59 protein-coding genes, 3 tRNA genes, 1 rRNA gene and 1 pseudogene (1 of these 64 cut by a window edge) are annotated in these 55,789 nt (G+C 46.4%); 35 read left to right on the top strand and 29 right to left on the bottom strand.

The annotated features are described in order from the left end of the window. Positions 1 to 165: 165 nt before the first annotated feature. The 5 genes from rrf to A8L45_RS15550 all read left to right on the top strand — a co-directional run bounded on the left by rrf (position 166) and on the right by A8L45_RS15550 (position 2,020). Positions 166 to 281 (top strand): 5S ribosomal RNA (gene rrf / locus A8L45_RS15530). 93 nt (positions 282 to 374) lie between these two features. Next, positions 375 to 451 (top strand) — tRNA-Asp (locus A8L45_RS15535). 34 nt (positions 452 to 485) lie between these two features. Next, a tRNA-Trp gene (locus A8L45_RS15540) sits at positions 486 to 562 on the top strand. Positions 563 to 833: 271 nt separating this feature from the next. Further along, positions 834 to 1,169: a DUF1904 family protein gene (locus tag A8L45_RS15545; RefSeq protein WP_068903898.1), complete on the top strand. Its 336-nt coding sequence runs from the start codon at positions 834 to 836 to the stop codon at positions 1,167 to 1,169. After that, on the top strand, positions 1,169 to 2,020 hold the full coding sequence (locus tag A8L45_RS15550) for an endonuclease/exonuclease/phosphatase family protein (RefSeq protein WP_068903900.1): 852 nt from the start codon (positions 1,169 to 1,171) through the stop codon (positions 2,018 to 2,020). The genes A8L45_RS15545 and A8L45_RS15550 overlap by 1 nt, the downstream gene beginning before the upstream one ends. Positions 2,021 to 2,095: 75 nt before the next feature. Here the strand turns inward: A8L45_RS15550 and A8L45_RS15555 are convergent, their stop codons facing one another. Then, positions 2,096 to 3,679 (bottom strand): LysM peptidoglycan-binding domain-containing protein, encoded by a 1,584-nt coding sequence (locus tag A8L45_RS15555; protein ID WP_068903902.1) that lies wholly within the window; start codon positions 3,677 to 3,679, stop codon positions 2,096 to 2,098. A gap of 64 nt (positions 3,680 to 3,743) precedes the next feature. Then, the gene (gene gloB, locus A8L45_RS15560) at positions 3,744 to 4,502 is read right to left on the bottom strand and encodes a hydroxyacylglutathione hydrolase (protein ID WP_068903904.1); all 759 of its coding nucleotides are present in this window, start codon (positions 4,500 to 4,502) and stop codon (positions 3,744 to 3,746) included. Positions 4,503 to 4,533: 31 nt separating this feature from the next. Here gloB and A8L45_RS15565 point away from each other — a divergent pair, with 31 nt between their 5' ends. Then, on the top strand, positions 4,534 to 5,274 hold the full coding sequence (locus tag A8L45_RS15565) for a methyltransferase domain-containing protein (protein ID WP_175402001.1): 741 nt from the start codon (positions 4,534 to 4,536) through the stop codon (positions 5,272 to 5,274). Here A8L45_RS15565 and rnhA read toward each other — a convergent pair whose 3' ends face one another. Then, positions 5,275 to 5,742, bottom strand: a complete 468-nt coding sequence (rnhA, locus tag A8L45_RS15570) for a ribonuclease HI (RefSeq protein WP_068903908.1) — start codon at positions 5,740 to 5,742, stop codon at positions 5,275 to 5,277. Between the two features lie 51 nt (positions 5,743 to 5,793). Here rnhA and dnaQ point away from each other — a divergent pair, with 51 nt between their 5' ends. Both dnaQ and A8L45_RS15580 read left to right on the top strand, forming a co-directional pair. Next, positions 5,794 to 6,522 carry a DNA polymerase III subunit epsilon gene (gene dnaQ, locus A8L45_RS15575; RefSeq protein WP_083228363.1) on the top strand — a complete coding sequence of 243 codons (729 nt, stop codon included), beginning with the start codon at positions 5,794 to 5,796 and terminating at the stop codon, positions 6,520 to 6,522. A 9-nt stretch (positions 6,523 to 6,531) separates the two neighbouring features. Next, positions 6,532 to 7,860: a TIGR03503 family protein gene (locus A8L45_RS15580; RefSeq protein ID WP_083228364.1), complete on the top strand. Its 1,329-nt coding sequence runs from the start codon at positions 6,532 to 6,534 to the stop codon at positions 7,858 to 7,860. Positions 7,861 to 7,949: 89 nt separating this feature from the next. On the opposite strand, the gene fadE is transcribed toward A8L45_RS15580, so the two are convergent. Continuing rightward, positions 7,950 to 10,448, bottom strand: coding sequence for an acyl-CoA dehydrogenase FadE (gene fadE, locus A8L45_RS15585; RefSeq protein ID WP_083228365.1), 2,499 nt, complete (start codon positions 10,446 to 10,448; stop codon positions 7,950 to 7,952). Positions 10,449 to 10,760: 312 nt separating this feature from the next. Here fadE and lpcA point away from each other — a divergent pair, with 312 nt between their 5' ends. Beyond that, entirely contained in the window at positions 10,761 to 11,339 is a 579-nt protein-coding gene (lpcA, locus tag A8L45_RS15590) for a D-sedoheptulose 7-phosphate isomerase (RefSeq protein ID WP_068903913.1), read from the top strand. A gap of 30 nt (positions 11,340 to 11,369) precedes the next feature. Beyond that, complete coding sequence (locus tag A8L45_RS15595; RefSeq protein ID WP_068903915.1) at positions 11,370 to 12,173, top strand: class II glutamine amidotransferase; 804 nt, start codon at positions 11,370 to 11,372, stop codon at positions 12,171 to 12,173. An 82-nt stretch (positions 12,174 to 12,255) separates the two neighbouring features. Here A8L45_RS15595 and purN read toward each other — a convergent pair whose 3' ends face one another. Continuing rightward, positions 12,256 to 12,894, bottom strand: coding sequence for a phosphoribosylglycinamide formyltransferase (purN, locus tag A8L45_RS15600; RefSeq protein ID WP_245680744.1), 639 nt, complete (start codon positions 12,892 to 12,894; stop codon positions 12,256 to 12,258). Continuing rightward, a complete protein-coding gene (gene purM, locus A8L45_RS15605; RefSeq protein ID WP_068903919.1) occupies positions 12,887 to 13,930 on the bottom strand; it encodes a phosphoribosylformylglycinamidine cyclo-ligase in 1,044 nt (347 codons plus the stop codon). The genes purN and purM overlap by 8 nt, the downstream gene beginning before the upstream one ends. A gap of 177 nt (positions 13,931 to 14,107) precedes the next feature. Here purM and upp point away from each other — a divergent pair, with 177 nt between their 5' ends. Further along, on the top strand, positions 14,108 to 14,734 hold the full coding sequence (gene upp, locus A8L45_RS15610) for a uracil phosphoribosyltransferase (RefSeq protein ID WP_068903922.1): 627 nt from the start codon (positions 14,108 to 14,110) through the stop codon (positions 14,732 to 14,734). An 80-nt stretch (positions 14,735 to 14,814) separates the two neighbouring features. Here the strand turns inward: upp and A8L45_RS15615 are convergent, their stop codons facing one another. Beyond that, positions 14,815 to 16,056 carry a uracil-xanthine permease family protein gene (locus A8L45_RS15615; RefSeq protein WP_068903925.1) on the bottom strand — a complete coding sequence of 414 codons (1,242 nt, stop codon included), beginning with the start codon at positions 16,054 to 16,056 and terminating at the stop codon, positions 14,815 to 14,817. 220 nt (positions 16,057 to 16,276) lie between these two features. On the opposite strand from A8L45_RS15615, the gene A8L45_RS25825 reads away from it, so the two are divergent. Both A8L45_RS25825 and A8L45_RS15625 read left to right on the top strand, forming a co-directional pair. Continuing rightward, a complete protein-coding gene (locus A8L45_RS25825) occupies positions 16,277 to 16,708 on the top strand; it encodes a DUF8605 domain-containing protein (protein WP_068903927.1) in 432 nt (143 codons plus the stop codon). Then, a complete protein-coding gene (locus tag A8L45_RS15625; RefSeq protein ID WP_083228366.1) occupies positions 16,669 to 17,481 on the top strand; it encodes a DUF2066 domain-containing protein in 813 nt (270 codons plus the stop codon). The genes A8L45_RS25825 and A8L45_RS15625 overlap by 40 nt, the downstream gene beginning before the upstream one ends. A 117-nt stretch (positions 17,482 to 17,598) precedes the next feature. Here the strand turns inward: A8L45_RS15625 and A8L45_RS15630 are convergent, their stop codons facing one another. The 4 genes from A8L45_RS15630 to bepA all read right to left on the bottom strand — a co-directional run bounded on the left by A8L45_RS15630 (position 17,599) and on the right by bepA (position 20,502). Then, positions 17,599 to 18,012 (bottom strand): DUF2069 domain-containing protein, encoded by a 414-nt coding sequence (locus tag A8L45_RS15630; RefSeq protein ID WP_068903931.1) that lies wholly within the window; start codon positions 18,010 to 18,012, stop codon positions 17,599 to 17,601. Positions 18,013 to 18,042: 30 nt separating this feature from the next. Continuing rightward, a complete protein-coding gene (wrbA, locus tag A8L45_RS15635; protein ID WP_068903933.1) occupies positions 18,043 to 18,630 on the bottom strand; it encodes an NAD(P)H:quinone oxidoreductase in 588 nt (195 codons plus the stop codon). Further along, positions 18,630 to 18,980, bottom strand: a complete 351-nt coding sequence (arsC, locus tag A8L45_RS15640; protein WP_068903936.1) for an arsenate reductase (glutaredoxin) — start codon at positions 18,978 to 18,980, stop codon at positions 18,630 to 18,632. Before arsC ends, wrbA begins: the two co-directional genes overlap by 1 nt. 61 nt (positions 18,981 to 19,041) lie before the next feature. Then, positions 19,042 to 20,502, bottom strand: a complete 1,461-nt coding sequence (bepA, locus tag A8L45_RS15645; protein WP_068903938.1) for a beta-barrel assembly-enhancing protease — start codon at positions 20,500 to 20,502, stop codon at positions 19,042 to 19,044. Between the two features lie 131 nt (positions 20,503 to 20,633). On the opposite strand from bepA, the gene A8L45_RS23875 reads away from it, so the two are divergent. The 3 genes and pseudogenes from A8L45_RS23875 (at position 20,634) to A8L45_RS15655 (ending at position 23,493) form a co-directional block, all read left to right on the top strand. Next, positions 20,634 to 20,855 (top strand): sulfurtransferase TusA family protein, encoded by a 222-nt coding sequence (locus A8L45_RS23875; RefSeq protein WP_083228367.1) that lies wholly within the window; start codon positions 20,634 to 20,636, stop codon positions 20,853 to 20,855. Positions 20,856 to 20,867: 12 nt separating this feature from the next. Beyond that, positions 20,868 to 21,938 (top strand): AI-2E family transporter, encoded by a 1,071-nt coding sequence (locus A8L45_RS15650; RefSeq protein WP_068903940.1) that lies wholly within the window; start codon positions 20,868 to 20,870, stop codon positions 21,936 to 21,938. Between the two features lie 47 nt (positions 21,939 to 21,985). Further along, positions 21,986 to 23,493, top strand: a pseudogene (locus A8L45_RS15655) (FAD-dependent oxidoreductase). Between the two features lie 61 nt (positions 23,494 to 23,554). Here the strand turns inward: A8L45_RS15655 and bcp are convergent. Beyond that, entirely contained in the window at positions 23,555 to 24,028 is a 474-nt protein-coding gene (bcp, locus tag A8L45_RS15660) for a thioredoxin-dependent thiol peroxidase (protein ID WP_068903942.1), read from the bottom strand. A gap of 231 nt (positions 24,029 to 24,259) precedes the next feature. Here bcp and dapA point away from each other — a divergent pair, with 231 nt between their 5' ends. Genes dapA through purC form a run of 3 tightly spaced genes read left to right on the top strand, consistent with a single transcriptional unit; the run spans position 24,260 to position 26,948 of the window. Continuing rightward, positions 24,260 to 25,138: a 4-hydroxy-tetrahydrodipicolinate synthase gene (gene dapA, locus A8L45_RS15665; protein ID WP_068903945.1), complete on the top strand. Its 879-nt coding sequence runs from the start codon at positions 24,260 to 24,262 to the stop codon at positions 25,136 to 25,138. Between the two features lie 15 nt (positions 25,139 to 25,153). Then, the gene (bamC, locus tag A8L45_RS15670) at positions 25,154 to 26,173 is read left to right on the top strand and encodes an NlpB/DapX family lipoprotein (RefSeq protein ID WP_068903948.1); all 1,020 of its coding nucleotides are present in this window, start codon (positions 25,154 to 25,156) and stop codon (positions 26,171 to 26,173) included. Positions 26,174 to 26,231: 58 nt separating this feature from the next. Beyond that, on the top strand, positions 26,232 to 26,948 hold the full coding sequence (gene purC, locus A8L45_RS15675) for a phosphoribosylaminoimidazolesuccinocarboxamide synthase (protein ID WP_068903950.1): 717 nt from the start codon (positions 26,232 to 26,234) through the stop codon (positions 26,946 to 26,948). Between the two features lie 97 nt (positions 26,949 to 27,045). On the opposite strand, the gene A8L45_RS15680 is transcribed toward purC, so the two are convergent. The 4 genes from A8L45_RS15680 to A8L45_RS15695 are packed head-to-tail and all read right to left on the bottom strand — an operon-like array spanning position 27,046 to position 29,420. Continuing rightward, positions 27,046 to 27,237, bottom strand: coding sequence for a DUF2897 family protein (locus A8L45_RS15680; protein WP_068903953.1), 192 nt, complete (start codon positions 27,235 to 27,237; stop codon positions 27,046 to 27,048). A gap of 1 nt (position 27,238) precedes the next feature. Beyond that, complete coding sequence (locus A8L45_RS15685) at positions 27,239 to 27,904, bottom strand: M15 family metallopeptidase (RefSeq protein WP_068903955.1); 666 nt, start codon at positions 27,902 to 27,904, stop codon at positions 27,239 to 27,241. Position 27,905: 1 nt separating this feature from the next. Beyond that, complete coding sequence (gene dapE / locus A8L45_RS15690; RefSeq protein WP_068903957.1) at positions 27,906 to 29,042, bottom strand: succinyl-diaminopimelate desuccinylase; 1,137 nt, start codon at positions 29,040 to 29,042, stop codon at positions 27,906 to 27,908. A gap of 30 nt (positions 29,043 to 29,072) precedes the next feature. Then, positions 29,073 to 29,420, bottom strand: a complete 348-nt coding sequence (locus A8L45_RS15695; protein ID WP_068903959.1) for an ArsC family reductase — start codon at positions 29,418 to 29,420, stop codon at positions 29,073 to 29,075. A gap of 243 nt (positions 29,421 to 29,663) precedes the next feature. Here A8L45_RS15695 and A8L45_RS15700 point away from each other — a divergent pair, with 243 nt between their 5' ends. Next, positions 29,664 to 29,948, top strand: coding sequence for a helix-turn-helix domain-containing protein (locus tag A8L45_RS15700; RefSeq protein WP_068903962.1), 285 nt, complete (start codon positions 29,664 to 29,666; stop codon positions 29,946 to 29,948). On the opposite strand, the gene A8L45_RS15705 is transcribed toward A8L45_RS15700, so the two are convergent. Then, positions 29,945 to 30,391 carry a DUF1499 domain-containing protein gene (locus A8L45_RS15705; RefSeq protein ID WP_068903964.1) on the bottom strand — a complete coding sequence of 149 codons (447 nt, stop codon included), beginning with the start codon at positions 30,389 to 30,391 and terminating at the stop codon, positions 29,945 to 29,947. The genes A8L45_RS15700 and A8L45_RS15705 overlap by 4 nt on opposite strands. Before the next feature lie 31 nt (positions 30,392 to 30,422). After that, on the bottom strand, positions 30,423 to 30,983 hold the full coding sequence (locus tag A8L45_RS15710) for a thioesterase family protein (protein ID WP_068903967.1): 561 nt from the start codon (positions 30,981 to 30,983) through the stop codon (positions 30,423 to 30,425). A gap of 374 nt (positions 30,984 to 31,357) precedes the next feature. Between A8L45_RS15710 and A8L45_RS15715 the strand changes: the two genes are divergently transcribed. From A8L45_RS15715 to A8L45_RS15725, 3 genes are all read left to right on the top strand, one after another. Further along, positions 31,358 to 31,825 (top strand): DUF2919 domain-containing protein, encoded by a 468-nt coding sequence (locus A8L45_RS15715; protein ID WP_068903969.1) that lies wholly within the window; start codon positions 31,358 to 31,360, stop codon positions 31,823 to 31,825. A gap of 10 nt (positions 31,826 to 31,835) precedes the next feature. Continuing rightward, positions 31,836 to 32,228, top strand: coding sequence for a hypothetical protein (locus tag A8L45_RS15720; RefSeq protein WP_068903971.1), 393 nt, complete (start codon positions 31,836 to 31,838; stop codon positions 32,226 to 32,228). Between the two features lie 351 nt (positions 32,229 to 32,579). Further along, positions 32,580 to 33,485, top strand: coding sequence for a Dyp-type peroxidase (locus A8L45_RS15725; RefSeq protein WP_068903973.1), 906 nt, complete (start codon positions 32,580 to 32,582; stop codon positions 33,483 to 33,485). A gap of 45 nt (positions 33,486 to 33,530) precedes the next feature. On the opposite strand, the gene crr is transcribed toward A8L45_RS15725, so the two are convergent. The 5 genes from crr to cysZ form a co-directional block, all read right to left on the bottom strand. Next, the gene (gene crr, locus A8L45_RS15730) at positions 33,531 to 34,040 is read right to left on the bottom strand and encodes a PTS glucose transporter subunit IIA (RefSeq protein ID WP_068903975.1); all 510 of its coding nucleotides are present in this window, start codon (positions 34,038 to 34,040) and stop codon (positions 33,531 to 33,533) included. 39 nt (positions 34,041 to 34,079) lie between these two features. Continuing rightward, positions 34,080 to 35,804, bottom strand: coding sequence for a phosphoenolpyruvate-protein phosphotransferase PtsI (ptsI, locus tag A8L45_RS15735; protein ID WP_068903983.1), 1,725 nt, complete (start codon positions 35,802 to 35,804; stop codon positions 34,080 to 34,082). Positions 35,805 to 35,858: 54 nt separating this feature from the next. Beyond that, positions 35,859 to 36,116, bottom strand: a complete 258-nt coding sequence (locus A8L45_RS15740) for an HPr family phosphocarrier protein (RefSeq protein ID WP_068903986.1) — start codon at positions 36,114 to 36,116, stop codon at positions 35,859 to 35,861. Between the two features lie 314 nt (positions 36,117 to 36,430). Further along, on the bottom strand, positions 36,431 to 37,399 hold the full coding sequence (gene cysK / locus A8L45_RS15745; RefSeq protein WP_068903988.1) for a cysteine synthase A: 969 nt from the start codon (positions 37,397 to 37,399) through the stop codon (positions 36,431 to 36,433). A gap of 238 nt (positions 37,400 to 37,637) precedes the next feature. Then, entirely contained in the window at positions 37,638 to 38,399 is a 762-nt protein-coding gene (cysZ, locus tag A8L45_RS15750; protein WP_068903990.1) for a sulfate transporter CysZ, read from the bottom strand. Positions 38,400 to 38,679: 280 nt separating this feature from the next. On the opposite strand from cysZ, the gene zipA reads away from it, so the two are divergent. After that, complete coding sequence (gene zipA / locus A8L45_RS15755) at positions 38,680 to 39,552, top strand: cell division protein ZipA (protein ID WP_068903992.1); 873 nt, start codon at positions 38,680 to 38,682, stop codon at positions 39,550 to 39,552. Positions 39,553 to 39,626: 74 nt separating this feature from the next. Here the strand turns inward: zipA and A8L45_RS15760 are convergent, their stop codons facing one another. Next, positions 39,627 to 41,192, bottom strand: a complete 1,566-nt coding sequence (locus A8L45_RS15760; protein ID WP_068903994.1) for a lytic polysaccharide monooxygenase — start codon at positions 41,190 to 41,192, stop codon at positions 39,627 to 39,629. A 324-nt stretch (positions 41,193 to 41,516) separates the two neighbouring features. Here A8L45_RS15760 and ligA point away from each other — a divergent pair, with 324 nt between their 5' ends. The 3 genes from ligA (at position 41,517) to gltX (ending at position 46,620) form a co-directional block, all read left to right on the top strand. After that, complete coding sequence (ligA, locus tag A8L45_RS15765; RefSeq protein ID WP_068903996.1) at positions 41,517 to 43,526, top strand: NAD-dependent DNA ligase LigA; 2,010 nt, start codon at positions 41,517 to 41,519, stop codon at positions 43,524 to 43,526. Positions 43,527 to 44,003: 477 nt separating this feature from the next. After that, positions 44,004 to 45,026, top strand: a complete 1,023-nt coding sequence (locus tag A8L45_RS15770; protein ID WP_068903998.1) for a porin — start codon at positions 44,004 to 44,006, stop codon at positions 45,024 to 45,026. Positions 45,027 to 45,195: 169 nt separating this feature from the next. Beyond that, complete coding sequence (gene gltX / locus A8L45_RS15775) at positions 45,196 to 46,620, top strand: glutamate--tRNA ligase (protein ID WP_068904000.1); 1,425 nt, start codon at positions 45,196 to 45,198, stop codon at positions 46,618 to 46,620. A 191-nt stretch (positions 46,621 to 46,811) separates the two neighbouring features. Here gltX and A8L45_RS15780 read toward each other — a convergent pair. Continuing rightward, a tRNA-Arg gene (locus tag A8L45_RS15780) sits at positions 46,812 to 46,887 on the bottom strand. 73 nt (positions 46,888 to 46,960) lie between these two features. After that, positions 46,961 to 48,094, bottom strand: coding sequence for a flagella assembly protein FlgT (locus A8L45_RS15785; RefSeq protein WP_068904002.1), 1,134 nt, complete (start codon positions 48,092 to 48,094; stop codon positions 46,961 to 46,963). A 210-nt stretch (positions 48,095 to 48,304) separates the two neighbouring features. Between A8L45_RS15785 and A8L45_RS15790 the strand changes: the two genes are divergently transcribed. Then, positions 48,305 to 48,940 carry a FlgO family outer membrane protein gene (locus tag A8L45_RS15790; RefSeq protein ID WP_068904004.1) on the top strand — a complete coding sequence of 212 codons (636 nt, stop codon included), beginning with the start codon at positions 48,305 to 48,307 and terminating at the stop codon, positions 48,938 to 48,940. Positions 48,941 to 48,953: 13 nt separating this feature from the next. Beyond that, positions 48,954 to 49,382: an LPP20 family lipoprotein gene (locus tag A8L45_RS15795; RefSeq protein ID WP_068904006.1), complete on the top strand. Its 429-nt coding sequence runs from the start codon at positions 48,954 to 48,956 to the stop codon at positions 49,380 to 49,382. A gap of 102 nt (positions 49,383 to 49,484) precedes the next feature. Here A8L45_RS15795 and A8L45_RS15800 read toward each other — a convergent pair whose 3' ends face one another. The 3 genes from A8L45_RS15800 to flgA form a co-directional block, all read right to left on the bottom strand. Continuing rightward, on the bottom strand, positions 49,485 to 49,922 hold the full coding sequence (locus tag A8L45_RS15800; protein WP_068904009.1) for a flagella synthesis protein FlgN: 438 nt from the start codon (positions 49,920 to 49,922) through the stop codon (positions 49,485 to 49,487). Between the two features lie 6 nt (positions 49,923 to 49,928). Then, positions 49,929 to 50,255, bottom strand: coding sequence for a flagellar biosynthesis anti-sigma factor FlgM (flgM, locus tag A8L45_RS15805; RefSeq protein ID WP_068904011.1), 327 nt, complete (start codon positions 50,253 to 50,255; stop codon positions 49,929 to 49,931). A gap of 109 nt (positions 50,256 to 50,364) precedes the next feature. Continuing rightward, positions 50,365 to 51,099 (bottom strand): flagellar basal body P-ring formation chaperone FlgA, encoded by a 735-nt coding sequence (gene flgA, locus A8L45_RS15810; protein WP_245680745.1) that lies wholly within the window; start codon positions 51,097 to 51,099, stop codon positions 50,365 to 50,367. A gap of 84 nt (positions 51,100 to 51,183) precedes the next feature. Between flgA and A8L45_RS15815 the strand changes: the two genes are divergently transcribed. The 6 genes from A8L45_RS15815 to flgE all read left to right on the top strand — a co-directional run. Then, a complete protein-coding gene (locus tag A8L45_RS15815) occupies positions 51,184 to 52,134 on the top strand; it encodes a chemotaxis protein (protein ID WP_068904012.1) in 951 nt (316 codons plus the stop codon). Continuing rightward, positions 52,131 to 52,958, top strand: coding sequence for a CheR family methyltransferase (locus tag A8L45_RS15820; protein ID WP_068904015.1), 828 nt, complete (start codon positions 52,131 to 52,133; stop codon positions 52,956 to 52,958). Before A8L45_RS15815 ends, A8L45_RS15820 begins: the two co-directional genes overlap by 4 nt. 358 nt (positions 52,959 to 53,316) lie before the next feature. Further along, the gene (flgB, locus tag A8L45_RS15825) at positions 53,317 to 53,712 is read left to right on the top strand and encodes a flagellar basal body rod protein FlgB (protein WP_068904016.1); all 396 of its coding nucleotides are present in this window, start codon (positions 53,317 to 53,319) and stop codon (positions 53,710 to 53,712) included. A 3-nt stretch (positions 53,713 to 53,715) separates the two neighbouring features. Then, entirely contained in the window at positions 53,716 to 54,132 is a 417-nt protein-coding gene (gene flgC / locus A8L45_RS15830) for a flagellar basal body rod protein FlgC (protein ID WP_068904018.1), read from the top strand. A gap of 15 nt (positions 54,133 to 54,147) precedes the next feature. Further along, on the top strand, positions 54,148 to 54,897 hold the full coding sequence (flgD, locus tag A8L45_RS15835) for a flagellar hook assembly protein FlgD (RefSeq protein ID WP_068904020.1): 750 nt from the start codon (positions 54,148 to 54,150) through the stop codon (positions 54,895 to 54,897). 20 nt (positions 54,898 to 54,917) lie between these two features. Then, positions 54,918 to 55,789: the 5' portion of a flagellar hook protein FlgE gene (flgE, locus tag A8L45_RS15840; protein WP_068904022.1), read on the top strand. Its footprint extends 430 nt past the window's final position; only the first 872 of its 1,302 coding nucleotides appear in the window; the start codon lies at positions 54,918 to 54,920; its stop codon lies off the right edge, out of view.

Genomic DNA, 55,789 nt, shown 5'->3' on the forward strand with positions numbered 1-55,789 from the left:
ATGGATTTATCCGGCTAGCGCAGAAACAGCGCAGGGATAAAAAGCGATAGCAATGCGGTTTGTGAGTCGAGCGAAGGCGTGTACATCTTTACATAACTGAACGAGAGAGCAAACAAACGCAGCGAGCGGTTTTTATAGCCAGCGGGATAAAGCCTCAAGAATTTGCTTGGCGACCATAGCGTTGTGGACCCACCTGATTCCATGCCGAACTCAGTAGTGAAACGCAACAGCGCCGATGGTAGTGTGGGGTCTCCCCATGTGAGAGTAGGACATCGCCAGGCTTAAACATCGCTTTCATCTTTCTGAGAAAAAGATGAAGGCAAAAACAAATAGAGCAGCGACGATAAGACTTTATTTGTTACTCAGGATTGAGTGGAGCGGTAGTTCAGTTGGTTAGAATACCGGCCTGTCACGCCGGGGGTCGCGGGTTCGAGTCCCGTCCGCTCCGCCACTTTTTCAGAGTGTCAGCTCTTTAAACTGACTACAGGGGTGTAGCTCCAATTGGCAGAGCAGCGGATTCCAAATCCGCGTGTTGGGGGTTCGAATCCCTCCACCCCTGCCACATTCAAAGCCTCAGCAGCAATGCTGGGGCTTTTTTGTATGGGCTTTTTGGCTTCATAATCAAACGGATTGTGAGGCGTCAATACATCTAATACCATGCTCCTTCGAATTTCTTCCCTTATTAAATTACAAAACCCGATTTAAGCATGATCCACAGCATATCTTTTCGTTATTCTCATAATGGATCACCACGCTGAACGAGTTTTGACAGGGGTAAACTCAAAGTGCGGTTTAGGCTACACTACAACATCAAGTTATCCAGAGGTTTACTTATGCCACATTTTCGTTTCCGGGCAATTGAAGAAAAACATGTCGCGACGTTATCAGAGAGTCTGCTCACGCCTTTGCAGCCACTGATGGATTGTCCGGAAGAAGATTTCACTTTTGAATTCATACCCTCAACTTTTTACTTTCGTGGTCAGCAAGGCAATGATTACCCCTTTGTTGAGGTGATGTGGTTTGACCGAGGACAGGAAACTCAGAACCGAGTAGCGAGTGAGGTCACAGTCCAGATAAGAGATCTCATTGGTGATCAAAACAAAGATATTGCAGTAATCTTTAACGCGCTGGTTCCTGCTCAATACTATGATAATGGTAGCCATTATTAATGAGCCGTTGGCGTCGACGCCTTGTGCTCACTGGCATCGTTACTGTGATGTTTGGGGGCATTATTTTGAATCGGCTTTTTGTCATTCCCGATAGGGCCAAACTTTCGGCAACAGGCAGTGAGGTTGAGGCCCAATGCAGGGTTTATCCTTCTGGGTTGGCGATTGATACAGATAAAAGCCTTACTTTGGCCGTTTGGAATATCTACAAACAGCAAAAGCGGGGGTGGAATAAGACACTCTCTACACTTGCTGATGTCAGTCAGCTAATGCTGCTACAAGAAGCACAGGGTAAACCGGGAATGCGTACCTGGGTCAGAACTAATGAATGGCATCATGATCAGGCTTACGCCTTTTCTTTTGCTAATCAAGTTGCGGGGGTAATGACGTTGTCCCGGCAATTACCTCGTGAAGCTTGCGCTTATCTCACGACGGAGCCGCTCTTGCGTTTGCCCAAAAGCGCGGTAAAGACAGTTTACCCTTTGTCTGACGGCCGTCTTCTATCAGTGGTTAATATACATGCAGTCAACTTTACGATGGGGACAGAAGAGTACCAAGAGCAGCTAGATACTCTTATTGAGGCTGTGATGTACTTTGAGGGGCCCATTATTATTGCTGGTGACTTTAATAGCTGGAGTATCAGCAGGACCAGAATAATGAATGAAAAAATGGGATCATTAGGGCTCAAGCAAGTAGGATTTGAACCTGAAAATGATCACAGACTCAGAGTGTTTGGATTCCCTCTTGATCATATTTATTATCGAGGGCTGTTACTGGATGGGGCCGATGTCGTTGAAACTCATACCTCAGACCATTCACCAATGGTTGTAAGGTTTAGAATCCCTCCCAATTAAATAGCTTGCGTTATTGATCTGCATTGCATAGAAAAGAGGAGGCTTTCTGCCTCCCCTAACAATGATATTCTGCGATTATGCGCTCACGTTGTTGATATTGATGTGCAACTTGAGTTTTTGACCGGGCTGAAGATATGACCCCTTTCTTAGTGAGTTCCACTTCCTCAACTGTGTCACAGAGACTTTATATTTTGCAGCAATACTGCTCAGCGAGTCGCCACGTCGAATCTGATAGGTGATGGTCTTTATTCTTTCGCCACTTTTCGCTTCTTTCCAAATCACCAGTTTTTGCCCGGGTCTCAGAGTATCCTTCGGGCTCATACCATTCCAGCGAGCTAAGGTTTTGTGAGAGACCTTATACTGGCGACCGATTATCCAGAGGCTTTCACCGCTTTTCACTGTATGTTTGAGTTTGTAGTTGCCATGCGACTGACTGGTGATTTTTGCCAGTCTTTGCGGAGCGCTGAAGGTATAGTGTGCCTCATCCTGGATGGATTTTGGAATGAGAAGGTGCTGACCGGCACGTATACGTGTACCAGAGAGTTGATTAGCACGCTGGATGATTTTGACCGTAGTGTTATTTCGTTGTGCGATGAGCCCGAGGGAGTCGCCGCTTTTCACCTTGTATCGAACAACCTGAACGCCACGATTTTTATTTTTTGCCAGCTCACTATTAAATCTGTCGACTTTTTCTAGGGGTAACAAGAGATGGTTTGGTCCCTCAGGCGCTGTTGCCCAATGATTATAACCGGGATTGAGCTGCTGTAGTTTTGAAAGCGTTAACCCGGCATAGTTGGCAGCTAAAGCGAGGTCCATCTGCATTTGAGGCTCAATCTTTGTCAGAACAGGTTTGTTATCAATTGCGGGTAACGATAAGCCGTAGTGCTCTTTATTTTTTACCAGATCAGCCAGCGCAATAAGCTTGGGTACATAACCTCGTGTTTCCTTCGGAAGATCCAGTGCCCAAAAGTCGGTCGGTTTTCCTGCCTTTCGGTTATTTCTCATTGCCCTGAAAACTCGCCCCTCGCCAGTATTGTAGGCAGCGAGAGCTAACAGCCAGTCACCATCAAATTTTCTATTGAGATACGCCAGTAAATCGAGAGCTGCATCTGTTGATGCCTCTATATCCCGTCGACCGTCATACCACCAATTTTGTGCTAAACCGAAACGTTTTCCTGTTTCGGGAACAAACTGCCAAAGACCTGCGGCACGGCCGTGAGAATACGCAAACTGATCGTAAGCACTTTCCACCACTGGCAGCAGAGCCAGCTCAAGCGGCATGCCGCGTTGTTCAATTTTTTCGGTGATCATATAAAGGAACGGTTGGGCCCTTGCTGACACCGTTTCCATATGGGTTGGTCGCTTCAGATACCAGTTTCGGTAGTACTTAACCCGTTTATTCTCAGGTATATCAAAATACAATTGCATGGCAATACGCTGCCACACGTCTTCTTCCAGTTGAGGTATGGGTTTTGCGGGCTCAGTGACCTCTGGCGTAGTGACCGTTGTTGCTACATCATTGTTAGCCGTTGTCTCTTCGACAGTTTCAACTTTGTTGGAATCAGACGTTTCCGTCTCGGTATTAGTCGTATCAGGAGTCTGCACGAGGCTACAGCCTGACAGTACAATAAAACTCAAGATCAGAAAGCGGAACTTCATTGTTAGAAAACCTTTAATATTCCCTGATTGGGGTGAAAAGTGTTTGTTCACAAAAATTACACCATTAAAAATTGTCTTTCCAGAGACGTAATTCTGTGAAGGTTTCAAGTTCATTGGTGACGGGTTTTCTGTTATTGACAGAAAACATGACATCCCTGTTATCGCACCTTAGGAAAGGATTGATTGCTTTTTCAACACCAATTGTTGTTGGTATTGAACTCAGTCCATTATTGCGGAGCTCATTCACATTTTTTTGGTAATCGATGAGCGCTTTATTGCCATAATCGACGGTTGTGGCAAACCGCAGATTAGAGGCTGTGTATTCATGAGCGCAATACACTTTCGTTTCATCTGGCAAAGACTTCAGCTTGTTCAAAGAGCGAAGCATTTGCTCCGGCGTTCCTTCAAATAATCGACCGCAGCCACCAGAAAATAGGGTATCACCGCAGAATACTTTCCCTGCAGTGAGATAAGCAATATGTCCGCGAGTATGACCAATAACGTCGAGAACATCGAATGTTTCGCCGAGAAGGTCAATGCTATCGCCCTCAGTGAGGGTGTGGGTCAGACCTCGGATATTCTCTTTTTCAGGCCCGTATACTTTAATCTCAGGCCAGCGCTCCGTCAGTGCGTTGATTCCGCCAGTATGGTCTGCATGATGGTGGGTAATCAGTATCGCAATCAACTGCAAAGACGACGCCTCGAGGCACTCGATCACAGGCGCGGCATCTCCAGGATCAACAACAATGCACTGATTCTCATCATTATTTAACAGCCAGATGTAATTGTCAGTGAATGCAGGTATGCTTGTTACAGATAGCATTATTTTTCTCCAGCTGTACGCATTATTACTTATGAAACCAGCACGTAGTCGACGTCCACTAGAATACCCTTATACATGGGAGCAATTTGCCCATGGCGAATGGGCGTGCAGACACATCCAATGCCGCTTGGACGAATGGTTACCAAAGTTTTTTGGCTACCATCTTTTGAAGCTTGGTGGCCTGAGCTGTGAACTCGCAAGTGGTCATTGTAACATTCAGCATCAGATTTGCATCGATAAGATCAATCCCTTACGCACACTTGAGGCCAACGGCTATGAACTTCCATTTGTCGATAAGGCGTTTGATGTCTGTGTGTTGGCTAATCAACTCGACTATACCGATGACCCCCATCGCCTACTGCGCGAAATTGACCGTGTCATGATAGACGATGGTTATGTGATTATTACCGGTGTTAATCCCTGCAGCGTTATGGGGGTGGGTCGAGTGCTTCCCTGGCGAAAGGGACACCTGCCATGGAGCGGGCGAATGTTTACTCCGCTCCGGGTCAAGGATTGGTTGGGTGTTTTAAATTATGAAGTGGTTGAATTGTCCTGTTTTGGCCTACTGCCGACGACCAAAGATCGCATGAGCGGTATTTGGCTAGAGACGTCATTTTCAGGGCTTTTACCTGCCATCGGCTCGTTGTATTTTATTGTGGCTCGAAAGCGCACTTATCCTCTGAAACCGATAAAGCCAGCCTGGAAACTGAGAAAAGGCTTTTCTCCTGTCGGGGTTAACTATCGTACCCGGAGTGAAACTGATGCAGCCTAATCACTTTTCCTGCTGATACCCTGTGTCATCCTTCGATGGCGAGCCTGCTGCATCTCTGGCGAGAACATCACATCTCTCATTTTCCGGGTGTCCGGCATGTCCTTTCACCCATTCCCAGTTAACTTGATGGCGTCGGGTTTCTTCATCCAACTGCTTCCATAGGTCGGCATTTTTAACTGGCTTTTTATCCGCAGTTTGCCAGCCGCGTTTTTTCCAGTTGTGTATCCACTGCATGATTCCCTGACGAACATACTGACTATCTGTGGTTAGCGTTACACTACAGGATTCTTTCAGGCTAGCCAGCCCCTTTATTGCGGCCATCAGCTCCATGCGGTTATTCGTTGTCATCATGAAGCCCTGACTTAATTCCTTTTCGTGTTGCTTGTATCTGAGTACAACACCAAATCCACCGGGCCCGGGATTACCTAGACAAGAACCATCCGTGAAAATTTCTACCTGTTTGACCATATTTGTTAATATCACTTTTAATTAATCGTCCAGTCTTACATAAGTGTTGCCATGAAAGCCAGCTACGACAGAATTATCGTACTCGATACGGAAACAACCGGAATGAACCGGGAAGGGGGGCCTCACTACCAAGGCCACAAGATCATTGAAATCGGTGCCGTTGAAATTGTTAACCGCAAACTGACCGGCAACCATTTTCATGTGTATATCAAACCGGATAGAGAAATAGACCCTGAAGCTATTGCTGTTCACGGTATCACTGATGATTTTCTGGTTGATAAACCTGAATATCACGAAGTACATCAGGAGTTCCTTGAGTTCATTAAAGGTGCTGAGCTCGTCGCACATAATGCTCCCTTCGATGTCGGCTTCATGGATTATGAGTTCAGTAAGCTAGATTTCAATGTGGGTAAAACCACTGATTTTTGTCATGTTACCGATACACTGGCGATGGCGAAAAAGTTATTTCCGGGTAAACGAAATAACCTTGATGTTCTCTGTGACCGCTACGGAATAGATAATTCCCACCGTACTTTGCACGGCGCACTGCTCGATGCCGAGATCCTTGCAGATGTGTATCTTCTGATGACGGGAGGCCAAACTAAACTTGCGTTCTCCGAGTCTGATGGATCTGGCGGGGAAGCAGGTGGCATCTCAATTCGCAAAGCTGACAAGACAAAATCGCTAAAGATCATAGCCGCGTCTGCCGATGAACTGATAGAACATGAGGCGCAGCTGGATACGATTGAGAAAAAGGGTAGCTGCCTTTGGCGTATATAGGGAGAGGTTATGAGTTATCGTTGGACAACAGGCGTTGGTTTAGCATGTTGTCTTACATTTTCTAATTACACTGGCGCGGCGATACCTGCTGAGCCGGTGGAAATGAACATACTCGATAATCGATTTCGCATTGACCCGACGATGAGTCAGGTCACTTTCGTGATCCGCAGGGAGAGTGAAAGTAAGTCTGTTGTTCTTGTCCGCCCTGATGGCAAAAAATACTACAAATCACGCCATCCCGATTACGTATATTGGCAGCAAACAGTAGACATGGATATTGTTTCCATTTCTAACCCTATGCCCGGTCCATGGCAAGCGATTGGCAAGGTGTCTTCTGATAATAAAGTTCAGATAATGACGGATTTGAAGCTGCATATTGATGACTTCCCTTCGACCCTCTATGAAGGTGAAACGATTAAGATGACAGCCCGGATTTTATTAGACGGTAAGAAGTATGTGCGTCGTGATTTCATCAACAAGGTGGCGCTGAAAGTCTCTTTGGTCGAGGTTTTCGATGATACAGATTCACCGGAAGAGGAAGAAATCGCAGATGAGCCAAGAACCTTCTTACTTGGCAGGCTTAAAGACGATGGTAATGATTTTGATGAAATGCCACGTGACGGTATATTCACCGCAGAATTTCATATCAATGTGTCACCCGGTAAGTATAAGCTGAGAGCCGAGACAGGCAATGGTATTTTCTTCCGTGCAATAGAGCAGGACATTCTTGTTTATCCAAGCCCTGTGATGGCCGTCTTCAAGCAGAGTCGACGTAAAATCAATCCGCACCTTCTCCTTATTGAGTCAGACTCTGCCAGTATCCAGCAGGGGTCTTTGGCAGTGCATGCTGAATTTACTGACGACAAAAATAAAGTCAGCCTCTTTCAGGGCAATGCGGTGCAAGGCCTCAGCTATCTCGAAGTCAATGTCACTAACTTCGAAACACCCGGCATCCATAAATGGCAGGCGTGGATCTATGCGACAGACAAAGTTTCTGCCAGACCTCTCATTTTCCCTGTCGCCGAGCAAACCTTTGAAGTTGAAGATTTTGCTGTGCTTGAACAGGCTCGAAAAGAGAAGGAAGCGCAGGAAGAAGCTCAGCGTCTGGCTGAAGAGGCCGCAAAAATTGAAGAGAAAAAAGCAGCCGATAAGAGCACTGCATTAATTACCATTATTGGTGGCAATACTCTGTTGCTCATCCTGTTCCTGACTGGCTGGTTTGTTATGCGCAAAATTAAAGCCAAGAGGCTGGCGGCAGAAGAAGGGGACGATGGAGAGCTTCCTGGAGAAGATGAACCCGCTACTGAACCTGAGGCAGAGGATAATAAAGCGGCCTGATTGCCTCTTAGTGTGGAATTGGAAATAAAAAAGGAGAAGCAGATGCTTCTCCTTTTTTCATTGTGGCTTTCTAGAGCCAAGTCAGTGCATTATGCAGCTGTGGTTGTCTTCTTGGCTCGGGAGCGCGTTGCTTTGACAGGCTTCTCTTTTTCTTCTCCATCTTTGCCAGTCAGACCTGCTTTCAGGTAGTCAGAGTTGAAGTCGTCAACATTGATGACTTTCAATCGGCCCACTTCAGCGGTGCGGAGTATTTCAGCTTCGCTCTCAGTGATAGCGTTAGCCTCAAGACCGATATCTGCCAGCTTGTCCAAGAACATAAACGGATGTTTCTCTCCGGTAGCCTTCACGATTTTCGCGTGAATAGGCTCAGCTTTCAGGATCTCAAGGAATGCTTTTTCCAGCAGTCCGAAGTTATTGAATTCAGTTGGCTCTCTGAACTGGTTGAATCCAATACGGTCACGGGTCGCGCCCGGAGTCTGAATGATACGTGCAATTTCACCATCCAATTTATCGCTGGTTGGTTTACGGCTGGTACCAAATGGGAACAGAAGCACTTTCAAAGGAACGGCGACTGCACGGAAGCTGAAGTTATCTAAAAAGTCGATAATCGCTCTTTCAGCTTTGTACAGCGCATCTTGACAGCCCCAGTGAACCAGTGGCAGGTCGTCTTTCTGATAGCCTTCATCTGCATAACGCTTCAGGATAGCCGAAGTGATATACAGTTGACTTAAGACATCACCAAGACGAGCCGACGTACGCTCTTTACGCTTAAGGTTACCGCCCATCGTTGCCATCGCAACATCAGTCAGGAAAGGTAACATCGCACTGTAGCGGTTCATCTGCTGGTAGTAGCGCTTGGTTTCATCTTTACGCGGCGCTGCAGAGAGTCTGCCGTCTGTCAGGCTGAGCCAGATAGCACGAGACATATTGCTAAATACAAAGCCAATGTGTCCAAAGAAAGCACTGTCGAAATCTCTCAACGATTTGGAGTTGTCGGCTTCTTTTGCTGCGTTCATCTCAGCAAGAACATAAGGATGGCAACGAATTGCACCCTGACCAAAGATAACCAGACAACGGGTAAGAATGTTTGCACCTTCTACCGTCACAGCAATGGGTGCTGCTTGGTATGCACGGCCTGCAGGGTTACTTGGACCAAGGCAGATACCTTTACCACCAACAACATCCATAGCGTCCACGGCGAGCTTCTGAGCACGGTCAGTGGAGTGGTACTTCATGATTGCCGAGATGACAGAAGGTTTTTCACCCATGTCTATAGCAGCCAGTGTCAGGCGGTTCATAGCATCCAGAACATATGCGTTACCACCGATGCGTGCCATTGGCTCTTCGATACCTTCCATTTTACCGATAGGCAGCTTGAACTGGCGTCTGATGCGTGCATAAGCACCTGTTGCAAGTGCACCAGTTTTTGCACCTGATGCAGCGGCAGCAGGAAGCGTGATAGCGCGGCCTACTGAGAGACACTCAACCAGCATACGCCAGCCTTGTCCTGCCATTTTTGGTCCACCAATAATGAAATCAATAGGAACAAAAATGTCCTTACCTTTCGTTGGACCATTCATGAACGGCATGTTCAGCGGGAAATGACGACGGCCCGTCTCAACACCCTCAAGATCCGTTGGTATCAGAGCACAGGTGATGCCCAGCTCTTTCTCGTCACCAAGAAGGCCTTCAGGGTCTTTCAGTTTGAACGCAAGTCCAAGTACAGTCGCAACAGGAGCCAGCGTGATATAACGCTTGTTCCACGTCAATGACATACCCAGAACTTCTTTGCCTTCCCACATGCCTTTACAAACGATACCTTCATCAGGGATTGAACCTGCGTCAGAACCCGCTTCAGGGCTTGTCAGCGCAAAACATGGGATTTCTTTACCTGCAGCAAGGCGAGGCAGATATTGATTTTTTTGATCTTCAGTTCCGTAGTGTTGGAGCAATTCGCCCGGACCAAGACTGTTGGGTACACCAACGGTGGCGGCCATTACACCCGATACTGTGCCAAGTCGCTGCAGCACGAGAGACTGAGCATAGGCTGAGAATTCCAGACCACCATATTTTTTCTGGATGATCATTGCGAAGAATTTGTTGTCTTTCAGGTATTGCCATACTTCCGGTGGTAAGTCGGCACGCTCGTGAGTCACTTCCCACTCGTTAACCATACTACACACTTCGTTAACAGGACCGTCAAGAAACGCCTGCTCTTCCGCGCTGAGACGAGGAGCGGGTACGTCGTGCAGTTTATTCCAGTCAGGGGAACCGCTAAATAAATCTGCGTCCCACCATACTGTACCTGCATCAATCGCTTCCTGCTCGGTACGCGACATTTCTGGCATTACAGATTTGAAGGCTTTGAGCACTGGCTTGGACAACCAGTTTTGACGAAAAGATGAAACATTCAGTAATACAGCTACCACAATGAAGGCCAGCCAAGCGGCCTCGCCAACAATATCCAGCATCGAGCCAACGAAAAGCGTCGCTGCCGCAGCGGCGGTAAACAGCTTCAAACTCGCTTGATGATAAGCCAGTGTTGCTAATACCGCGATAAAGGCGATGACAAAAAGGGCTGTTTCCATACTTTTTTCTCCTAATTCACGCAACCCAAAACAAAAAAGGTAAGAGGTCATACCACTTAATTGTAATCAGTTTTTTACGTGAATGTAAAACCCCAAGTCGATGAACTACGCCTCATTAATGAGAAATTGTTTTGTGAAATTGGACGAGTACGTCTGCCTATACCAGAGTGAGACTGCCTTTTTGTCGCGGATGAATAAAGGACTATGTGCGCTGTACTGTCGACAGTGATCTCGGTTTACAGGTAAACTTCAGGCAACACGCATGTCGTCTCATACTACATGCGGCAAATGTATATCAATCGAGTATTTTCCATGTACCAAGATCTTATTCGTTCCGAACTTAATGAAGCCGCTGAGGTACTCAATGCCTTTTTGGCAGATGAGAAAAATATTGCCAACATTGAGGCTGCTGCAAAGCTGCTGGCTGACTCATTCAAAAATCGTGGCAAAGTACTGTCATGTGGAAACGGAGGCTCACACTGCGATGCAATGCATTTCGCAGAGGAACTGACTGGGCGCTATCGTGAAAATCGTCCAGGTTATCCGGCCATCGCTATTTCTGATCCCAGCCACTTATCTTGTGTGAGTAATGATTTCGGTTACGAATATGTTTTCTCTCGTTACGTAGAAGCGGTAGGTCAGGAAGGTGATGTCCTGTTCGGTCTGTCTACGTCAGGGAACTCCGGCAATATCCTCAATGCGATTGAGGCTGCGAAAGCAAAGGGTATGAAGAGTATCGCTCTGACTGGAAAGGATGGCGGTAAAATGGCGGGTCTTGCTGATATTGAGATTCGGGTTCCTCATTTTGGTTATGCTGACAGAATCCAAGAGATTCATATCAAGATCATTCATATCATGATCCAGCTGGTCGAAAAGGAAATGGAAAAGTAAACCTCTAACAAAATAAAGACACGAGGGAACATGTGCGAATTACTTGGCATGAGTGCCAATGTTCCAACTGATATTTGCTTCAGTTTCTCTGGGCTGATTCAGCGCGGCGGGAAAACAGGGCCTCACCGGGACGGCTGGGGCATCGTTTTTTATGAAGGGAAAGGGTTTAGAACATTCAAGGACCCCAACCCTAGCTGCGATTCTAAAATAGCGCAGCTGGTACAAAGCTACCCGATTAAAAGTTGTGCTGTCGTCAGTCATATTCGTCAGGCAAACCGGGGGGAGGTATCGCTTGAAAATACCCACCCGTTTACCCGAGAGATCTGGGGGCGGTACTGGACCTACGCTCACAATGGCCAGCTGACGGGTTATGACGTGCTGGATACAGGGCATTTTAAACCCGTAGGCGAAACAGATAGTGAAAAGGCGTTTTGTTGGCTGCTGAGCGAGATAGAAAAGCACTATCCTGAAAAGCCGGATGATATGGCAGAGGTGTTTGCATTTATTGCCACCCGCTGTGACAGACTGCGTGAGTTGGGCGTCTTTAACATGTTGTTCAGCGATGGCGATTATGTCATGACATATTGTACCAATAATCTTCACTGGATCACCCGACGTGCGCCGTTTGGTAAAGCCAGTTTGATTGATGATGATATGACAGTTGATTTTCAGCAAGAAACGACACCGAACGACGTGGTCACTGTTATTGCGACGCAACCACTGACCAATAATGAAAACTGGCACAAGATGTCAGAGGGTGAGTATTGCGTTTTTCACCTTGGTGAAGTTGTTGCAACCAATCAAGATGAATATCAGGTCAAAGAAGACGCTTAGTCTTTTGACGTGTTGGCCAAAAAGAAAAAACGCGCTAAGTGCGCGTTTTTTTGTTAACTGCATTATAGTCGTTGTTGATGGCCTAATCGGCCGCATAACCCGAGGTGCCGAGCACCTTTCCGTCAAGCACCGCATTACCGTCTTCCATCATGAGTCTTTCACGACAAAACCACTGCACAGCCAGAGGGTAAATTCTAACTTCCTGATTTTGGACTCGCTGATGGAGAAGGCCAGCATCGTCATCAGCAAAGACAGGCACTCTCGCCTGAATAACAACAGGACCGCCGTCAAGTTCCTCGGTGACAAAGTGCACTGAAGTGCCATGCTCGGTATCACCCGCGTCGATAGCGCGCTGGTGGGTGTTAAGACCCGGATACTTGGGCAACAGGGAGGGGTGAATGTTTAGCATCCTTCCCTGATAATGTCTGACAAACTCAGGCGTTAGTATCCGCATAAAGCCAGCAAGTACGACTAAATCTGGTTGATGAGGATCAATGGCCGCCATCAGTTCAGCGTCAAACAGCTCCCGAGTTTTACCTTTACTCAGCACAACCTGCGCATCAATCTCTGCTGTTCGTGCTCTCTCCAGTCCGAATGCCTCTGACTTGTTGGAGATCACCGCAACGACGTCAGCATCTTTATGATGGCATTGGTCAATGATGGCCTGAAGGTTTAACCCGTTTCCTGATATCAGAACAACAACTTTCTTTCTCTCAGTCACGGATTTCGACCTGCTCTTCACCCTGTTCAGCCTTAGCTATATGGCCTAACAGCCAGGCTGTTTCGCCTTCCGCGTTGAGTAAAGTAATCGCCTTTTCAGCTTGCGCAGCAGGCATTGCAATAACCAAACCTACGCCACAGTTGAATGTACGGTACATTTCATGAGTATCAACGTTACCGTTTGCCTGCAGCCAGTTAAAAATGTCAGGCCACTGCCAACTGTTACCGTCAACGACGGCTTTAGTGCCTTCAGGCAGCACTCGTGGAATATTTTCCCAGAAGCCACCGCCAGTAATGTGAGAGATTGCGTGAACGTCGCATTCTTTCATCATTTTGAGTACGGATTTTACGTAGATACGGGTTGGGGTAAGCAGTTGCTCCGCCAGAGAGGTACCATTAAGGTCGTCATCCAAGTTAGCACCGGAAACTTCGATGATTTTACGGATAAGGCTGTAGCCATTGGAATGTGGGCCAGAGGAAGCCAGTGCGATTAGAGCATCACCTTCAGCGACTTTTGAACCATCGATGATGTCTTCTTTTTCAACGACTCCGACACAGAAGCCAGCAACATCATAATCTTCACCATCATACATACCCGGCATTTCGGCTGTTTCGCCGCCGATCAGTGAGCAGCCTGATTGCTGACAACCTTCGCCAATACCTGTCACAACATCTGCTGCCGTATCGACGTCCAGCTTACCTGTCGCATAATAATCGAGGAAAAACAGCGGCTCAGCGCCCTGTACGATTAAATCGTTGACACACATAGCCACCAGATCAATACCAATGGTGTCGTGTTTTTTCAAATCCATTGCCAGACGTAGTTTTGTACCAACACCGTCGGTGCCAGAAACCAGTACTGGCTGTTTATAACCGGCTGGGAGCTCGCAAAGTGCTCCGAATCCACCAATGCCTCCCATTACCTCAGGACGGCGAGTCTTTTTTACCACACCTTTGATTCTGTCGACCAACGCATTACCTGCATCAATGTCAACACCTGCATCTTTGTAGCTAAGAGAAGAGTTATTACCGCTCACTGAAGGATCCTTTACCAGTTGGGACTAAAAGCGGCGCCATTTTAACAGCGGATAAGACAAAAGGAAAACGTTTGCGTCATCCGTTCTCACAGACTGCGCAGAGGTTAATATGGGCAGGTATCCGACTGAGGTTTCTCGTGTATAATGCCTGCGGTTTAAATTAAGCAGGAGTTTGTGATGAAAATCGTCGAAGTGAATCACCCACTAGTGAAACACAAAATTGGTCTTATGCGAGAAGGCGACATCAGCACCAAGCGTTTCCGCGAACTGGCGACCGAAGTCGGCAGTCTCCTGACCTATGAAGCGACGTCTGATTTTGAAACCGAAAAGGTGATGATTGAGGGCTGGAATGGCCCGGTTGAAGTTGACCAGATCAAAGGTAAAAAAGTCACTGTTGTGCCTATCCTGCGTGCCGGTCTTGGTATGATGGATGGTGTTTTAGAGCATGTACCGAGTGCACGTATTAGTGTGGTTGGTATCTACCGTGACGAGGAAACACTGGAGCCAGTCCCATATTTCCACAAACTGGCGAGCAATATTGAAGAGCGCATGGCGCTGGTGGTTGACCCGATGCTAGCGACGGGTGGCTCAATGATCGCGACGATAGACTTACTCAAAGAAAATGGCTGCGAAAATATTAAGGTGCTGGTGTTAGTTGCTGCGCCTGAAGGCATTGCGGCTCTTGAAAAAGCGCATCCGAATGTAGAACTATATACGGCCGCCATTGATGAGAAACTAAATGATAAGGGATATATTGTCCCGGGTCTCGGAGATGCGGGCGATAAGATCTTCGGAACCAAATAAACCACATTCCATTTAGTGCAACGAACAATAAAAGGGGCCGTTAGGCCCCTTTTGACATTATTTACTCAATACAACAAGAATCATTTTTTTGTCTGAGCTTGTTTTACAACGTCGTTCTCGCCCATTTCGTGTGGCAGGATCAGATTCAAAATAATGGCGACAATGCCGCAGAGGCTGATGCCCTGGAGGCTGAACTCGCCCACACCGAAGGCCATACCACCGATACCAAACACCAGAGTGACTGCGACAATCACTAGATTGCGCGATTTTTGTAGGTCGACTTGTTTTGCGATCAACGTATTCAGTCCAACGGTTGCAATCGAGCCGAACAGAAGGATCATGATTCCACCCATCACAGGAACGGGTATGGTTTGCAATATCGCCCCAAGTTTACCCACAAATGCCAGCACAATTGCCGTCACCGCTGCCCACGTCATGATCACTGGGTTAAATGCTTTGGTCAGCATGACTGCGCCTGTCACCTCACTGTAAGTGGTATTCGGCGGTGCGCCCACCATGGATGCCATCATGGTTGCCACGCCGTCTCCAGCTATCGTGCGGTGTAAGCCGGGTTTTTTGAGGTAGTCTTTTCCCGTCACGTTTGAAATCGCCAGCATATCCCCAACATGTTCCACCGCAGGCGCAATCGCTACTGGGATCATGAATAGGATTGCGTTGATATTAAATTCAGGCAGGGTGAAATCTGGTATCGCTAGCCAAGCTGCCTCCTGTACTGGGGTGAAGTCAACAACACCATAAAACAGGGCTGTACTGTAGCCAGCGATAATGCCTGATAGGATAGGAACAAGTTTGAAAATCCCTCTGGCGTAAACGGATATCACAATAGTCGTCAGCAGGGAAACCAAGGAAATGGCCAACGCCGCCGAGCCATCAACCAATTGAGCGCCACCATCGCCTGATTTACCCAGCGCCATATTAACAGCAGCAGGAGCCAAACCGAGGCCTATCACCATAATTACCGGACCGACAACCACGGGGGGAAGCAGTTTATGGATGAAGTCGACTCCGCGCACTTTTATCATTGCACCCAATAAAACATAGACAACACCTGCTGCCATCAGGCCGCCCATTGTTGCTGGTATACCCCATGCCTGAACGCCATATAAAATGGGCGCGATAAAAGCAAAAGATGATGCAAGAAAAATAGGTACTGAGCGTTTGGTAATAAGTTGAAATAAAAGTGTGCCAACGCCTGCACCAAAAAGCGCAACATTAGGATCGAGTCCTGTCAATAATGGAACTAATACCAGTGCACCGAATGCGACAAACAGCATCTGTGCCCCTTGGAGGATTTGCATCATTTACCTGCTCCTTAAAAAAATCGCGGAATACTATCACACAAGGTGTGTGATTACTTTCACGGAGCGGGGGATTTCCATGATCTGGAGCATTCCGACAATGATTTGCATACGAAGAATGCACATTGGAGTGCTTCGAACGCATTTTCCCTGTTTTGGCATTGCTGAGTGATCGTGGTTACGATTATGATCAGAGTCAATCAAAAAGACGAACGGCACGGATATGTTAAGGTTACTTGTTTTAATTTCGACACTTTTTCTAGCTTCATTCACCACTTTTGCCTCATCGCTCTACAATGCAGAGGTGATGGTAGAGGATAGCGATGCAGCTACTGAGCTGGCAGCAAAGCAAAAAGCTATGCTGGAGGTGTTGGTAAGAGTTTCAGGTCAGTCAGAAATTGTCGATAATCCTGTCGTCAAAAAATCTCTGGGTTCGGTTGATACGTTTATTTCCTCAGTCGGATATGGGGAAAAGAACGAACAGAAGACACTAGTGGCTGGTTTCGAGAGCAGCAAAATCCGTGCATTACTGATTCAGGCCGATGCCACCCTGTGGGGAGAGCCGCGCCCTTACGTTTTGTTCTGGCTCATTGAAGACACGCTAACGGCCGTAAGGTGCTTTGGGAGCAATCTGAAGACGAAAAAGTTGCTGTGATTAAAGCAGAAGGCGAGCGAAGGGGATTGCCCGTTCTTGTCCCTGTTGGTGACTTTGATGACGTTGTAAACGTGTCGCCACCGGATATATGGGGTGGTTTTGTTAACCCACTGAGCGACGTCAGTGAGCGATATAACCCTGATGGCGTTGTTCTGCTCAAAATCCGTCGGAACCGTGTTGATTGGCAACTATATCCAAAGTTTCAGGATATGAAGTACTCAGCGCCGATTGAGGGAAGCGACACTGGAGACATCAATGGCGTACTGGCTAATGTCGTTGATGCCATCGCCGATCAGTACGCGAGCCGCACAGCCGTTACACTTGGTGGGGACGCCAGTAACACCACTTTGCTGTCGATCACCGGATTACAGTCATCAGAAGATTACTTTTCCCTTGAAAGAACGCTTGAGGGCCTGAACTCTATCGCATCTCTTAAGTTGCAATCCTTATCGCAAGGAGAGGCGATATTTCAAATCAGCCTGCTTGGTACAGAAGAAGTATTTAACAATGAATTGATGGTTGACCGTCGTATTTCCAAAGGAAGCGCGGAAACCGAAATTGTTGACGGTCGGGTGGTTCCTCTCAAGCTGAATTACCGCTTTCGTGGCGTAAGCAAGGTTCCCGCTCCAGCACCGAGAGCACCTGAGGCGGAGACTCCAGATAATGAGGAACCTTCTGCTTCAGAAGATATTACCGAATCAGAAAACACGGTTGAACAAGCTGTGCAGAGCACGGCTAATGTTGGGAGCGATTCCGAGCAGGAACAAAACTGATTGTTTCCCTTTGCTGTGTTTGATGAAATTCAGCAATAAAATATTGATATAACGCAAACGAAAAAAAAGCAGGCAAATGCCTGCTTTTTTTATTTTTATATGTTTACGAGTTGAAGCTTAATTAGATGACTCGAAAAATGCTTTCTCATCTTTTTCTACCTGAGAGAGTTTTTTCAGACCCTGACCCAGCTCGCGGCCCCTAAGTTTGGCAAAGCGGACATTCGCGATAAACGAAATACTGGTGAGTACAAGTTCAAAGACTGCCATGAGTTGTTTTCCTTCATCAACCCAAATCATGGTTAACGCATGGAGAAAGTAGAACATCAGGATAAAATTAGCCCAGGCATGCGTGTACGGTTTACCCTTCAAAATTCCAACAAGGGGCAGTAACAATGGAAGCAACCAAGCAACTGTCATCCCCGTCGGATTGATATCCGGGTGAGGAAATATCACGCTGTGCCAAAGTGCCACGAGGGCAATCATAGCCAGGTGGGCACCAAGAGCAATGAACCTGAGTTGTCGGACAGTCAACCTGTTACTCCTTTTCTAGGTCTTCAATTTCTAAGTCTTCAATCGCTCAGCAATATTGGCAAGACGTTTGCCAGCTGCAAGAGCCAGTGATTTTTCCTCGGCGGTCAGAGTGCGCTGACTCTCAGACGTAAGATGAGACGGGCCGTAAGGCGTACCACCTGACGAGGTAGAGTGTAACGCTGGCTCGCTGTGAGGTAATCCGACAATAACCATTCCATGGTGCAACAAGGGCAACATCATGGACTGAAGAGTGGTTTCCTGTCCGCCATGCATCATAGAGCCAGAGCTGAACACCAAGGCGGGTTTGCCAATAAGTGTGCCAGAAAGCCAGTCTTTGCTGGTGCTGTCTAAAAAGTGTTTTAGTGGCGCTGCCATATTGCCAAATCTGACCGGACTCCCCATCGCAAGCCCGTCACACGCTTTGAGATCAGAGAGAGTGACCAAAGGATCATCGGGCTGCCCTGCTGATTTGGGCGCAGTGCTGCCGTACGCAGGTAGGTCTGGCACCGTTCGTAAAACGGCCTCTGCCCCCTCAGCCTCAAGTCCCCTCGCGACCATTCTCGCCAATTGCTGCGTACCGCCATGGCGGCTGTAGTAGAGTACCAGTACTTTAATCATCACAGAATTGTTAGAACCTGTTCAGGTGGACGTCCCATTGCTGCCTTATCATTAGCGACGACGATAGGCCTTTCAATCAGTTTTGGATTTTCAGCCATGGCTTCAAAGAGCTGCTGATCAGTCACATCGTTTGCGCCAAGGTTAAGAGACTTATAGATATCTTCTTTGATGCGCATCATGTCTCGTGGGGAAGCGTAACCGAGCTGTGCGTAAAGCACTTTCAGTGTGTCAATGGACAGCGGCGTCGTTAGATATTTAACAACATCGGCTTCAATCCCTCTCTCTTCAAGAAGAGTCAGCGTCTGGCGGCTTTTTGAACAACGTGGATTGTGATAAATGGTGACGCTCATGGTTTTTCCTTATATTCTCAAATCTTCTTTCTCAGCTTACGCTGGTCAACCGTAGGGTTGATCACTTACTCAGTGAATCAAACCGTAGCTTCTGTTTTCTAAGTTGGTCGATACGGGCATCATACCTTGCCTGATTCAGACTGCCGAGTGGCACCATTTCACTTGCCATGCTGTAGTTGTTAATCGCCTCATTCCAGTTTGCCCTGAGGGCGAATAGCTCAGCCTGAGCAGCCAGAGAGCCATGACGAATCCCGCTCTTTTCATACGCTTCTTGTAACATCAGCCACGCATTGATGTCGTCGGAGTGATGGTAACTATACTGCTGCAGTTTGCTGATGGCAGGCTTGAACTGGCCGACTTTGATCTGTGCACTGGCCAGATTCAGAATCAGCACAGCATTATCCGGGTTAACCTCTAATGCACTCTCGAGCCTTTTAATCGCTTGGTCTGTTTTCCCCTGAGCCAGATCGAAGTCTGTCATTGCGTCAATATAAAACAAATTTTTAGGCTCAGCTTTGTAAAGTGGCATGAGTAGTGCCTTAGCCTCTTTGAACCTGCCTTTATCAATATTTATGATAGCTTTGCCGTATTGTAGCGATGGTTTCAGCGAGTCAGGCGCGACTTTCAGCTTGCGGTTAAACCAATCAAGTGCCGATTTATGATCAGTGTAACGTGCTAATATCCGCGCTCTGGCGAGCTGATAATCAGCTGACACCGACAAGGATTTTTTAGGGTAACCTCTGGCTCTTGCTCTGGTGTCAGATACCCTTGCATCTGGTAGCGGGTGTGTTAGCAGGAAGTCTGGCGGAGTAGAGGCATAGCGATATTTGTCAGCCAGACGGTTAAAGAAAGTTGGCATTGCATTGGTGTCAAACCCGGCACGAGCCAGAATATCTATACCAATGCGGTCGGCCTCTCTTTCGTTGTCGCGGGTGTAGTTAATTTTACTCTGGATATTAGCGGCGGCTGTGGCATGAGCGGCGGCAATCCCAGCTTCTGGTGCAGCAATAGCTAGTAGTACTGATCCGACAGCAGCGGCAATAGTCAGCGGAGAGCGTCTTGCTTGATCTTCCATCGCCCGAGCCAAGTGGCGTTGGGTCTGGTGCGCTATTTCGTGTGCAACAACTGAAGCAAGTTCACTTTCACTTTCTGCATAAAGAAACAACCCAGAATGAAGCGCGATGTGACCGCCGAAAAAGGCGAACGCGTTGATATCACTTTTACGAATTAACAAAAAGGAAAATGGGGTTTTTACATCGTTTGCGCTGCCGACCAAACGACTCCCGAGATTGTTAACATAATTTACTAAAAGTGGGTCTGAGATCATGGGTTGCTGAGCACGCAAAATACGAACAAACGCGTCACCGTATTCGATCTCACGGTCGATAGTTAGCGTGCTTGCCGCCGCCGTGCCTAAGTCCGGTAATGAGTAGCCAATGGTCGAATCATCAGCCAGTGCTGACGAGCTACTCAGAAAAGCGCCGAAAAGAAGGTAGGCAAGTGATTTACTGACTTTTAGCATAACCTGAAGATGAAACCTTTGTTAAAACATAGGATGTAATCAAATAGACACTTAATTGACGTCAGGGTTTCTTTGGTGTTCCGACTTTTGTCCTTTACAATGCAAATGATAATAGCGAGCAGCGAAACATAATGGAAATTCAATCCCTTGATTTAAGAGATCAACGATGTCCAATGAGCCTTCTCATGGTGAAAAGGGCGAGTGCTATGTTAGAAAAAGGGCAAAAACTTGAAATTATGTTATCCGACAAAGCTGCTGAGGCGGATATTCAACGATACCTGCTGAGTAACGCTTTTCTGGTATCAAAATCAACTGACGCTGTTGCGACAGTCTTATTAGTTATCAAACAGTAAACGGGAAGAAGAATGTTTGAAATGCTCAGCCGTTGGTATAAACGACGGTTTTCCGACCCTCATGCGGTGAGTCTGGTCATGTTACTCATCACCGGATTTATTATTATCTACTTTTTTGGCAGCCTGTTAACCCCGCTGCTGGTGGCTATTGTTATCGCGTACCTCTTGGAGTGGCCAGTCAACCGGATGATCAGTCTTGGTCTCAACCGGTCTGTTTCCGTTTCTGTGGTGTTATTTCTCTTTGCTGGCGTGATGTTAATCGCGTTTCTGGGGCTAGTTCCGACTATCTGGACGCAGGTTGTCAATTTGATGGCCGACCTGCCGAAAATGTTTAATGGCCTGCAAAGCTACGTTTCACAATTACCAGAAGAATATCCAGATCTTATTCAACCTCATATGGTTACGACACTGATCGATACCATGCAAGATAGAGTACTTAAATTAGGTGAGAGTGTAGTAACAAGTTCTTTATCTTCACTGGTGAGTCTGGTTACCGTCATGATTTATCTGATACTGGTGCCGCTGCTCGCTTTCTTTTTACTGAAAGATAAAGATCAGATGATGTCAGCATTTTTTCGGGTGCTGCCCCGTAATCGGCGATTGACCGACAAGGTGGGCGTCGAAATGAATATGCAAATCACTAACTACATTCGCGGCAAAGTGACTGAGATCATGATTGTGGGGATTGCTACATATATCACCTTCTCCATTCTCGACCTCAGATATGCCGCGTTGCTGAGTGTTGCAACAGGTTTGTCGGTATTGATTCCTTACATCGGCGCTGTTGCAGTGACTGTCCCAATTTTCTTCGTCGCCCTGTTTCAGTGGGGGCTGACGCCGGAACTGGGTTACATGATGTTGGCGTATGGTATTATTCAGGCACTTGACGGTAACCTGTTGGTACCTTTGCTTTTTTCTGAGGCGGTGAACCTCCACCCAGTCGCAATTATCGTTGCGGTATTGTTTTTCGGTGGTTTGTGGGGGTTTTGGGGGGTGTTCTTTGCCATCCCACTCGCCACACTGGTGAAAGCTGTCTGGAATGCGTTTCCGACACCAGATATGGAGGAAGCCGCCGAGTCATAACGGTTATAGCATCTCACATTAAGGACTGCTCTGTACTCACGGAGGTTATGGAGCAGGTTTTACACAATGTGCGTGTCAAAGAGAGCATAAAATTGGAAAACACACATCCTATTGGCGAAAATTCTCAGGCGGATTTTCGTGTTGGCATAGTAGGCGGTGGTATTGCTGGGTCTACAGCTGCCCTTCGTTTATCAGCACTTGGCGTCAAAACCTTGCTATTTGAAGCCAGTGATCACTTAGTAAGTGGTCCCCCGATTTGTCACCTCCATGCTGGTGGTAATTTATACAGGGAAATCAGCGAGCAGCAGTGTCTCTCGCTACTCGAGCAGTCCATTAATCTGGTTCGTGCTTATCCAACGTCAGTTAATCGAAGGCCTACAGTTATCGCTGTGCCTCTCGGTGACGAAGGGGAACCTACCGATATTCTTCCAAGGCTAAATACTTTGCGTCAGCATTATCAGTCGCTTGTCAGCAACGATGCACGTAACAATGTCTTGGGCAATCCGGACAACTACTATCGCTTATATGATAGAGAGCAAATGGAAGCTCTGGCTCAGCAGACGTTGCCAGAATCCCCGCAGTCGCCAGACGACTGGATGATACCTGTCGCCAAGTTTATGTCGCTCGATAAGTTGAAATACCCCGTTGTCTTGGTTGAAGAGTACGGTGTGAGTGTGTTTCGTTTATCGTCTGCCGTAAAAATCGCCCTTGCCAGCCATACCACCTGCCAAGTGAAGGTTAATCACTCGGTCAGTGATATCGTTGAAGATGGGGCAGGGTGGCAAATTAAAACCCGCGATAAACAAGGCCGCTTAAACAACCATAAAGTAGATTTCGTCATTAATGCCAGTGGTTTCCGAACGGGTGAGGTCGATAATCTGGTAAGAGCGAGTAAGAACCGGCTCGTAGAATATAAGGCGGCGTACGTCGCCCATTGGCCTTCGCAACGCGGCCAGTGGCCTGAAGTGATTGTGCACGGGAAGCGCGGAACACCGAAAGGCATGGCTCAGCTTACCCCCTATCCGCAAGGTTTCTTTCAGCTGCACGGCATGACACAGTCAGTGACCTTATTTGAGGGCGGTTTAGCCCAAAGCACAGAGCGGGACGCACAACCTCGATTACCTAATAACCTCATCAGCAAAGTGACTGAGGCTGGGACAACGACGAATTGAGAGTCAGAACAGAGCGTGCAATTTCACACTTTGCTCAATGGATGCCTGTGTTCGAAGAAGCTGAAGTGGGCGGAAAACCTCTATGCGGAGCACAACAGATACCTGGCACCGACCCCAGCCTTCGAGCTGCTGATACCTCATTTATTGGTAACAACTATGCGAGAATGGAAACGGTGAAGGCGTCGTCTGCGTTGGTTGCAGCGGATAAAATCGTTCGTCATCTTAATGGATTGAAACTCGTTGAGCTTTACGACGGATGGGAAGACCCTGCGAATTTATCTACCTCATCCCTCGATGCAAAAGAAGTGGTGTCTATAGCCCGTGGTCTTGCCACGTCCCGCGGTTATCCGGATGCATTAGCTGAGCCGCTACCTGCCTTTTAAAGATATTTATCTGATATAAAAAACCGGCGAATATGCCGGTTTTTTTAATTAAAGCTGAGTATTACGCGTTTTCTTTGAGGTAACTGATCACAACATCGTGGTGATCTTTGGTTTTAAACTTATCGAAGACATGTCCAATGTTGCCTTCTTTGTTTACCAAAAAGCTGATGCGGTGAATGCCATCGTACTCTTTGCCCATAAACTTCTTGAGGCCCCAAACGCCAAATGCGTCGGCAACAGCGTGGTCTTCGTCACTCAACAAAGTAAAATTCAGTTCATCACGCTCGGTAAATTTTGTCAGACGTTTTACTGCATCAGGGCTGATGCCTAAAACAACGGTATCTAACGCGTCTAGTTCTGCTTTGCTGTCACGCAATGAACAGGCCTGAGTTGTGCAGCCGGGAGTCATGGCTTTAGGATAGAAGTAAACCAGTACGTTTTTGTCACCTTTAAACTGGCTTAGGGTTACGTCGCTTCCATTTTGGTCCTGAAGCGTAAAATCAGGAGCGGGAGTGCCGGCCGTCAGGGTTTGCATATTCTTTCCTTATTGTGTCTTTTTGAAGTTCTAGTGGACTGCTCTTCATTGATTAAAGAACAAGCGTAAGGCCTCAACCTTGCCAGTTTCAATACGTAGACAGTGACAATAACGCTCAATGAGACGGTGATCAACTACGCAAAGCAAGGGTTTACTTACCGAGCCCACGCTTGTCTTTGACCAGCGGCATAAAGTACCATGAAGAGACAAATAAAAGATTGGAGTAAAGGCATGTTTTCAGGAAGCATCGTTGCGTTATTGACACCAATGGATTCGTCAGGGGAAGTCGATTATACGAGTCTTAAGAAATTGGTGGATTTTCACGTTGACGCAGGGACTGATGCGATTGTTGCTGTTGGCACAACGGGTGAATCAGCGACAGTAACAGTTGAAGAACACATTAAAATTGTCCTGAAGACACTGGAATTTGCTGATGGCCGGATTCCTGTCATTGCGGGAACTGGCGCTAATGCGACGCATGAAGCAATCACCTTTAGCAAAATGTTTGCGGGTTCAGGTATCGCAGGCTGCCTGAGTGTCGTGCCTTACTACAATAAGCCGTCTCAGGAAGGCCTCTATCAGCATTATAAGGCTATTTCAGAGTCATCTGAGTTACCACAAATTCTTTACAACGTACCTGGACGTACCGTTGCAGACATGTTGCCTGAAACAGTTGCACGTTTATCTGAATTCGATAATATCGTCGGCCTTAAAGACGCCACGGGTGACATGAGCAGAGTGAAGCTCCACCGTGAACTTTGCGGCGAAGATTTTGTCCTACTCAGCGGCGATGATATGACTGGGCTTGATTTCATCGCTGAGGGTGGACACGGCGTGGTCTCTGTGGTGAATAATATTGCAGCTGCGGATATGGCTCAAATGATGAAGCTCGCACTTGCAGGTCAAATGGACCAAGCAAGAGTGATTAACGAGCGACTGATGCCTCTGCATAAAGAGCTGTTCGTTGAAGCAAATCCGATCCCTGTTAAATGGGCTGCGCATCAAATGAAACTGATTGATAATGGCACCCTCCGTCTGCCGTTGACAGAGCTGGACAACACATTCCAGCCAACTGTTATGCAGGCACTTACTCAAGCCGGAATGGTATAGAGGATATACTCGCCGATGAAATCCATGTTTAAGCTACCTGCCAGCGCATTAATAATATCTCTGGCAGGTTGCGCGGGTGGTGTTGATACAAAACATCAGGCCAAGGATGATTTTTCTTATCTTAAAACGCCACCACTAATCGAGCTAACGCCGCTGCCGGACCAGAAACCGTCCCAGCCAAGTATCTTTTCGGTGCCGCAAGGTAACTTCCCGGGTGATTTTGGAAGCCGGGTTGATATAAGACCACCTCTTCAGGTGCTGGGAACTATACCGGGCTCAAGAATAAAGAACGACGGTCGTGGTGTTACCGTGTGGGTAGATACCGAGAAAAAATCTGATCGTCTCTGGGATACTGTGACCAGCTTGGCCACAGACAAAGCGTTTCCTGTCGTCAGTCAGCAAAGCGAAACTATCAAAACAGACTGGATAAGTTGGCCGGATTCGGGTTCACTGAAAGTGAAGTATGAGGTTGACCGACTCTCTGCGAACAAGCGTTACGGGCTTAGTTTGACCGTGACGGATTGGCAGGGAACCCCTGATGGCAAGGTACCCGATAAGAATGTACGCCAACGCTACAATGCGACTATGGCCAATTTGATCACTGAAGCCTACGACAAGAACGTCCGCATAGAAGCTCGCCAGCGAGCGGTTGCGATGAATAAAAATATCCCCATGACCTTGGGCAAGGACCGTGGTGGATTACCTGTTATTATTGCCAGAGCGCCTTACGATATTGTTTGGGAGCGTTTGCCCGGCATACTCGAGTTGATAGGTTTTAGTGTCGAATATCGTAATCGTTCACAAGGAACAATTAACGCTGAGTTTGAAGCACCCAACGAGCAACTATGGCAGAACATAGGTGATAGTGAACTGGAATTTAAGCGCAGTAAGTATGTACTCTTGCTGGGTGATCTTGGTAACCGTACATCAATCAACGTGACTGATGCGAAGGGCAAGCCAATCAGCGAGCAGGCACTGTCTAACTTGGTACCAGTACTTTCTGCTGGTGTCAGCCGTCAAAGTGACGGGAAATAATTTACTGAGGACGCAATAGCGTCCTCTATTTTTATCGCCTTATTGAGGGATTTGGGTAATGGAAAAACGTGCCGAGTTGTATCGTGGCAAAGCGAAATCAGTCTTCACTACTGACGATGAGAATCGCTTTATTTTGCATTTCCGCAACGATACTTCCGCATTTGATGGAGAAATCATTGAGCAATTGGACAGAAAAGGCGAGGTGAACAACAAGTTCAATCACTTTATTATGACCAAGCTTGAAGAGGCGGGTATTCCGACTCAGATGGACTCACTGCTTTCTGACACTGAAGCGTTAGTGAAAAAGCTGGACATGATCCCTGTTGAGTGTGTAGTGCGCAATGTCGCAGCAGGTTCGTTATGTCGCCGACTGGGTGTGGAAGAAGGTACTGAACTGACGCCGTCAACGTTTGAACTCTTCCTGAAAAATGACGAACTTCATGATCCAATGGTGAATGAGTCACTTTGTGAGTCGCTTGGCTTTGCATCTCAAGAGCAATTGGCTGAGATGAAGAAGAGAACCTATGAGGTAAATACCGTTCTTAAAAAGCTGTTCGATGATGCTGGTATGATTCTGGTTGACTATAAACTTGAGTTTGGTGTCGATGTTGATGGCAATATTGTTTTGGGTGATGAATTCAGCCCTGATGGCTGCCGTCTCTGGGATAAAGATACCCGTGAAAAAATGGACAAGGACAGATTCCGTCAGGGGTTGGGTGGTGTTGTCGAATCCTACATTGAAGTCGCGCGTCGTATTGGCTTGGACTTGAGTTAACGCAAGAGATTTTTTTACCACGAAAAAAGCAAACGTTTGCTTTGTGTTGAAGATAAAAAGGCGACCTCAGGTCGCTTTTTTTAATGAGGAAAAACAATTAGATAAATGATGACTCGTCGTCGTCCTTATCATCGTCGTTCTTTTTTCCTGATTTATCCTGCTCTTTTTGAGTTGGCTTTTCTTTGAGACCAAATTTTGCATTGGCGGTATATTTGAGGGCCATGATATTTCCCACCACAACAGCAACAACGATGGCAATGATCACGTAAGGGTTGGTGAGTAAGTCCATGTTAATACTCGCAGATGTTACTGATATAACGAGAATATATCGAATCTAACTCGGAGACGATAGTTGCATTGCCCAGTACTGCGCTTTCCGACAATACATGGGATAACAAATCGGGGGTTAGCGCCTGAAGGTAAGGAAATGAAGTCGCCTTATGGCTGATATGCCAGGGCTCGCGGGCTACGCCGCCTAAATCTTTCTGATAAGGCCTGAAAAAGCCAAAGCGTTCAATGTTGCTGTCTAACCATAGCGAGAACGCTGCCTGATGACCGTCATCGTATTCCCACGGCTCAAGTTTCAATCCAGTTTCTTTTGGTAGGAGATTCTTTGCATAGACATCGACATCTGTTCCCCAATGGTGTCGGCTGGCACCGGGAAGTGCAGACCACCTTAGTATGGCATGGATCTTTTCACTGTCTGTGAGAAGAGATGGATCGATGACAGTGCCCGCATCATCAAGAATGGGGCGTCTGCCATCAAATTTACTGTTCCAGATCAGGCACTGTCGATCGAAGTCTCTGAAGCTGCTGGCAATAGACAAGGAGAACCCAGCATTTTCAGCCGCTTCGCGCAGCATAGCGAAGTCGGCAACAACGTGGTGGTTCAACCAATGGTCGCCAACTTGCGTGAGGTGTGCAGTGTCTCGTCCGGTCAGTGCCGCTGGAGTCATATTATCTCGTCAGTGCTTTTTCGAGGACCTTCTGATACATATCGGTCAGTTTTTCTAAATCTGCCACTTTCACGCACTCATTAACTTTGTGAATTGTGGCATTGACCGGACCAAGCTCAATGACCTGTGTACCCATCTGAGCGATAAATCGCCCATCAGATGTACCGCCTGTGGTCAGTAATTCTGGTTGGCGACTGTTTACTTCAGATACTGCTTCAACCACTGCATCCAATAAATCACCGGTATCGGTGAGGAAGGGCTGGCCACTTAAGATCCAATTGAGGTCATATTCCAGATCGTGTTTGTCCAAAATTTGGTGAACACGCTGCTTGATCAGTTCATCTGTCAGCTCTGTACTGAAGCGAAAGTTAAACTGTACCTGTAATTCACCCGGGATGACGTTACCCGCACCTGTACCTGAAGATAGATTTGGGATTTGAAAACTTGTAGGAGGAAAATATGCATTTCCCTGATCCCACTCCATAGCAGCGAGTTCAGTGAGGGCGGGCAGGGCTTCATGAACCGGGTTTTTCGCCAGTTGCGGGTAAGCAACATGTCCTTGAATACCACGAACAGTGAGTTCACCAGTGATCGAGCCCCGACGTCCGTTTTTGACTACGTCTCCTACTTCAGCAGTACTGGAGGGCTCACCCACGATGCACATATCAATGATTTCATCACGCGCCATCAGCGTATCAACAACACGCGTAGTACCGTTGATGAAAGGACCCTCTTCGTCAGACGTAATGAGGAAGGCGATAGAGCCATTATGATCTGGGTTTTCAGCAACAAATCGCTCGACCGCAACCACCATTGCCGCTAATGACCCTTTCATATCCGCAGCACCTCGACCATACAGATAGCCATCGGTGACAGTGGGTTCAAACGGTGGTGTGTTCCACTCGCTTAACGGCCCGGCGGGTACGACATCTGTGTGTCCGGCAAAGGCAAACAATGGGCCATTTGTTCCGCGTCGTGCCCAGAGGTTAGTGGTGTCCTCGAATACCATTCTTTCTATCGTGAAACCCAACGCTTCCAGTCGGGCAATCATCATTTCCTGACAGCCTTCATCCTCTGGGGTCACTGAGGGGCGGCTGATCAAATCCTTGGCTAGAGACAATACTGCGCTGTCTATCATTAAGGTGTCCTTTCTACTAATGAAGCATGTTTAATCAAAAATCACTTGGTACTGCTCGGGCTTGAATCCGAGGTAATAGTCGCCATTGTGTTCGAGTAATGGACGTTTAATCATTGCTGGATGAATGAGCATTAGTGCAGCTGCATTGTCCTGATTAAGGTTGTTCTTTTGTTCATCACTTAACTGGCGGTATGTTGTGCCACGTTTATTCACCAGTGCTTCCCAGCCTAGTGAATCAATAAATTTCTGGACCATTGCTTGGTCGATGCCGTCTTTACGGTAATCATGAAACACGAATTGTTTTTCTTCCGCTTCAAGCCACTTCAGCGCTTTTTTTATCGTGTCACAATTTTTGATCCCATAAACCACTGTCGCCATCTGCTGTGTCTCCAATAATGCGTTTACTTTGTGGAGCATAGAGTGACACTGCGTTAGCTGTAAAGCAAGAGAGACAGCATGGCAAGCCTCTTCCTATGTTGCTATCAGATATACTGATTAGGTGCAGCAAAATTAATAACGTTACATAACAGGCACGAAAAGTTTGAGCAAAGTGTAATTTGTTACCGAGCTGAAATGCTATCTTAACGGAGTAATTATCGGCTTTGAGACAGTGAAATAAGTATGGAAATGAACCCTGTTTTTGCTCGCAGACTTTATCTGGCCTACCTTGTGGACAGCCTCGAGAAACCCAACGTACCTGCATTGATAGAGATCACTGGCTGGCCGCGCAGAACTATTCAGGACGCCATTAAGTCTTTGCCAAGTTTTGGTTTTGAGTTGTCGTTCGTGCAGGACGGGCATCGTCATAACGATGGCTATTATCAGATAGAAGGATGGGGGCCAATTGACAGACAATGGGTATATGACGCAAGTAAGTCACTGGCCCAGCAGTTCGAAACTGCTTAATCAATCTGATTCTTTTCTACCAGCGCCTCGCGAAGCCTTTTCGCCCTGTTGCGGTTAGCACCGAGGTCGGAGTAGCCGACGCGAGATTCAGATCTGACAATCAGCTGATCATCTCTTATGCGCACTTCTAAATCGTCGACAAAACCGAGGATAGGGCTGGAGTACTCAAATCTTGCATAATTCTTTTTCCACTCGGCAAGTTTTGCTCCAGGAAGTGAAAGAGCGGCTTCCGTTATCTTCTCCATCGTTGCTTCGCTGGTGAGCACGTATGGCTCCAAGAAAAAGTTGTCGCGTACATCTTGAGTAGAAACACAGTTAGGGCTACTTCCACAAGGCTGTAGGGATCTATCTTCCACTTCTGTGACACCTGATGAGCAGCCGGTGAGGAAAAATATAGCTGCTGAAAACAACGTGAGTTCAATTCGGAATAGAGTAGGTGTCATTTCATTTACCTCAGATACATTAAACCGTTTGTTATGCGGCGGCACTATTGCTACCACTTTTCATCAGACTATCTTCTCTTTTTACATCCAGTAGTGCCTTCCATTTATTAACAGCTTGAGGCAACACAGGCGTATCTGTGTACCGTGATGTACCAATAAGTTCAGTTATATGTATCTGTTTTCCTTGCGCGGTATGGCAAACAGCACGGGCATGAGCAATACAGTGCAGTCCTTTATCGCTGACAAACTTGTGCTCAAAGTACATATATTTCTCATCCCAGCCAAGAAGTTGTGTTTCTAAAGTGAATTTACAGAGAGGGGGGATGCTCTTGATGAATGTAAATTCGCTGGCATTGACTGAGAATTTAAGATTTCGTCTAAGCATTTTTGACAGGGCGCCAACTTGGGCAAGAAAATTAGCTCGACCAATATCATTGAAGGAAGAATAGCGCGAGTTAGTAAGGTGAAAGTAGATGTCGCAATCTGTTGGCAATGCCCGAAAGGACAACGTAGTTTTATCGAATGCATCAACCCTGTTTGTTTTGAATATTCGCAACATAACCACAAAGATTAATCGAAAAATAAGATTCATACTTCATTCCCTGACTGTTTTTCACTCAAGGCTATCAGAGGTCATACCAGTGAGCAAGTTCGGGTTATGAACTGATCTTCTGACTGATTGCGTTGGTGAGATAAAATTACAGCGCAAATCTGAATGTTTACTGTCTTTCGCTGTCACATTTAATATCTTGTAAATAGTGGTTTTTTAGGAAGGTAGGCTGTTCTGCTCTTTTTATAACCCTACTGATAAAATACTAAAATCCGTGATCTTGCTGCTAGAGTGGGGCACCGCTCTTTGAATCAGCCCTCACATTTCTCATTTATGACTTTGCCACCCGGCAGTTTTTTGACACAGTGCCTGCACAAATGTTGTTTGCGTGGGAACAATCCGTAAATAGCAAAAAAATGGAAAGCGATATGCTACTCGATAACCCGGATCATTTTGATCAGCATGGAAACAGAAAAGCGCCTTGGTTGTTTTGGTTTGCCACTGTATTTCTTGCACGCGCATGGTGGATTTTTGTTTTTGCAGGTGCCAGCCGTGGTCAAGGTGAGACCTTACTGAGCCTGTTTTATCCTGACAAATACGCGCTCTATACCGGGTTTGTCACTGGGACGCCTGCACTCTGTTTGATGTTGCTGGCGGGCAGTCAGCATCTCTTTCCCGTGTGGTTAAAAGCAAAGTGGCAATATCTCTGGTGGTTACTCCCGGCGAGTTGCCTCGTTGATTTAGCGATTCAGGTAAAGCACATGATGATGCTTCATTGGCAGTTTCAATGGAGTGCTGCTGTCACCCTTGTAGTAGGGGGCTGGGTCACTTTTTACCTTTTGAAGAGTCGTCGAGTAAGGCTGCTCTTTTCTGTCCCGGAGTAGAGAATCATTTATGAATGACTGGAAAAAAGGTTTCGTACTTTTTAGTGCCATGCTCAGTCCTCTGGCGATGGCAGACTGGCAAGTTGATATTGCCTTTGAGTTTTCAAGAAAAGGGAAAACCCAAAGTACTGAAACGTCAGTATCACTGGTACCCGGTGAGGAGACCCTGTTGTTCGAGGTCAACTCAGGAAGAACTTTGATTGGAAAAGCTGAGCTTATTGATGTAACCGCTGATGAGGTCAGTATCGCGATGTTGATTCAGGAGCAACTGGATGACGGTGCGAAACGGACGATTATGTCGCCGGTAATGAAAACCGGATTGAACATTCCCACCTCTTTTGACGTGAGTGATAGTCAGTCTGAGGAATTTGCTTCGTTAAAGATTCAACTGACATCAGTATAAAGACACACAAATTATCAATCCGAAAAGTCAGCATTGAGCTGACTTTTTAATGCCTGTTTAATCCCACGTACATAGCCAACGACTATCTCTTTTTACTCCTATCTAATACTTAAAAACATTAATTTACTTGTGGTTTTATGTGTCAGATATTAAGTTAACCCCGTGTGATCTGATGACCTCCATTTGGCCGATTTTACGGGTGCCATGTTTACTGTTATTCCTCTTTCATTGCGTGATTTCTTTGTGCTGAAGAATGCTTTTACTGACATCCTCATTATATTTGCTGAGTCTGGAATCTTCAGGTTACTGGAGTAAACCCCTGATGGGGCGATTATTTTTTTGGAGGCTTTTGTGGAAAACGCTCAAGGTGGCATTGTGCCTGAAGCAGGTGCATTTGCGCTGTACGCATTAATTAAAATAAAAAAAGACACGTTAAAGGTTATTGACCGATGCTGCGACTTGGCATCACTGGCAGCTGATATTGCGCATTCGCAACCCGGTAGCCAGTTAAAAGCTGCCGTCTCGTTCAGCCCAGCTGTATGTCAGTCGTTATCACTGAGTGTGCCTGATGATTTTTCAGCATTTACGTCGTTAGGGAAAAAAGATGCTGTTGCTCCTGCGACAGACTGTGATGTTCTCGTTCATATCCACTCTGAGAGACATGACCTCAATTTTCATGCGCTCCGCGCGCTTCTGGCACCCATTGCCGATGAGGTCACCGTTATCGATGAAACATATGGTTATCGCTATCTGGATTCTCGTGACATGACTGGCTTTATTGATGGCACTGAGAACCCTAAAAAATATGATGCGAGAGCTGATGTGGCGATCATCAAAGAGGGTGAGTGCACAGGCGGTAGTGTTGTGTTGCACCAACGCTATGTTCACAAGCTTTCAGCCTGGGAGCAGCTTGAAGTCGATAAGCAGGAAAAAATTATTGGCAGGACCAAAGCTGACTCGATTGAGCTCAGCGAGATGCCTGTTGATTCACATGTTGGCAGGGTCGATATCAAAGAAAAGGGCAAAGGGCTAAAAATAGTCCGTCACAGCCTGCCTTATGGCACGGTATCTGGTGAGCACGGTCTGCTATTTCTCGCTTACTGTAACAACCAACACAACCTTGATGTGATGGTTAAAAGCATGTTTGGTGAGAGTGATGGTAATACAGATGCAATGTTACGCTATTCGAGTGCTGTAACAGGTGCCTATATGTATGCACCTTCAACGAGTCAGCTGGCCACGTTGAGTAAAAGGTAAAAAAAAGCGCAGCTTATAAGCTGCGCTTCTCTATCTGCATATCAATTATTTTTTAATACGCAGAACCGGGTTTTCGCCCACATTAACCGCACCAGTCAGCTTGTTCAGCTCTTTGATCTCATCCATATTTGAGATAACAACAGGTGTCAGAATAGATTTCGCTTTCTCTTCCAGCATCGCCAGATCGAATTCGATGATTGGATCGCCAACTTTCACCGTCTGACCTTCTTCAGCGATACGCTTAAAGCCTTCACCTTTCAGTTCAACGGTGTCGATACCGAAGTGAACAAACAGCTCAATACCGTCTTCTGATTCAATTGAGAATGCGTGGTTAGTTTCGAAAATTTTACCAATGGTACCGTTTACCGGTGCAACCATTTTGTCGCCAGAAGGCTTGATCGCGATACCGTCACCAACGATTTTCTCAGCGAAAACAACGTCTGGCACATCTTCGATATTTACGATTTCACCTGAAAGCGGTGCAATAATTTCGATCGCATTCGCGTCATTGCTGTCTTCAGAAACCAGTTTCTTTAGTTTGTCAAACAGACCCATAGTGTTTGCTCCTAAGCGTTATCATTTTTCTGCTGTATTCTAGCAGACAGTTTTCTCAGCAATGAATTTTTCTACGTGTGCAGCGATTTCAGCGGCAGTAGGCATTGCCAGCGCTTCATCTGCCATCGCTTTCACATCGGCAAAATTAGCGTTACGTATAATTTTTTTGACGCGTGGGATAGAGATAGCACTCATGCTGAACTCGTCAAGTCCCATACCCATCAACAGCAAGGTTGCGCGCTCATCACCCGCCAGCTCACCACACATGCCTGTCCATTTGCCTTCTTTGTGAGAAGCATCAATAACTTGCTTGATCACAGTCAGTACTGCTGGTGACAGTGGGTTATACAGGTGTGAGATCAGCTCATTTCCACGGTCTACTGCCAAAGTATACTGGGTCAGGTCGTTGGTACCAATACTGAAGAACGCAACTTCTTTTGCAAGATGGTGCGCAATTGCAGCTGCTGCTGGTGTTTCAACCATCACACCGATTTCGATGTTTTCGTCAAATGGTTTTTCTTCTTTACGAAGTTCAGCCTTATATTGCTCAATCGCTGCTTTTAGCTCTCGGATCTCTTCAACAGAGATGATCATCGGGAACATAATCCGCAGTTTGCCATGAGCAGAGGCACGCAAAATAGCACGAAGCTGATCACGAAGTATTTCACGACGATCAAGGCTTATACGCACGGCACGCCAGCCAAGGAACGGGTTCATTTCCTTTGGCAAGTCCATGTATGGCAGATCTTTATCACCACCAATATCCATAGTACGGATAATAACAGGGTGGCCATGAGTTGCTTCAGCAACATCTTTGTACGCTTTGTACTGCTCTTCTTCTGTCGGCAGTGCATCACGATCCATGAACAGGAATTCAGTACGATAAAGGCCAACACCTTCACCACCGTTACGGTTTACGCCGTCACAGTCTTTCACTGTACCTATGTTGCCGCATACTTCTACCTGATGACCATCAAGAGTGATTGCTGGTAAGTCTTTCAGCTTTGCCAGTTCTTCTTTCTCTGCCAGAAAGCTGTTGCGGATACTTTTGAAGCGTTCTAGCTCTTCTGCATTCGGATTAACGATGATTTGGTTGTTGATTGCATCAAGAACCAGCATGTCACCGTTTTTCACCTGCTGAGTGATGTCGTTGGTACCAACAATGGCAGGCAGCTCAAGAGAACGTGCCATGATCGAGGTGTGCGAAGTGCGTCCACCGATATCTGTAATGAAACCAAGTACGTAATCAAGATTAATCTGTGCTGTTTCTGACGGTGTCAGATCATTAGCAACCAAGATCACTTCTTCATTAATCGCACTTAGCGATACGATGTTGATACCCAGTGCGTTTTTTACGAAACGAGTGCCGATATCTCGGATATCCGTAGCGCGTTCTTTCAGGTATTCGTCATCCAGCGATTCAAGAGTCTGCGCTTGCTCTTCAATAACACTGTGGATCGCATAATCGGCTGAATAGTTATCCTTGATCAGAGAGATAATCTCTTCTTCAAGTTCTTCATCTTCCAGCAACATAATGTGGCCTTCGAAGATGGCTTCTTTCTCTTCGCCGAAGGTTTCGCGAGCCTTCTCTTTGATGGCTTCTAGCTGTAGTTTTGATTTTTCGCGCGCATCAAAAAGACGCTGAATTTCTTGGTCCAGTTTGTCAGCCGGAACCGGATTTTTATTGATGACGATTTCGTCTTCTTGCAACAGAAGCGCTTTACCGAAAGCAATACCAGGAGATGCCAGGATACCTGAAATCATAGCCTTGTCCTACGTTGAATAGTGTAATGATGGATAAATGAAAAAAGAGCCGGATTATTCCAGCTCGTCCATCAGCTTAACCAGAGTTTCAACCGCGTTTTCCGCTTCTGCGCCTTCTGCTTTGATAGTAACAACAGTACCTTGAGTCAGACCCAGAGTTTGCAGTTTAAACAGGCTGGTTGCGCTTGCTTCACGACCGTTAGACTCAACAGTAATTTTCGCATCAAAGCCTTTTGCTTCTTTTACGAACTGAGCCGCAGGACGAGTGTGCAGACCGTTAGGAGCCGTGATTTCTACTTGCTTCTGATACATGTTTTACCCCAATGCATTAATAATTTATGTTCATGTAATAAATACTTGGCTAGCTTAAACCTATTGCAGGCGATTAGCCATAATAGCGGTTAATTTAGCCAGAATTTGCCCACCTTGGCTTAACCTGTATCAAATTTTTACGACATTTTTCGTCAACAGGCCATGTGTCTTTATCAGGTGGCTTTGTTTTATTTTGGAGCTAAAAATAAATAGCGGGGAATTTTTACTAGAGAGGGCTCGAAAAATCAAATAAAAAAGCCCCTACCGGGGCTTTTATGGGTTAAGAGTGCGGTTATGTGAAGCCGCGCAGAAAATTATTGTTGGTTTTCTAGCTCAGTGAAAATACCAGCGAACAACGCTGTGCTGAGGTAACGCTCACCAGAACTTGGCAAAATTGCAACAATGTTTTTGCCTGCAAACTCAGGCAGCTCGGCAACTCTGTTTGCAGCAACAACTGCTGCACCTGAAGAAATACCAGCCAGAATACCTTCTTCTTCCATCAGACGACGGGCCATTGCAATCGCGTCATCAGAGCTAACTTGAACGACTTTGTCGACCAGCGATAAATCCAGGTTGCCAGGAACGAATCCAGCACCGATACCTTGAATCTTGTGTGGAGCAGGTTGAACCTCATCACCCGCAATAGTTTGGGCAATGACAGGAGATTCAGTAGGCTCAACTGCGACGGTTGTGATCGCCTTGCCTTTTGTTTGTTTGATGTAACGGCTGACGCCAGTCAGTGTACCACCAGTACCTACACCAGAAACGAAAACGTCAACTTCACCATCTGTGTCTTCCCAGATCTCAGGGCCCGTTGTTTTTTCGTGAATTTCAGGGTTCGCAGGGTTGTTGAACTGCTGTAGCATCAAATATTTGGATGGGTCAGAAGCAACAATTTCTTCCGCTTTGGCTATCGCACCTTTCATGCCTTTTGGTGCTTCTGTAAGAACCAGGTTTGCACCCAGCGCTTTGAGCAACTTACGGCGCTCCAGACTCATCGATTCTGGCATGGTCAGCGTCAGTTTATAACCACGTGCAGCTGCTACGTAAGCTAACGCGACGCCTGTGTTTCCGCTCGTTGGTTCAACCAGTTCAGTGCCCGCTTTGAGCTCACCAGACTTCTCTGCGTTCCAAATCATGTTTGCGCCAATACGGCACTTCACACTAAAGCTTGGGTTACGTGCTTCAATCTTAACCAGGACATTCCCATTACTTACCCGGTTCAAACGTACCAGTGGGGTATTTCCAATTGTTGTTGAATTATCTTCGTAAATTTTTCCCATCTCAATCGTTCCTTCGTATGGTCATACGTTTCGTGTTAATACAGCATATACAGCGTGGATAGATTGAAAAGTAACAGATAGTTATATGATATTGTTTGAGGGTCGTTTAATCGCGAAAAACGAGGGAAGAAACCACCTGATCCCATTTATCTATAATAGGACCAGGTGTTTTAAGTCAGGAGGTGTTATGCAGCCTCAGCGAGCGCGTTTGAGTTAACCTCGGTTACATTACAGCGTGTTAATAGTTACCGTGCTTATTTCTGTACTCATCAACCCACATCGCTGTCGCGCCGCATACTGCTGCCGGCATCACAAACAGGTTAAGTATTGGTGTCATGGTAAAGAGCATGACCAGACTGCCAAAGCTTAGTGCTGAACCGCGTCTTTCACTCAATGATAGCTTCATGTCGCCAAATGATACTTTGTGGTTATCAAATGGATAGTCACAATATTGAATACTCATCATCCATGCACTGAACAAAAACCACAGCACTGGGCCTAAGGTTTGACCAATCGCGGGTATCAACATTAGCAGCAGTAAGCCGAGTGCTTTTGGAAGGTAGTACCAAAGCTTTTGCCATTCCCGCTTAAATATTCGTGGTAAGTCTTTTAGCACGTCAACCAGCCCTGTATCCGGTGCGCGTTTTCCCGTGAGTCTGGCCTCAAGGTGTTCTGATAGCAAGCCATTAAACGGGGCGGCTATCCAGTTAGCTACGGTACTGAAAAAGTAAGAGCATACGACCAACAGAGCAATAGCAACTAACGGCCAAATAAGGTAAGTCAACCAGTCCAGCCAGCCCGGTATGTAGGAGAGCCAGCTATCGAGCCAAGTATTCAGCTGAGACAGAACAAACATGATCAGGCTACCCATTAACAGTAGGTTGATGATTAGCGGAATGATCACAAAACGACGGATACCTGGGGTGAAAGCAAGTGAAAAGCCCCTGATAAAATATCGCTCCCCAGAAGAAGGTTGTTGTACAAGGTTCGCTGGATTCATAACATCTCCTTTGTAAGTCTGTTGACATGGTAATGGCTTTACCATGGCATGTACAAGGTTCTCCTTGTTTACTCTTTCAACAATAGACGCGCCAAAAGTCAGATATAACAACCACTTTTTAGACAGAACTGGCCTCTGGGCATTAACTTTTATTTCCTTTTTGATACAGTAATGGCTAAGTCTGTGCGACATTACTATAACGTTGTGTCAGGGGGATGAGTGAAAAACGATACCCCTCACCATGGTAATACGTCGCTAATTGAACACATGCTGAGATGAAATGATGCAGGAATTGCGCCTTGTATTGATCGTTCTGGGAGCGTTGGTAATTGCCGCGCTGATTATTCACGGTCTGTGGAGTAGCAGAAAAGAACGGCCAGAAAAATTTGGTGATAAGCCATTAGGGAAACTTAAAGGCGAAAAACAAGAAGACAGTACTGAAAGCTTTGACGATGACGGTATTGGTGCGGTTCGAGTGATTAAGGGCGGTACTGATAAACCCGAGGCGAAACAGCGCAAAGAGCCTGGCTTGAGTTTTGATGAGTCGAGTGAATCTGATATCGACCCGCTTTTTGCCGATTTTAAAGATGATATCGATACTGCCGTACCATCAAATAATGCAGCTACAGCTGAGTCGAATACCCTCGGAGAGGTCACAGACGCTGTTGAGGTATCTTCGGAGGTCGTCACCGACCCTTTACCGGAAGAAGAAGTTGAAACTGCGGCACCTGAGCCAAAGCAACAGGTGTTGATTGTCAATGTTCAGGCATCGGCTAACAGTGATTTCAACGGCGTTGACTTGATGAATAGCCTTGAGCAAAACGGAATGATTCACGGTGAGATGGATATTTTCCACCGTCATGCGGATCTTTCTGGAACGGGCAAAGTCCTATTTAGTGCTGCGAATATGTACAATCCGGGAAGTTTTCCGATGGAGAACATTAGCCAGTTTACCACTGAGGGAATCTCATTCTTTATGACGCTTCCTTGTTATGGCGACCCAGAGCACAACTTCAAGCTAATGCTTCAGACCGCTCAGAAGGTAGCGGACCAACTGGGTGGTTTGGTAACAGATGATGCGAGAAACTTAATGACGCCACAACGTCTTGATGGATATCGTGATCAGGTTAAGAGCTTTTCCGAACCAGCCTAATGGGTACTTGGAATGAAAAAAACGCCCCATTGGGGCGTTTTTTATTTAGTGTGAATGGCGAGTGAGTTGTGTGGCTATTGTCGTTTCCATGGACCGCCAGCTGAAGGAACGTCACCTCGAGTCCACCATTTTGCTTCATAGCTGCTCCCTTGGTAGGTAACTGTTTCTCCCGTCGTATAGGCTTTTGACGCGCTCCATTCACCAATTTTGTCTCCGCCTTGAGCAACCCAGACTTCAGTGGCACCCGGCTCCTGCCCCTGATTCCACCATTGGGCTTTGTAAGTCACTCCCTTGTGAACGACGGTATCGCCGGCCATGTAGGTTGTATCTTTATCCCACGTCGAGTCAGTGATCTCTCCGGAAACGTTAACGTTAACGACCATCGAATCAGATAGCTCACCATCCGAAACAGTGACCCGGATACCAACACTGATATCAGAATCAGTCACAGGCGCAGTAAAGCTTACATTTGCCGTGTTTCCAGAGGCAGTGAGTGTGCCTTTGTCACTTGAAAAGGTCAGAGACGGACTGTCAGGATCAGTGGCGCTGACTGTAAAGGTGAGCGATTTACCACTTTGCACTTCAAGCGAGGACGGTCCTGACAGAACTGGCGGCGCATTTAAGGCTGGCTTTTTCACCTCAAGCTGAAAGGTTGCAGCTTTATCGTTAACGTAAACGAGATTACTGAATAAGTCAGTGCTGTCCCAGATAACCGTATCGTCTGGTTGTTTGATACCCAGGCGGGCGATATCTGAAAATTCTGCGTTCACCTTCTCTGCCAGTTCAGAAGCCCAAACACTTTCGTCATCATTGCTGCTGGTGATAGGCAGTTTTTCAAAAATCTGCTCACTTCCCTGACCATTGAACACACGGAACCAAACAGTGTCTCCGGGTTCTGCCACGGTTGAAGACTTAACCACACTGCCAAGACTGATCCACTCAGTCGGCGGGAGGACGCCACCAAAGCTGATATCACTACAGTTATAGAAGCCTTCGCCTGCAGCATCATTACGTTGCCATCGAGAGAAGAGGACTGCATCACCGACCCTGTCCGTAGGAAGGGTGACATCCATTTGGTAATACTTCTTACCATTAATTTCAGTCAGAGGCAGGTTGCCAAATTCAGCGATCAGTTCTACATCGGACCAACCCAGTTCATCAACCGCAGGATCAAAATTTTGATTTGATAAGTAGATTTTCCAATAACTGGGATTGTGTGGGGTTGAGGCGCGATAGGTCAGACGGAGCTTGCCATTGGCAGCGGGGTCTATCGCCGTTTTTTGCCAGTCAGGAGAGGGCAGAGACATCCCCTTTTTCGCCGGGTCTCCTCCTGAGCATAAAAGCCCATCCGGCACAGCCAGTTCAACAGCCGATTGGCTGTCGTAATCAGTAATGAGTTTTGCAAATTCATGTTTTTGAACCAAAGGGGTCCAGCTTGATGTCAAAAACGATGCCCTACATGCCAGATTGGGTATGGTAGAGCCGTCATCTGAATCCCAGTGACCGCTGTCTCGGTCACATATTTCCTGCCTTGCAGCAGGGAAGTCCATATAGCCGTGACCGACAGCACTTGTTGACATCAAAGCAGTGAGAAGGCTCCCTGCAATAACGCTTAAGCGAGTGGATGATAGGCGTAACATAATGATTTCCTTATAGGTATGTTGATAGTGTTGTGTCTACACATACCTATCTCGAATAAATCACTGATGCTTGCAAATACACTATTGATTAATTATTAACCTGCTCGAAAAAGAAATTGGATGATTTCATAGATAAAAACAGTGGAGGCCATTTCGTTGACTGGTATCACCTATTTCGTTATTTCATAAACTAAATCTGGTATGACTGGGAGAGATGTAACCCTGCATTTTTACATTGATTGGGTATACTATCACGCTAACCAATACAGTGCTGGTGGCACCATCCGCCAGACACAAAGACAAAACATCAAACCAGGCATTACGATGACCACGGACATTCAACAGCAATTATCCGAATTGCAAGAACAGCTCAATTATCATGGCCATCTTTACTACGTTGAAGATAACCCTGAGTTACCCGATGCGGAATATGATCGCATGATGCAGCAGCTTCTCGCGTTAGAAGCCGAATACCCAGAGTTAATCAGTTCTGACTCTCCCAGTCAGCGTGTTGGCGGGAAACCACTTTCTGCATTTAGTCAGGTACAACACGAAATCCCGATGTTGTCACTCGACAATGCCTTCGATGATGAAGATTTAGATGGTTTTGAAAAACGCCTCAAAGACCGTCTCACCGCCAATACCACGGTCAACTATAGTTGTGAGCCCAAGCTTGACGGCCTCGCTGTCAGCCTTATGTACGAGAACGGTGTACTTGTTCAGGCGGCAACACGTGGCGACGGCACGACGGGAGAAAACATTACTCAGAATGTTCGCACCATCCGTAATGTACCTCTTAGATTACAGGGAAGTGGCTGGCCTCAACGACTGGAAGTACGCGGTGAGGTCTTCATGCCTAAGCTCGGGTTTGAAAAACTTAATCAGACCAACGAGAAGAAGGGAGAAAAAACTTTCGCCAACCCCCGTAATGCAGCCGCGGGTAGCCTTCGTCAACTGGACTCAAAGATTACCGCGACCCGTCCACTTAGCTTTTATGCATACTCAGTGGGCGTAATGTCTGATTCATTTGGTGACTCTCATGTCGGTCGTCTGGAGCAGCTAAAAGAGTGGGGAGTACCGCTAAGTTCGGAAGTAAAGCGCGTTGAGAACCTTGAAGAAGTAAAGGCATACTATCAGGATATTTCGAATCGCAGAGAGGCATTGCCATACGAAATTGATGGGGTTGTCATTAAGGTTGATGATGTTGCTACCCAAGAAAGGTTGGGCTTTGTTGCCCGGGCTCCCCGCTGGGCAATCGCATACAAATTTCCTGCGCAAGAAGAAATCACGCTGCTGGAAGACGTGGAATTTCAGGTAGGTAGGACTGGTGCGATCACACCGGTAGCAAAACTGGACCCGGTTTTTGTTGGCGGTGTAACGGTATCAAATGCCACTCTTCATAATGCTGATGAGATTGAGCGCCTTGGCGTGAAAGTGGGGGATACTGTCGTCGTTCGTCGAGCAGGTGATGTGATCCCACAGATTGTCAGCATTGTTGAGAGCCGCAGACCTGATGATGCCCGTGACATTATTTTTCCTACTGAGTGCCCGGTTTGCCAATCCCATGTTGAGAGAATCGAGGGTGAAGCCGTCACACGTTGCAGTGGAGGTTTATTCTGTCTTGCACAGCGCAAAGAGGCGATTAAACACTTCTCGTCACGTAAAGCACTGGATATTGATGGTCTAGGCGACAAGATTGTCGAGCAGTTAATCGATAGAGAATTAATTGAGACACCCGCTGATCTGTTCAAGCTCTCTGCGGGTCAGGTAACCATGCTTGACCGAATGGGGCCTAAATCAGCACAGAATTTGGTCAATGCACTGAATGTGGCGAAAGAAACCACACTGTCACGATTTATCTATTCTCTCGGTATTCGAGAGGTGGGTGAAGCAACGGCTGCTAACCTTGCAAACCATTTTAAAACCTTAGATGCAATACGAGCTGCCAATGAAGAACAGCTCATTGAGGTGCAGGATGTGGGAGAAATAGTTGCCCGCCATCTGGTCTCGTTCTTTTCTGAGCCTCACAATGAGGAAGTCATTGAAGGCTTACTGCTAGCGGGTATTCATTGGCCAGAGATTTCTACCCCTGATGAGACGCAGCCGCAACCACTTGCAGGCAAAACGGTCGTTCTGACGGGTAGCCTTTCTATTATGTCACGTGGAGATGCTAAAGCAGCACTTCAGGCTCTGGGGGCAAAAGTGACGGGCAGTGTCTCTGCAAAAACAGATTTGTTAATCGCGGGCGAAGCGGCAGGTTCAAAATTAACCAAGGCACAGGATCTTGGTATTGAAATAATAGATGAACAACAGATGATAGATCTACTCTCTTAATTATTTCAAGAGTGGTTAAAAAGCCAGCATGTCAGCTGGCTTTTTTTACGTTATTATATAGCCAATAATATTCTCTAACCGCTCATATATTATTCAGTAAATATAGTTTTATAGATTTTTAATATGTATTTTTTATAATTAAATTGATAATTAGATTAAATAATAAACACTTTTAGTGCGTTTTCTAGCTCTATCAATTTCTCTCTTTTTCCTATTTTCATCTCTATTTATCCATTTCTCAGTGGTTTATTTTTGATTTAAATCAAATTTAATTTTTTATTTTGCGCATGTTCAAATTTTTAATTTTTAATTGTTTGTTTTTTATTGAGTTTGAAAATATTGAGCGTAATCTGCTGCTGTCGATAAAGGTTCGCCTCTAGTCAACATTATTTCCCCTCGTGCTTAGGTCATATTTTCGGACTTAGTAAATCACTGCTAAGCATGAGTTATTACTTTTCCATGTTCAGGAGTATTATCATGGATAATCAATTCAAACGTAGCATGCTGACAGTTGCTATTTCTTCTCTGGCTTTTGCTTCTGCGTCAGTTGCAGCTAAACCTGCTACTGATACCGTTGACCTTTATGGTCAAATCGCTGTATCTGTCGCTAAAAATCCAAACTATAAAAATGATGCACTGGTATTTGATAACGAATCACGTATTGGTGTGCGCGGCACGGCTGAATTGGCTCGCGGTCCATCTTTGTTCTGGCAGCTGGAAGGTGGCGATGTTGGTGACAAAGGAGAAGGCAGTGGTCTGGGCGTGCGTGACACGTTTGCGGGACTTGATTTTGCTGATGCGGGTAAAGTACGCATTGGTCGCATGCTAACTCCACTTTTTGAAATTGTTGACGGTTACACTGGCCAGAGCTCTGGTGAAGGTTTCAACGTTTCTAAAGCTGACAACGCTTACTATGACCGTCAGTCGAACATGCTGCGTTATGACTCTGCAGATCTGAGTGGCCTGAATGTTTCATTGGCTGCTGGCCGCGGTGAGGAAGATAACAAAGATTCGAACTTCTTCGGTATCAGCGCTAAATACACTATGGATGTCGTGACAGCGCAAGTAGGTTACGAATCTGACAATGACCGTGTGATTACTGCAAAAACGGATAAAGTTCCTGCAACTGCTGGTGATTCAAATGCGATTGTTGCTGGCCTGAACATTGATATGGATGGTTATGGTGCGCATGTTGCTTATCTGCATGGTAAAACACAGGCAGACAAAGGCGCTGAGAAACAGCAGGACAGCGTTAAGCTGGGTGCCTATATGACATTTGCAGACAACTGGACCATGAATGCAAACATTGGTCGTGTCAATGATTATGAAGTGAACGGCAAAAAAGTTGAAAATACTGGCATCACTGCTGTAACTGGTCAGCTGATCTACAGCCTAGACCCAGCTGCGGTTGTATATGGCCGACTGGTTCATACATCTCCTGATGCGAAGAATATGGACTCTGACCTTGGCTGGCGCATGGGCCTTGAGTACTACTTCTAATTTGTAGTCACTTCGAATTAAACTTCACTTGACTGTCTTCAAAGCCCGGCTTTTCGCTGGGCTTTTTCATTGTCAGTGGCAATTGTAGATCCGGTTAGGAGTGATACAATAGCCGCCACAAAATTCGGGACCTTACCCGCTAAAACTCTGATTGAAATAAGGCAGCCAAATGACGGTTAAAACTCGCTTTGCTCCTAGCCCGACCGGCTTTTTGCATGTTGGTGGTGCGCGTACCGCACTGTATTCCTGGTTATATGCTCAGCATAAGAGTGGACAGTTTGTTCTTCGTATTGAAGACACTGACTTAGAACGTTCAACACAGGAAGCGATTGATGCCATCCTGGAAGGTATGGAATGGCTTGGTTTGAACTGGGATGAAGGCCCACATTATCAGACCAAACGTTTTGACCGTTACAATCAACTGATTGATCAGTTGATGGCCGAAGACAAAGCTTACAAATGTTTTGCCCCTAAAGATCTGCTTGATGAGCTCCGTGAAGAGCAGATGGCTGCGGGCGTAAAGCCACGCTACGACGCCAATCATCCTAAAATCATTGAGGCGAACACAAATGTTGCCGAGGATGCGCCGTTCGTGATTCGATTCCGCAACCCGAAAGAAGGGACTGTGGTATTTGATGATCACGTACGTGGCAAAATCGAGATTGCCAACAGTGAACTGGATGATCTTATCATTCGTCGCACAGATGGCAGCCCAACCTACAATTTCTGTGTAGTAGTCGATGACTGGGACATGGGGATCACTCAGGTTGTCCGTGGTGAAGATCATATCAACAACACCCCGCGTCAAATCAACATTTATGAAGCATTGGGAGCCCCTGTTCCTGAATTTGCTCACTGTGCGATGATTCTTGGTGATGATGGAGCAAAACTGTCTAAACGTCATGGTGCAGTCAGTGTTATGCAATACCGCGATGAAGGCTATCTGCCTCAGGCGCTTCTTAACTATCTGGTTCGTCTGGGCTGGTCACATGGTGATCAGGAGATCTTCTCGCTGGAAGAAATGGTGAAGCTGTTCAGCCTTGACTCAATCAGTAAATCTGCCTCTGCGTTTAATACCGAAAAGCTGCTGTGGCTGAACAATCACTACATTAAGACAGCAGATCCTGAGTACGTTGCTGAGTATCTGCAATGGCATCTTGACCAGAAAGGTATTGATATTACTGATGGACCTACAATCACTGAAGTGATTCAACTGGTTGGTGAGCGCTGCAATACGCTGATTGAACTGGCAGAGCAGAGCCGCTACTTCTATCAGGAGTATGATGCATTCGATGCAGGTGCAGCCAAGAAGCACCTTCGCCCAGTTGCAAAAGAAGCATTGGAGCTGGCACGCAGCAAAGTTGAAGCAGTAGATGAGTGGACAACAGAAAACCTCCACAAAGTGATTGCTGATACATGTGAAGAGCTTGAACTGGGTATGGGTAAAGTCGGTATGCCGCTTCGTGTAGCAGTGACTGGTATTGGTCAGTCACCTTCTGTCGATGCGGTCATGAAGCTGGTGGGTAAAGACCGTGTGGTCAGCCGTATCGGCAAAGCATTGGCATTTATCGCCGAGCGCGAAGCTAACGCATAACACTGTCGAAAGTCGTATCCAACGATTCAAAAGGCTGCCGAAGGGTGGCCTTTTTTATTTCAGTCTGACAGAAAAATGGTGCGTGTGGATGAGAACATTAAGAGTGGAGGGTGATAATTTTAAATTTCAGAGACACTACGGACAATAAGCCGCATCGATATAAGAATAGAGAGGATATAAAAGGAAAGTGATGGCGCTCCCACAGGGACTCGAACCCCGATCGATCGCTTAGGAGGCGACTGCTCTATCCTGTTGAGCTATAGGAGCGCAAAGGCAGCGGTTTACGCTGCCTTTTTGAGAGTATACCTAAATCTGTTATGAAATTAAGAGGAAAGCCTCTCTAATTGACCTGTTTGGTTACCAAATCGCCGATCTGAATACTTCTTGCTAATTCGGCTGGCATAACTGAGATCTCTGACGAATGATCATAAACTCTCGTCACAGTCAGCGTCATCTCGCTTTTACGATATTGTTTTCTGTGGCTACCGAATTGATCGACAAATGATGCATTGTGCCAAAGTTGAAGTTGATCGCCGACTTTCACACCGTGAATCCGACCGACATTAATTTGACCATACTCGCCGTTGAATGCGATCACTTCAGGCGATGTTGCACGGCATGAAAGAGAAGACTCCAGATCTAGCATGATATTCCGGCTCATTCTCCGGGCCATTTCACCGTAAGACGAGGTCCAGAACCGCGCTGTTTTTGTATCGACTTTACTGGTGTTTTCAAACGGCCATGCTGCAATGTCTCGGTAACTGTTCTGGTAAATCACATCGCCACTTTTACCGTCAATGACATCAATCGATACCGCCAGTTGGCGATTAACACCATCGCGACGAAAGATTCGCTCATCGAGGGTTGCTGTCATATCGGTAATGGCGCCTGTGATCAGGTACTGCGCATCATTATCCTCAGCAATCATGGTGTTGACTGAGGGGTTACCCGGCGAGATAGCAACGTCTGACACCTTGCTTACAACAAAACTTTGCGATTGTTTATCAAACTGGCGTTGTAAAAGAGTGGTGAAATCGTCGCCAAAGCGAAAGATTCCGCCTAAGGCGGCATGTTGCGGATGTACGATGCCAAAGTGACTGATCACTAAAGACTTACGGTATTGGGTGTTGTGGCAAGCTTTTGCCGTTTTATGAATACTGACTCTTGCCGTCACTGTTACCGCTTTGGTGGACGTTCTGACATCGACGATATTAATCTCTCTGACATCATTCCCGCTAAACTGGTAGTTTTTGCGCTCTTCTGCAAGATAAGGGCGAAGCCTTATTACGCTCGATATATCACCGCCAGAAAATTTAATCGCTTGAAAGAGAGCATCTTCCAACGCCCGTGTTCTGGCATCAGATTTACTCTTCAGTAAGGCGCTGTATCCGGTGACTTCATACCAGGTTGCATTCGCAAGAGGTGAGAATCCGAGCAGGCATGCCAACAATAAAAGAACAGTTCGTTTACTCATTTCTGTGATATTCCATAATCGGTACAAATATTGCTTTAGCTATTGCAACACTGCCGTAGAGGCCGAAAATCATGTCGAAGCAGCCAAGTGCTTCGTGAGAATAGATGCAAAGAATGTTCCTGTTTAAGGTCTGATGCAGAAAATTGGTTACAACTGGGTGCTATTGCGCCCTTATAAGACCAACTACCGAATAGTGCGGAGCCTAACAATATGAAAAAGTGGATAGTAGTCCTGCTGAGTTTAACCACAGCGTCTTGTGCTTACTCTCCTATTTACAATGGTAAAGGGCCGTATACTGGTAGCCCTGTTACCCTTCAGAATACACCACGACACACAATAGATTATTTTCTTGATGGCGTGGCTGAAGAGTTATTGCAGACCAACAACTATCTGACAGCTAAAACTCCAATGGCAGTGGTATCGTTTGTTGACGTAGAAGATATGTCTGAAACCAACTGGCTGGGGAACTCTGTCACCGAAGGCATGATATATCAGATGCAGCGCCGTGGCTTCACAGTGATAGATTTTAAAACAACCGGAGCCATTAAAGTTACGCCCGATGGTGACTTTACTGTCAGCCGAAATTGGCGTGACCTCAATCCATCACAACAAATTGATTATGTGTTAACAGGTACTATGTTGCGACAGGGCGGAGGGGTACTGGTAAATGCCCGTATTGTTGGTATGCGTTCACGGGTTGTAGTGGCATCGGCACAGGGTTTTCTCCCTGCGGATCGTATTGGTCGCGATCTTGATACGCTGAGAAAAGTCCGTATTCAGGATGGTGTGATCATTCGTGATGACCAGAGTAAGATCAAGAAAAACACAATAGTAATTAAGCCTTAAGGGTGGTGAGAAGATGTCTAAATGGTTTTTGTTAGTAACGGCAATCTTTTTGACGGCCTGTCAGCCACTGACACAGATGCACAGCAATGAAGTCCTCAGTGCTGTCGGCAGTGCATCAATTAGTGCTCAGGATGGCCGAACGATTGAAGAAAAGCGTTTTAAAGCGATGAAAGCGTCAAAGCTTGAAGCTTACCGCGAATTGTCAGAGCAGGTATATGGATACCGAGTGAGTGGAGAAATGGAAGTTGACCGAGAGCGCTTGGGCGTTGACCGCGTTGACGGCGCTGTTGACGGTGTTATTCGTGGCGCTGAAGTGCTCTCCAGCTATCCTGTTGGCGACACTTATGTGACTGAGATGCAGCTCGATCTGAGTAAGATGAAAAAGATGATGGCATACGGTGATGTGCAATCTGTGCCGAAACAAAGCACTGTTATCTTTTAAGACATATCGGCTAATTAGTAACAGTAACTAGCCGTTTCCAAAAAGTTGTGACAAAAAAATGGCGCCCAACCGGCGCCTTTTTTGTTGGAGTACTTATTTGTTTTACGCTTTTACGTTAGTGCCTAACGTCTTGCTACCTGACGCCTGACCGCCTGCGTCGTAGGTCATTTCAAAACGACCCGTCGCCTCCTGAAAAAGATTTCTCAGCTTGTGCATGCTCAAGTGCGCTCGTTGCAGTGCAGCGCCATTAGCTTCGTTGATATGTTGGCATGTGGTCAACTGCTGTTTAATCGCGTTTATCTCATCCTGCTGTTCATCTTTAATAGTGCTGAGCTCCGGGTTACGGGATATCAGCGCATCGTGCTGCTGGATAAGGTTAAGCAATTGTAATTTGCGTTTGGCACACTCTTGTATATCAGCTGACTTTCTGTTCGCGATAGCTTGTGTTTCTTCTTGAAGTACTACCTCAAGATCACAAACAGCCTGCATTTGCCCAGCAAGCAGGTCGGTCAAAGATGACAATTTATTCAGGTCTGACATGAGACGTTATTCTTTGCTGCTCAACTCGTCTTCAAACTTAAGCATATTTAGTGCCAGCTTATCAGCATCGATTTGATACGAACCGTTGGCGATAGCTGATTTAATCTTGTCAACTTTCGCTGCATCGAACTGATCCTGACCAGCTATCTGTTGGTTAAGAACTCCAATGGCACGGCTTTCACTGCTTATTGATACCGCATCGTTTTTCGTGCCACTTTTTTCAACAGTGCCATCCTCAGCTTTGTTCGCTGCTACCTGCGTTTTCTTGCTCTGAGCATTACTGCTTTGTTCCAGTTGTTGCCCCGGGCGCAAATGATTTATTGTACCTGCCATGTGTTAGCCTTTCTTTTGGCAATTGAGCCTGATTGACGTGGCGTAATAGCCATAGTTACTCTTCTTATCGGCTATTACTGAGAAACTTTAGACTTCTTTTCAAATAAATTTAGAAGCTTACTGTCACCGTTCCTACTCCAGTAATTGTAGCATCAACAATTCGCTTTGATTTCGAGTTACGCACTTTGATGCGATCGCCCAGCGACCCATCGCTCATGGCCGTGCCTTTTGCAGTAATATTAATCAAGTCACCTGCAGCGTTGATCACAACTTCATCACTACGACACACCATGCAAATGTCCGTTCCCTGAATGGGTTGACCTATACCGACGGTACGTTTGACACGTGATCCCACCAATGCTTCCTTCTGTGTGTAAGTTTGTCCACGCTGGAAGCCAACATCAACCATTTGGACTGTCATATCAGCAGCAGTAAGTGCGACTCCTCGGTCGAGAGGACGAGAAGCGGTAACGACAGGACTGAGCACTCTTATCTTGACCGGTACATACAATTGCCAGTTATCAGCCAGACAAGTCACCAACACCGTGGCACTGGTTTTTATCGTCTGTCTCCCGGGTATCTGCGTTTTGAGTGGTTCGGGGCAGTCGGTGAGCTTCACTCTGCTATCTATATTTCCCGCCCGGATAATCATTTGACCGTTTAATGGTTTGTCAATAGACCTCGCTACTTCTTGCTGTGCAGCTTGCTTTACTGCTACAAGTTGATTTGTTGTCGCAGCGGCTATACTTGAGCTAAAGCTTAAAAGCACAAAAGAAATAAGCCAGAGTGTTCGGATGCGTATCATGCGGTGCTCGGTGGTTAGTATTTCAACAGACTCTACCATTATAAGTGACCGATTGCGCAGAGAGATAATCCGCAGTAAAAAAATAAGGGCGGGTTAACGTGCTGCATCTTACGGAGTGTAGTTATGTCGGGGATCCTTGATACGGTTAATCAACGTACGCAGCTTGTCGGGCAAAACCGTCTTGAGTTGCTTACGTTCAAGCTGATGACCAGACAGCGTTATGGTATTAACGTTTTCAAAGTGAAAGAGGTATTGCAGTGCCCAAAACTCACCGTGGCTCCTAAGATGCATCCGCTGGTGAAAGGAATGGCACATATCCGTGGGTTAACGGTGTCTGTTATTGATATGAGCCTGGCCACAGGCGGTCCCGCCATACCTGATCCGGAAAATCGATTTATGATCATTTCCGAGTTTAATCGGACGACACAGGGCTTCCTTGTCGGGTCTGTTGATCGAATCGTAAACATGCACTGGGAAAAAATCCTTCCACCACCAGACGGAACCGGCAAAGAAAACTTTCTCACAGCTGTGACAGATATTGATGATGAGTTGGTAGAGATACTTGATGTAGAAAAAATACTCAATAAAATCTCGCCTGTGAATGAGGAAATCAGTGATGAGGTTCTGTCTCAGAAAGCTGAGATTGAGGATGAAAATTCTGAACAAACTGAGATAATCCTTATTGCAGATGATTCCAGTGTTGCCCGACGTCAGGTAAGACGAACGGTAGAGGCGCTGGGTTTTGAAGTATTGTTGGCAGAAGATGGTGGTGATGCGCTGCGGCAGTTAAAGCAAATTGCCACACAGGAAGATATAGTGTCTAGGTTAGCATTGGTGATTTCTGATATTGAAATGCCAGAAATGGACGGATATACCCTTACGACAGAAATCCGAAAAGATACTCGCCTCAAAGATCTTCATGTAGTATTGCACTCTTCACTTAGTGGTGTATTTAATGAAGCTATGGTTCAGCGGGTTGGTGCAGATTCATTTATACCAAAGTTTGATCCAGATGAGCTTAGTGCTGCCATTCTTAATGTCGTCAAAATTAGGCGAGAAAAAAACGATAAATGACAAACATAGCGATAACAGATCAAGAGTATCAAGAGTTTTGTAAGTACCTGGAATCCAAATGCGGAATAGTTCTCGGAGAAAGTAAACAGTATCTTGTCAGAAGCCGGTTAGGTCCACTTCTCTCCCGCAACAAAATCAGTTCAATGTCCGAGCTGTTGCAACTGGTTGTCTCAGGGCGTCACAGGGATTTGGCGGTGGAAGCCATTGATGCGATGACAACCAACGAGACCCTATGGTTTCGTGATTTCTATCCGTTTGAGATACTGTCTGGCACCATCATTCCCGAAATGGTACGTCGAGGAAAGCCATTGAAAATTTGGTCTGCGGCCAGTTCTTCTGGACAGGAACCATATTCTATTGCAATGGCGATTCAGGAGTTATCTTCAAAAAGACCGGGACTCATTTCAGAGGCCAGTATCACCGCAACAGATATTTCATCTGACATGCTCAACAGGTGCCGATTGGGTGTTTATGACAACCTCGCGCTGAGTCGTGGATTATCTGAAGCGAGAAAGAGACAGTTCTTTGATGATGCTGGTGACGGCAAGATGAAGGTAAAAGATACCCTCAAACGAGTGATCAACTTCCGTCAGCAGAACTTACTTGATAGTTACTCCTTACTGGGTAAGTTTGACATCATATTTTGCCGTAATGTACTGATTTACTTCTCACCAGCGAAGAAGGCGGATGTTCTTAACCGCTTGGCAGACTGCCTTAACCCAGGAGGGTACCTCTTTCTCGGTGCATCAGAGTCGCTGACGGGTTTAACAGACAGGTTCGATATGATTCGTTGTAATCCAGGCATTGTCTACAAGTTAAAATAACTCTTTGGCCCTTCTTTTTACGACGAGACAGTCTCCCTATTAATGGCCGCATCTGCGGCCCTCTCTGAATCAATCTCTTGTCTCTGGCTACACCTTTCACGCTTCACTATAACCACAATCAGGCCTCTGTTTGCATAATTAATCCCTAATGGTCATATCCGGCACCCTCCGACCGAAGACAAGATACTTTGCCGCTTTTGTCATTGGTGGCATAGCTTTTGCCTCTCTGTTTTTTATATGGCGATAAATAACAAAGTTAAAAACCCGTTTTTAATCAAAAAGTAAAAGATATTCTGTTGTGAGAGAAAAGTTGGCATTTTTATTGCTGATTAATCATGGAGTATTACGGAGGTTACAAATGGCAATTTCATTTGATAAAGCATTGGGTGTTCATCAATACACAGTGGGTGTCAGGGCTAAGCGCGCTGAAACACTGGCCAGTAACCTTGCTAACGCCAACACTCCCGGCTACAAGGCGCAGGACGTTAATTTTGAAAAAGCCCTTGCAGCGGCAACATCTGGGGCAAAAATTGGCCTGAGTCGTACAGACGGGCGGCATATCCCTGCCACAAGTAACGTTGTTGGCGAAAAAATGTATCGCATTCCAAATCAACCGGACACTGGCGACGGTAACACGGTTGACGCACAGGTTGAAAACAATCTGTTTATGCAAAATGCCCTTGAGTACCAAGCGTCACTGGATTTTCTTGGGTCTAAGTTCAGAAATATGACAAAGGCGTTGAAAGGGGAGTAACGGATGAGTCTGTTTAATGTATTTGATGTAACAGGTTCGGCCATGAGCGCAGAGGCGGTCAGGTTAAACACCACATCAAGCAACCTAGCCAACGCGAATGCCGTCACCAGTTCGGCAGACGAAACATATAAAGCACGTCATCCAGTGTTTGCGGCAGAGCTTAACCGCTTTAAATCACAACAGGGTGAAAGTGTACCAGTTCGGGTCGCAGGTATCGTAGAAAGTCAAAAACCATTGGAGGCTGAGTATATGCCTGACCATCCAATGGCAAATGCGGAAGGTTACATCTACAAACCAAACGTTAACGTGATGGAAGAGATGGCAAACATGATTTCCGCGTCACGATCTTATCAGACGAATGCACAGGTTGCTGAGGCGAGCAAGCAGATGTTAATGCGCACGCTGCAGCTCGGCGAGTAACGGGAGAGGTAGATCATGAGTTTACTGGAAGGTGCTGGAGCGAGCAGCGGTGCGTCCAGCTATATGGACCAGCTAAAAGAGTTACAGCAAAAGCAGCTGAAAGAGAATAGTCAGGATAAAGTTTCAGGTCAGACAGATCTGAAACAGGAAGATTTCTTGTCCCTGCTGACGCAGCAACTCTCTCAGCAAGATCCGTTCAAGCCAGTCAGTAACGAACAAATGATTGCCCAGATGGCGTCATTTGCGACCGTAGATGGTATTGGCAAGATGAATACCCAATTTGGCACGTTGAACTCAGCAATGACGTCTAATCAGGCACTTCAGGCCTCGTCGCTGGTGGGCCGTGATGTATTGGTGCCGGGCAATGAAGGCGTGAAGAAAGCCACGGGTGGAATTGCCGCTATGGTTGCATTGCCACAGGCTGTTGATGGTGCCGTGGCAAGAATTGAAAATGCTCAGGGGCAGGTGCTTCGTACCATAGACCTGGGCAGCAAATCGGCCGGCGACCACAGAGTCGAATGGGATGGAAATGATGAAAATGGCAATCCCATGCCGGAAGGTAAATACAAGGTAAAAGTGAGCGGTCTTGTCGAGGGCAAGTCTCAGGATTTTGAACTTTCGACATACGCTAATGTAAATAGTGTCCTGCTTGGTAACGGTGACGGTAACGTCATGCTAAACCTTGCTGGTTTTGAGTCTCCGGTGAAACTTGCCGAAGTACTCGAAGTAGGTAATGCCGAAGTCGGTATGGTAAGCGCGAGCTAAGGGACAAAGGAGTATCTGCAATGTCATTAAATATCGCACTGAGTGGTTTGGGCGCTGCTCAAAAAGACATGAATACAACCAGTAACAACATTGCCAATGCCAATACCTACGGCTTTAAAGAGTCGCGGGCCGAGTTTGGTGATGTGTATTCAGCTTCTATTTTCTCAAACACTAAGACCACAACAGGTGGCGGTGTACAGACTGCTTTGGTTGCACAGCAATTCCACGAAGGTTCAAGTATTTATACCAACAACCCTCTGGATTTGAGAGTCAGCGGTAATGGCTTTTTTGCTGTGACTGATGATCCTTTAGTTGCTCAGGACAATTATCTCACCCGTAACGGCTCGTTCCATTTGGACAAAGACAACAATATTGTCAATGCTGAAGGGCAATACCTGTTGGGCTACAACGTAGATAATGAAACCCAGCAAGTTGGTTCTTTTGAACCTAAATCAATGAACGTACCCGATCAGTTTGGTCAGCCAAAGTCATCGCAAAACATTGATGTTGGCCTGAATCTGCCAGCTGCGGCACCTGAGAAATCGCCAGCAGCTTTCGACTATAACGACCCGGCGACCTACAACAAAGCAACATCCTCCACGGTTTTTGACTCTCTTGGTCAACCCTACAAAATGACCAGCTACTATGTGAAAAGTAACGCAGCACCCAATACTTGGGCGGTTTATTACACAATAACAGATTCAAATGGCGAGCAGCCTATCGATATCTCGACCGGGGATGTATCTAGTGCGTCAGGGCACGGCGGGCATACGGTTTCATTTAATACAGATGGTTCAGTAAACACAGTCAACAGTGGTAACCCCGTTGTCTCAGAGACGTTCAACAGTGCTGGTATCAGCATGAATGGTGCTGACGATACGCAGACTCTGAA

Source organism: Veronia pacifica (assembly GCF_001707825.1).
GTDB lineage: Bacteria > Pseudomonadota > Gammaproteobacteria > Enterobacterales > Vibrionaceae > Veronia > Veronia pacifica.

Excerpts from the sequence above, each read along its gene's own strand:
- wrbA (WP_068903933.1), bottom strand. The coding sequence starts at position 18,630 with ATGATTAAAGTACTGGTACTCTACTACAGCCGCCATGGCGGTACGCAG.
- A8L45_RS15740 (WP_068903986.1), bottom strand. The coding sequence starts at position 36,116 with ATGTATCAGAAGCAAGTAGAAATCACGGCTCCTAACGGTCTGCACACT.
- lpcA (WP_068903913.1), top strand. The coding sequence starts at position 10,761 with ATGTACCAAGATCTTATTCGTTCCGAACTTAATGAAGCCGCTGAGGTA.
- arsC (WP_068903936.1), bottom strand. The coding sequence starts at position 18,980 with ATGAGCGTCACCATTTATCACAATCCACGTTGTTCAAAAAGCCGCCAG.
- A8L45_RS15705 (WP_068903964.1), bottom strand. The coding sequence starts at position 30,391 with ATGACACCTACTCTATTCCGAATTGAACTCACGTTGTTTTCAGCAGCT.
- A8L45_RS15615 (WP_068903925.1), bottom strand. The coding sequence starts at position 16,056 with ATGATGCAAATCCTCCAAGGGGCACAGATGCTGTTTGTCGCATTCGGT.
- A8L45_RS25825 (WP_068903927.1), top strand. The coding sequence starts at position 16,277 with ATGTTAAGGTTACTTGTTTTAATTTCGACACTTTTTCTAGCTTCATTC.
- ligA (WP_068903996.1), top strand. The coding sequence starts at position 41,517 with ATGACCACGGACATTCAACAGCAATTATCCGAATTGCAAGAACAGCTC.
- A8L45_RS15715 (WP_068903969.1), top strand. The coding sequence starts at position 31,358 with ATGGAAAGCGATATGCTACTCGATAACCCGGATCATTTTGATCAGCAT.
- A8L45_RS15650 (WP_068903940.1), top strand. The coding sequence starts at position 20,868 with ATGTTTGAAATGCTCAGCCGTTGGTATAAACGACGGTTTTCCGACCCT.
- A8L45_RS15580 (WP_083228364.1), top strand. The coding sequence starts at position 6,532 with ATGAGTTATCGTTGGACAACAGGCGTTGGTTTAGCATGTTGTCTTACA.
- dnaQ (WP_083228363.1), top strand. The coding sequence starts at position 5,794 with ATGAAAGCCAGCTACGACAGAATTATCGTACTCGATACGGAAACAACC.
- A8L45_RS15770 (WP_068903998.1), top strand. The coding sequence starts at position 44,004 with ATGGATAATCAATTCAAACGTAGCATGCTGACAGTTGCTATTTCTTCT.
- A8L45_RS15820 (WP_068904015.1), top strand. The coding sequence starts at position 52,131 with ATGACAAACATAGCGATAACAGATCAAGAGTATCAAGAGTTTTGTAAG.
- zipA (WP_068903992.1), top strand. The coding sequence starts at position 38,680 with ATGATGCAGGAATTGCGCCTTGTATTGATCGTTCTGGGAGCGTTGGTA.
- A8L45_RS23875 (WP_083228367.1), top strand. The coding sequence starts at position 20,634 with ATGGAAATTCAATCCCTTGATTTAAGAGATCAACGATGTCCAATGAGC.
- bcp (WP_068903942.1), bottom strand. The coding sequence starts at position 24,028 with ATGCAAACCCTGACGGCCGGCACTCCCGCTCCTGATTTTACGCTTCAG.
- rnhA (WP_068903908.1), bottom strand. The coding sequence starts at position 5,742 with ATGGTCAAACAGGTAGAAATTTTCACGGATGGTTCTTGTCTAGGTAAT.
- crr (WP_068903975.1), bottom strand. The coding sequence starts at position 34,040 with ATGGGTCTGTTTGACAAACTAAAGAAACTGGTTTCTGAAGACAGCAAT.
- A8L45_RS15595 (WP_068903915.1), top strand. The coding sequence starts at position 11,370 with ATGTGCGAATTACTTGGCATGAGTGCCAATGTTCCAACTGATATTTGC.
- A8L45_RS15680 (WP_068903953.1), bottom strand. The coding sequence starts at position 27,237 with ATGGACTTACTCACCAACCCTTACGTGATCATTGCCATCGTTGTTGCT.
- A8L45_RS15685 (WP_068903955.1), bottom strand. The coding sequence starts at position 27,904 with ATGACTCCAGCGGCACTGACCGGACGAGACACTGCACACCTCACGCAA.
- cysZ (WP_068903990.1), bottom strand. The coding sequence starts at position 38,399 with ATGAATCCAGCGAACCTTGTACAACAACCTTCTTCTGGGGAGCGATAT.
- A8L45_RS15545 (WP_068903898.1), top strand. The coding sequence starts at position 834 with ATGCCACATTTTCGTTTCCGGGCAATTGAAGAAAAACATGTCGCGACG.
- fadE (WP_083228365.1), bottom strand. The coding sequence starts at position 10,448 with ATGGAAACAGCCCTTTTTGTCATCGCCTTTATCGCGGTATTAGCAACA.
- A8L45_RS15720 (WP_068903971.1), top strand. The coding sequence starts at position 31,836 with ATGAATGACTGGAAAAAAGGTTTCGTACTTTTTAGTGCCATGCTCAGT.
- cysK (WP_068903988.1), bottom strand. The coding sequence starts at position 37,399 with ATGGGAAAAATTTACGAAGATAATTCAACAACAATTGGAAATACCCCA.
- gloB (WP_068903904.1), bottom strand. The coding sequence starts at position 4,502 with ATGCTATCTGTAACAAGCATACCTGCATTCACTGACAATTACATCTGG.
- gltX (WP_068904000.1), top strand. The coding sequence starts at position 45,196 with ATGACGGTTAAAACTCGCTTTGCTCCTAGCCCGACCGGCTTTTTGCAT.
- A8L45_RS15795 (WP_068904006.1), top strand. The coding sequence starts at position 48,954 with ATGTCTAAATGGTTTTTGTTAGTAACGGCAATCTTTTTGACGGCCTGT.
- flgB (WP_068904016.1), top strand. The coding sequence starts at position 53,317 with ATGGCAATTTCATTTGATAAAGCATTGGGTGTTCATCAATACACAGTG.
- A8L45_RS15785 (WP_068904002.1), bottom strand. The coding sequence starts at position 48,094 with ATGAGTAAACGAACTGTTCTTTTATTGTTGGCATGCCTGCTCGGATTC.
- bepA (WP_068903938.1), bottom strand. The coding sequence starts at position 20,502 with ATGCTAAAAGTCAGTAAATCACTTGCCTACCTTCTTTTCGGCGCTTTT.
- upp (WP_068903922.1), top strand. The coding sequence starts at position 14,108 with ATGAAAATCGTCGAAGTGAATCACCCACTAGTGAAACACAAAATTGGT.
- flgA (WP_245680745.1), bottom strand. The coding sequence starts at position 51,099 with ATGGTAGAGTCTGTTGAAATACTAACCACCGAGCACCGCATGATACGC.
- flgM (WP_068904011.1), bottom strand. The coding sequence starts at position 50,255 with ATGGCAGGTACAATAAATCATTTGCGCCCGGGGCAACAACTGGAACAA.
- A8L45_RS15565 (WP_175402001.1), top strand. The coding sequence starts at position 4,534 with ATGAAACCAGCACGTAGTCGACGTCCACTAGAATACCCTTATACATGG.
- A8L45_RS15555 (WP_068903902.1), bottom strand. The coding sequence starts at position 3,679 with ATGAAGTTCCGCTTTCTGATCTTGAGTTTTATTGTACTGTCAGGCTGT.
- A8L45_RS15800 (WP_068904009.1), bottom strand. The coding sequence starts at position 49,922 with ATGTCAGACCTGAATAAATTGTCATCTTTGACCGACCTGCTTGCTGGG.
- A8L45_RS15710 (WP_068903967.1), bottom strand. The coding sequence starts at position 30,983 with ATGAATCTTATTTTTCGATTAATCTTTGTGGTTATGTTGCGAATATTC.
- flgD (WP_068904020.1), top strand. The coding sequence starts at position 54,148 with ATGAGTTTACTGGAAGGTGCTGGAGCGAGCAGCGGTGCGTCCAGCTAT.
- A8L45_RS15760 (WP_068903994.1), bottom strand. The coding sequence starts at position 41,192 with ATGTTACGCCTATCATCCACTCGCTTAAGCGTTATTGCAGGGAGCCTT.
- A8L45_RS15700 (WP_068903962.1), top strand. The coding sequence starts at position 29,664 with ATGGAAATGAACCCTGTTTTTGCTCGCAGACTTTATCTGGCCTACCTT.
- purC (WP_068903950.1), top strand. The coding sequence starts at position 26,232 with ATGGAAAAACGTGCCGAGTTGTATCGTGGCAAAGCGAAATCAGTCTTC.
- A8L45_RS15695 (WP_068903959.1), bottom strand. The coding sequence starts at position 29,420 with ATGGCGACAGTGGTTTATGGGATCAAAAATTGTGACACGATAAAAAAA.
- A8L45_RS15815 (WP_068904012.1), top strand. The coding sequence starts at position 51,184 with ATGTCGGGGATCCTTGATACGGTTAATCAACGTACGCAGCTTGTCGGG.
- A8L45_RS15550 (WP_068903900.1), top strand. The coding sequence starts at position 1,169 with ATGAGCCGTTGGCGTCGACGCCTTGTGCTCACTGGCATCGTTACTGTG.
- dapA (WP_068903945.1), top strand. The coding sequence starts at position 24,260 with ATGTTTTCAGGAAGCATCGTTGCGTTATTGACACCAATGGATTCGTCA.
- A8L45_RS15790 (WP_068904004.1), top strand. The coding sequence starts at position 48,305 with ATGAAAAAGTGGATAGTAGTCCTGCTGAGTTTAACCACAGCGTCTTGT.
- ptsI (WP_068903983.1), bottom strand. The coding sequence starts at position 35,804 with ATGATTTCAGGTATCCTGGCATCTCCTGGTATTGCTTTCGGTAAAGCG.
- dapE (WP_068903957.1), bottom strand. The coding sequence starts at position 29,042 with ATGATAGACAGCGCAGTATTGTCTCTAGCCAAGGATTTGATCAGCCGC.
- bamC (WP_068903948.1), top strand. The coding sequence starts at position 25,154 with ATGAAATCCATGTTTAAGCTACCTGCCAGCGCATTAATAATATCTCTG.
- flgC (WP_068904018.1), top strand. The coding sequence starts at position 53,716 with ATGAGTCTGTTTAATGTATTTGATGTAACAGGTTCGGCCATGAGCGCA.